Genomic DNA, 57,671 nt, shown 5'->3' with positions numbered 1-57,671 from the left:
GTTCAGGCAACGTTACTAGCCATTTATTCGTCCTCCGAAACACAATCATACACGGATCGTTGGGGAAACCGGCACCATATTATTGAATATTTGTTCCGGGTCGATGAGTGGACAGGTACGCTGGAACAGGAGACGGAGGAAAGCATCGACGCGCAATTTTTCCCGCTGGACCGGCTGCCGGAAGCTTCCAGCGCGCTTTTCGCCAAACATCACCAGCGGGTTTTTCGAGATTATGAGCGGTTCGACAGCACCTTGATTCTGGAGTAGCCTCCAAGTCCGACGTCCTCCGCAGGCTGTATTTTAACGGATCGAAACGTTACAATACCTGTATCCGGCAAAGTGACAGCGATCATGGAGCCGGTGAGTAACCTGCGAGGTGGCCGCTCGGTATGGAGTATCATCATCTGCTATTGTTCATCAAGGAATTGGAACGACTCAAAAACAACACAAGAACCGCGTGGACCAGCACAGGCAGGCAAGAAAGCATTGCGGAGCATTCCTGGCGGCTGGCGATGTTCTGCATGGCGCTTGAACCGCATGTTCAGGATATCGATATGAGCCGGGTGCTACGCATGTCGCTGATCCATGATCTTGGCGAAGCTTATGAAGGGGACGTATCGGCTACGATCGCCGAAGATCCGGCGTTAAAGCTGCATAAGGAAGAGGACGCGCTGCGCAGGCTGATCGCCCCGCTGCCCGAAAGCTTGCAGCAGACCGTCATGGATTTGTGGCGGGAGTATACCGAAGGGAACACGAGAGAAGCGAAGCTGGTTAAAGCGCTCGATAAAATCGAAACGATCGTGCAGCACAATCAAGGCGACAATCCGCCTGATTTCGATTACTCGTTCAACCTCGGGTACGGAAAGCCGCTTGCTGCATTTGATCCCGTCCTTCAAGCGATCAGGGACATCGTTGACGGGGAAACGGTAGTTCATATGAATCGAAATCGAACGTAATACGGTTTCCCAGCGGACGATCGCGGAGAAGCCGGGTTATTCCACGCAAAGACCGCACTCAGGCTCGCGCCTGATTCGCGGTCTTTGTGTATGGTGACAGCTCTGCGGCGAAGCTGGCGACCGAAAGCGCTTTGTTTGTATTCAGCTATGAGTTCCTGATAGTTCTCTTTAGAAGGGCTTCAAAAAAACAGTTTATACAAGTACAACGATGCCGCCAGCGCCAAACCGAGCCATACCGCGATAATGATGGCCCCTGTTAGCCAATTTTTCGGCTTCCCCAATTTCCTTCGTTCCTCCGCCATGGCGCGGTACTCCTCCAGTACTTCCGTTGGAATCAAACGCAGTGTAATGTATACCCCCAGAGGGACAAGGATCAGATCGTCCAAGTACCCAAAGACCGGGATAAAATCGGGGATGAGATCGACCGGGCTGAACGCGTAGGCCACTACGCAAACGGCAAACAGTTTTGCAAACCAAGACACTCTCGGATCACGGTAAGCCAAATAAATCGTCATCAGACTTTGCTTTAGCTTTTTGGCGAGTGCTTTGAGTTTCTGTAGCAACGATTCCGGTTTCTTGCCTTCCGCCTTCACGTTTACGTTCATATATGATTTACCTTTCGATTCGGTAGTGGTATTTTTAAATTAGCATCTTTACATTGTGTATGCAACAGATGTTTCGTTTTTTTTCTTGCGGAAGGTCAGGAGGAGAACTCATTGCACGCAGACGTGAAATGGATCATTTTATCGTACAAAGTACCGGCGGAGCCTTCAACGCTTCGGGTGCGCATCTGGCGAACGCTCAAGGCGCTAGGCGTCGTCTATATTCAGCAATCGGTCTGCGTGGCGCCGCAAACGCAGGAGGTAGCGAAAAAAATCGAGGCGCTGCAAAAGATGATCACGGCCAATTCCGGTGAGGCGCTGCTGCTTGAGGTTGAACGCTTTGCGGATGGCACGGAGAAGGAGCTGAGGAAGCTATTCAACAAGCAGCGGGTAGCAGAGCTGGAAGAATTTTTAGGCGGCTGCCGGCTGTTTTTGCAAGAAATCGAATCGGAAACTTCGAAGGGAAATTTCAGTTATCATGAAGTGGAGGAGAACGAAGCAGATCTGGCCAAGTTAAAACGATGGCACAAAAAAATCGCAAAGCGGGATTTTTTCGGCTGCCCGCTCCTTGGCGAGTCCAAACGGCAGCTTGAGCAATGCGAATTGACGTTTGACGCGTTTATGCATCAAGTGTACGCCACGGAAGGCTCGGCCGAAGGCAAGATCCATTTGGACGGAATCATTGCATCGCGAAATGACGAATAGTGAATGGCGGTGTAGAGATGGTTATTTTGACACGATCTTCAAAGGTGGCACTTCGCCGCACGACGCCGGATGATTTGGAGTTCGTCCTGTGCCTCGAATCGAATGAAGAAAATAAGCCATATATTATCCCGTGGGAAAAAGAACGGCACGAGAACGCGATCAAGCATGAAGATATGGAGCATGTGTAAACCGCTTTGTCGGATCATTTGACGGAGGTGCTGTGTTGGAAAGAAATGTGGTGATTGTGCCGTATCGTTCGGATTGGTCAGCACAATATGAGAAGGCATCGGAAGAGGTAAAAGAAGTATTCGGGTCTGCGATTCTGGGCATGGAACATATCGGCAGTACATCCGTTAAAGGTTTGTCGGCGAAACCGATTATTGATTTTATGGTTGGTGTACATGATCTTAGTGTGGTCAACCCATTCATTGAACCGTTACGCGATATTCGGTTTGAGCATGTATTTCACCCGGAATTGCCGAATCGAAGATTTTTTAGAAGAGGGGAGCGGGGTGCCGGTACGCATCACTTGCACATCTATACATTCGGAAGCGACGAATGGAACCAGAACCTCTTGTTCAGAAATTATTTAAGAGCCAATTCCGATGCATTAAAGCGGTATGAGCAGTTGAAGAAGCAGCTTGCCGACCAATATCCTCAAGACCGGGCGGCGTATACGAAAGCAAAACATCCTTTTATTACCGAAATCATAGAAATGGCAAAAACGAGCATATCATTTTGATAAAGATGGAGCGATGACAATGAAAGCTGAAACGGCCCTGCTCGTTATTGACATGCAGAACGGGATGTTTATGGAAGCCGATCCGGTATACGATAGCCAAGGTTTGCTGGAACGCATCGGCGGGCTGATTGACAAAGCCCGGGCGTCCGGGACGCCTGTGATTTATGTGCAGCATAACGAAGGGGAAGGCGAGCCGCTGGAAACGAATAGCGAAGGCTGGGGCATCCACCCGATGGTTGCTCCTGCGGACGGAGACATCATCATTCAGAAGCACACCCCGGACTCTTTTCATGAAACAAATCTTCATGCGGAATTGGCGAAGCTCGGAATTGCAAGAGTGGTTGCGGTGGGCGTGCAGACCGATCTATGCATCAATGCGACGTGCAGCCGGGCAAGCAGGCTCGGCTACCAGGTGACGGTAGTCCAAGACGGTCATAGCACCTGGAGCCAAGGCAATCAAACCGCAGCCGACATCATCGCGAGCTATAACGATCGGTTTCGGTCTTTCGCGGATATGGCCGCGGCATCCAATATGACCTTTTCATAGTGCACGGATCAAGCTCTCCAGGCGGGGAGCTTTTTCTATTTCGATCACCCACTTGTGGGCATCCCATCATCCTTTTTATGGGAAGACTCTGTTAAAATGGAAGTTAATAGGACCCGATTCTGGGAACACTTAATAGTCGAGGAACCGTCTTATATAAGACGGTTCTCCAAGGATTCGATTGCTAGTTTAAGTGCAGTTAAGCGATGCTCATTTAATGTTTTTTGAGAACTACCTTCTTTTGCTTTTGCTATCTGTTTTTCGACAGATGGGACGACACCCTGTAGAACTTCTTTAGTAGTCAATATGATTTCTTCGTCATAGGAAAAATCTTCCCCATTCCAAGTACCCTTGAGGCTCTCTAAACCAATTTTTACAGCGTTTTGTCTCTTTTTAACGAGGGCTGTGTTTGAACCTTTTTCTGTCATGCTTTTATAAGCATTTGAAATTTTATTAAAAGTCGACTCCAAGGATTTAATGGACAAATCTTGGATTTCTTGACTAACAGTCTTCATTAATACGAACCTCACATTCTTTATTTAGTAATCCGACAGTTAAGAAATTTCTATTCGGCAATATAGTCCGTTTTGCTAGTTTACAAGGCCGGTATCGATGGTATAAAGTAACGATATGGATAATAATACCAATATTTTGCAAGACAGGTGAATCCAACAGGAGGTCATTAATTGGGGATTAAATCGGTTATTCATCATCAAGTGCCTGTATCGCATTTGGAAAAAGCCGCACACTGGTATGTAAACGTAACCCGATAAGTCATTCCGGTAACGGAGAACGTAAAGATTTCATTTCTTCTAATATCTCATCGGGAAACGGTTCATTCATCAGAATGTGGATCATGCTTTGATTGGCGACGGCTTTCTTGAGATACGAAAGCAGCAGCTCCGCTTTTTCTTTCCTGTTCATTAGCGCATATGCGGCATACCAGGCTTCTGGGCTGCCGACGTGAATGCCGTTCCACCGGGACACGGCAGCCGCCGGGATGCGGCAAAGGCCTTTGCTGCTATAGATGGAAAATCGACCCGTAATTTCCACTTGGGGATCCTTGTCATGAATGAGCAGCTTATACTCGGATGCAAACGGATAATCGCCGCTTATAATTTCTGTGACTTCGAAATGCTGCAAAGCTTCCAGAACGCGATGTTTAGGCGCATCGGTCATAAGGTCCCAATCGCGAACGACGTCGGTCAAACCGAGGCTATGAAGCAAGCCGCTTCCGCCCAATGCGTAATCAATGCGATTTTGTTCCAATTTTTCGACAACAACCGCCGCATGTTTAAGATCCGGCACCATGGTTAATACCCTCCCAAGCGTTGAAGAGATAGAAACGCCAGTTATCTGCTTCCGCAAAATAAATAAAAGTACCCGGTCTTCATGACCGAATACTTTGCCCAGGCGTACGGCTTATGATCCCATGTGCTTCCTCGTGGTACTCCACGTTTACGCCAGTCGCACACTTCAAATGGTTCTATTAATCTACCAGAAGTTTCGGAACATTTCAATTCTTATTTAGGAATGGATACGTACAAGTTGAGGGGGAAACGATATGAGCAGCTTGCGAGAAGGACGGATGGGCGAATCTTTGGTTAACGGCAATACAGTCAATACGGGAGGCAGCGGCGATCATGCCCGTGCAGCAGGTGCGGCTGGGAAAAAGATTTTGGAACGTCAGCGCTTCAATTGGAACGATTGCTACAATTCGTTTGCGCTCGCATTGTACGGCGCTATGAAATACGGGAACCCATCGATCACACTGCCGCAGGCATTGGTCTATACGGGACAGGCGTTCGTCATCAACACGGATACGAACGTGATGCCGATGGATGTATTCGGGGACGGCAGCCTGCTCCGCGCCGCGCTGCACAATCTCGGGTTCGACATGGAGATGTTTGCGGCGAACATGTACGGCCGCGACTGGAACGAAACCGCTGTCGAGCAGGCGCTGGACATGATCCGCAAAAGCATCGATCGCGGGATCGCCGTTGTCGGATTTAACCTCGACAATTATGAGCATGGGCTGATTTATGGATACGACGACGAGCGAAACATGTTGAACGTTCACGACATTAACGCGCGAAGCGGCGGGGAGCTCGCTTACGAAGCTTTTGGACGGCGTTCCCGAAACGGCACGCCGATCGATCCGGAGCTGTTTGTGCTTGTTTTGAAAGCGCGGGATGCGTTCCCGCAGCTGAACGTTTCACGCTACAACGACAAGGACGATACGAGTTATCGGAAAACGCTGCATACGGCGCTCTCCCTGGCCATTCGACATATAGAGGACGATGGTGAGAAACGTAACGGGCGCAGGAACGGGATCGCTGCCATCGACGCATGGATCCAGGCTTTTGAGGCGGGAACGGCGCACCGGTTTTTCACCAGCTACAATTTGTTATGGGTTACGTCATCGCGACAGCACCTGATTCCGTTCTTCACCCAATCGGCCATCACGCACTGCATGGCCATTCAAGACCGCGCGCTGCAGCAAATGATGCTGAAGGCGGCGGACGTTTATTTGTCCAGCTACGGGGCTTGGCTCGGATTGCGCGATTTGTTTCCGTTCCCGAAAGGCGCGGACACGACGGACCCGCATTTGAGGTCCGAAGCCGTCAGGCTGCTTCGGGAGGCGCGTGAGGCCGAAACGGCCGGTTTGGCTGTACTGCACGATATGGTTAGACACTTGTCCTAGTCGAGAAAACGTATGCTAAAAAGTTTCATTTGATTATTATGAAAATCATGCGATGAGGTGGAACCTATGACGGAGCAATTGAAAGAGAAGCTGGTCGAGCGGATTGACGCGGTATTTTTGCCGGTGCGCGAATTGGGGAAAGCGGTCGATTGGTATACGGATATTTTCGGGCTTGAGGTGTGCTGGCGGAACAACAGATTTGCCGGGCTGGCCGTAGGCAAAAATGTCGGTTTTCATCTTGTCGAGGTCAAGGATTACATCGCGAATCAAAACTACTGCCCTTTTAACTTCGCGGTGAAAGACCTGGACTCGGTACGGGCAAAGCTGAAAGAACGCGGGGTCAAGATGACCGGCTATCGCGAGGGCGACCCGCGGCGGTTTGATTTTTTTGACCTAGACGGCAATATATTGACGATCATCGAGATCGGGTAGGGCGGCGAAGAGGTACGAGATGGACTATATTCTCAAGGCGGATACTATCCAAGCGCTGTCCAACCTGCTCCTGGAACATTACGTTTTTCCCGAAACCGCTGAAAAAATGAGCGAGGAGATTATTCGCAGAATGAATGACTGCGAATACGAGGGCGTCGAAGACCTTTCCTCGTTCGCGAAACTCGTAACTTCGCAGCTGCAAGCCATATCGCAAGACCGGCATTTACAAATACGGCATCAAGAGCAAGAACGTCAAGCCGAAACAACCGAAAAGGAGCAAAAGGTGCAACAAGACTGTTACTTGGCCATGCTGAAGGCTGACAACTACGGATTCGCTAAAATCGAACGGTTGGCGGGAAATATCGGGCTGCTGGAGTTTCGAGTTTTTGCGCCGCCCGAACATGCCGGGGAAACGGCGTCCAGCGCGATGACGTTTTTGGCAAATACGAACGGCATGATCATTGATTTACGTCAAAATTTTGGAGGCTCTGCGCACATGGTCGCATTCCTTGCGAGCTATTTGCTGGAGCCGCCGCCGGTTCATCTGAACGATTTGTATTGGAGAAACAAGGATGAAATTCAGCAGTATTGGAGCTTGCCGTATGTTCCCGGGAGAAGATACGGCGGGAGCAAGCCGCTTTATATATTAACGAGCCGCAAAACCTTTTCCGCCGCGGAGGAGTTTGCTTATAATTTGCAAGCGATAGGCCGCGCCGTTATTGTCGGGGAACGGACCGGAGGCGGGGCCCATCCGGGGAAAACGTACCGAATCAATAGAGCGTTCGACGTATTCATCCCTAACGGCCGCGCCATAAATCCGGTAACAGGGGGCAATTGGGAGGGCGCTGGCGTTCGTCCCGATATTGAAGTTCCCCAAGAACGAGCGTTTCATACGGCGTACACCATGCTTCTTGAAAGCGAATGGAAACGACTTGCGGATCAACCGCCGGCAGCGTATAAAAGATTACTGGACGAGATCAAACAAGAGCTGAAGAAGAACGATATCTTCGCTTGAAGTCTTTCCTAGTGCAGAAGAATAGCCGTTCCCCGTTCAGGCGAGGACGGCTATTTTGTGTCGGTTGCGCGACTTCATTGTCGCCTTGTATTATTTAAGCTCCAGCACTCGGATTTGTTCCACATTCCCGCTATTGTCCACGCTCCTGTAGCTGATTTTTAACGGCAGTCTATCCTTTGTGACGTAGAACGGACCGTTATAAGCGGACCACGTGGATCCGTAATTATCGATTCTGGTTTCCGTATGCTTGACTCCGGAGAGATCGTCAGCTGCGTTGATCGTGATCAGGAAGGCTTCTGTTCCACCATTGATTGTAGCGGGAGTCGCGTGAATGGTCGATGTAGGGGCCAGCAGATCAGCCCAACCAGTAATGTATACGGTTGTTTTAATAATATACTTGTTATCTAAGCTAATCCTAACAAATTCGATTTGATTCGTATCCCGATAGCTGTCATGCAGCTGGCCATCGGGCGTAATAACGGCGGCGGAAGATTCGAGATCCCTCATCCACAGCCAGTTTAAGCCTGTCGTCATATATCCGAAAGTCGTCGTGTAGGTGGTAGGGGTTCCATCAAGGTTTCTGATCCGGAATTTGTTTCCTGTTACGCTGATCATGTCGGTATTATACGCAAATTCAATTCGATCCGTATAAACGACATTTTTATAAGCGAAGCCTCTGTCATCATATAGGTCATACCACCATTCATCCACGGTAAATTTCGCAAAAGCGGTTGGTGAGTACGGAACGGCGCTTGCCGGGACGGCGAACAATGACGATAAAACTCCAAAAACGACGACGAGCATCATCCATTTTCGTTTCAAAAATCATTCCTCCTTAGATATGATTGGAATTACTTACCAATCGTAATATGGCAGATGGGAGTGAATTAATAAGCGTCTGTCCTATTTTCAAAGATTATTATCTAGGGCGACATATCTAGTTCATGGTATGAGAAGTCAGGGCAACAGGCGGAGCAACGTTATAAGATGTTTTGAGCTGTTTGTGGAAAACAAATAGAATGCGGGCACAAGACAACGATAAAGTGCCGAAATCTCGTAATAATCGAAGGACTAAACATATAGCATAAAAAACGGGTTGGCAGGAATGTATCCTGCACAACCCGTTTTACATTTCGTTGGAGCCGCCTCGTGTGACCTGATTACCGCTCGTTCAATTGCACATAGAAGGTCGTCCGTTCGTTCTGCACGCTCTTCGCGTAAATTTTGCCGCGGTGCTGCTGAACGATCGACTTGGCGATGGCGAGTCCCAGACCGTAGCCGCCGCTTTGCCGGGAACGAGAGGCGTCGACGCGGTAAAAGCGGTCGAAAATTTTATCCAGATCGCCCTCCGGTATGCCCGGCCCTGTGTTGCTCACCGTCAGCTGCACATGATGTTGGTGCTTATGCAGCGTAAGTTGGATCGAACCTTTCGCGTTCGAGTATTTGATCGCATTGTCCAGCAAAATCATGGCGACCTGCTTCATCTGCTCGCTGCTGCCGGTCACGGTAAGATTGGGCTCGATGTCGTAATCGAATTCGAGATCTTTCTCGAAGATGACCGCTTCCATCGTAAGAATAACGTTCTCTACTGCTTCGCTCATATCGAACGGAACGTGGATCATCCGCGATCTGGCGTCCTCCATCTCGGTGAGGTACAGCAGGTCTTGCGTGAGCACCTTCATGCGCTCTGTCTCCGACTTGATGTGATGCAGCCACTTCGACTGTTCGTTGATCGTATCCGTACCGTTGGCCAGCAGAACGTCGGCGTTGGTGTTAATGACGGCCAGCGGCGTCTTCAGCTCATGCGAGGCGTCGGCAATAAACCGCTTCTGCTTGTCGAACGCCTCCTTGACCGGCGCGATGGAACGATCGGCGAAGTAGCGGCTGGTCAAGTAAATGATGCCCAGCATGACAAGCGCAACGGCGGAGAACGTATAGATCAGGTTCGTTAATATTCGCTCCTGAGGGGTAACGTCCATGTAGACGATCGCATAGCCTTCTGGAATCGGCATTGCGCTGTACACCCAGCGCGTCCCGTCGAGCGTGAACTGGTTGAACGGTCCGGGATTGGAAGTTGCTTTTTGGGCGACGGCCGCGTAGAAGTCGTTCGTCATTTCAAAACGGGAGTTTTTCTCGAGAATGGTTCCCTTCGCGTCGGTAAGCAGCGAGAAGGAGACGGAGCGCGGGCGGGTCGGGGCCATCATGTCGCCGCCTATTTTACCCGGCATCCCGTCCTTTTTCCCGCCGGGGCCGCCCGGCTTGCCCATCGCGCCGCCGGGCCTGGCGAAGAAATCCGTTTCATGCTGCAGATCGATCATGATGTCCTTGCGCACATTCTGGTACGTGATCGTATAGATGACGGCGAAGGCGCCCAGCATGATGACCGAAATGATGACCATGTTCATCAGGAGAAGCCGATTGCGCAGTTTATGGAACATTACGAAGTCGCCTCCAATACATAGCCGACGCCGCGGATCGTATTGATGCGGACCGAGGATTGCAGGAAGGCGAGTTTTTTCCTCAGAAACGAAATATATACTTCCACATTATTATGCTCCGCATCGGAGTCGAACCCCCACAGCTTCTCGATCATTTGCTCCTTCGAGGTCACCGCTTGCTTCCTCGTCATCAACAGCTCCAGCAGCTCGCATTCTTTCAATATCAATTTCAGTTCCTTGCCCTTGCACGTAAGCTTGAGCGTGGATGTGTTCAGCTCGAGATCCTCGAACTGCAGTCCGTCCTCGGGCACGACCTCGCCCTTGCGCCGCAGCGCCGCGCGGATGCGCGCCAGCAGCTCTTCGGTCGAGAACGGCTTGGCGACATAGTCGTCCGCTCCGTAATCGAGCCCGGCAATTTTGTCGGGAATATCGCCTTTGGCCGTCAGCATAATGACAGGTGTATGGATGCCCTGCGAACGAATCGTTTTTACAATAGAAAGTCCGTCCATGCCAGGGAGCATAATATCGAGCAGTAACAGATCATAGATGCCGCTCAGCGCGTTGTCCAGACCGGCCTGCCCGTCATGAACGGCGTCTACGGAGTAATGCTGCTTCTTCAATATTTGCGACAGCGCCTCCGCCAAGTTCACCTCGTCCTCTACGATCAGAATTCTCATCTTGTACAGCCCCTTTATATCGAATGTCTTTATTATGGCGCGTGAACCTTTAATCAACCTTAAGGCCGCAAGCCGATCCGCTTCTATCATAGCATCCCGTCCATGCCGGCAAAAAATTTTTGCGCCATTTTTTTATTTAAGATTCGTTAAAGGTTCGCTCCCTAAGATACGAGATATGAAAGGCAATGACGAAAGGGGCGCTGACAGATGGCGATCGAAGTGTTCAACCGGTATGAAAACAAATACTTAATGAATGCCGAAGCATTTTACCGCATGTATAACTGCCTGACGGAATATATGGAGCTCGACGCGTTCAACAAGGACGACAAATTTTATTCCATCAGCAATTTGTATTACGATACCGCGCAGCATACGCTGGTGCGGAACAGCCTGGCGAAGCCGAAGTACAGGGAGAAGCTGCGAATCCGGGCTTACGGCGTACCGGCTGCGGATGCCAAAGTGTATCTGGAGCTGAAAAAGAAGGTGTTCGGGCTGGTCAACAAGCGGCGGACGGCGCTGAAGCTTCATGAAGCGTACGCGTTCGTTCGCACCGGCCAAGCGCCGGAGTACCGGAGCGGGATGAACCGGCAGGTGATTCAGGAGATCGAGTATTTCATGTCCCGGTACGAGCTGCGGCCGATGGTGTATCTGGCGTATGACCGGTTTGCGATGTTTTGCAAAGGCAATCGCGACTTGCGGATTACGTTCGATACGAATATCCGGTCGCGGCGGTACGATCTCAAGCTGGAGTCCGGCGATTACGGCGAACCGCTTCTGGAGCACGGCCAATGGCTGATGGAGGTCAAGGCGGAGAAGACGATCCCGGTATGGCTGGCCAAGCTGCTGGCGGAGCATCGGATGTATCGGACCAGTTTCTCGAAGTACGGCAATGAATATAAAAAATCGATTCGCTGCGCGAATCAGGAACGGGAGCGTGTCTTGCTATGATCGAATCTATTTTTACATCCAATACTGCCGTCGCCGAACTAAGCTTTGCCCAGGCGCTATTGACCTTTGCGGTCGCCATCGTCCTCGGAGGCGTCATTTGCTGGACGTATATGAAGACGCAGCCGGCGCATTCCCCGAGCTTTACGCTGACGATGATGATCTTGCCGACGATCGTGGCCATCATCATTCTGCTGATCGGCAGCAATATCGCCCGCGCTTTCAGTCTTGCCGGTGCGTTCTCGATTATCCGGTTCCGAAGCGCCCCCGGCGATGCCAAGGATATATCATACGTCCTGTTCTCGATGGCGGCCGGACTTGCGTGCGGCGTCGGCGCTTACGGCTACGCGGTGCTGTTCACGGTGCTGCTGTGCGTATTGATGCTGGTGCTCAAAGCTTTCCAATTCGGAACGAGCAAAGAAACGGCAAGAATGCTGAAGGTGACGATCCCGGAAAACCTCGGTTATGAAGAGGCGTTCGACGAAATTTTCAAAAGGTTCAACATCGATTATGAGCTGAAAAAAGTGCGCACAACCGAGCTCGGCAGCTTGTACGAACTCGTATACGCCATTAAGCTGGGCCCGAATACGAACCAGAAAGAGCTGCTTGACGCCGTCCGTACGCGAAACGGCAATCTCGATATTACATTGACGATGAATCCGGCCGCGCTGGAAAACTGATGAAAAGAGGGATACACGATGAGAAGTCGATCGAATAACACCAAATGGATGACGGTTGTCTTAATGAGCGCTTTACTGGCTGCGGGCTGCAGCGCCAAATCGGCGGAGACGGCACTGGCGGGAGCGGATGCTTCCGCCGCCGCGACCGCGGCAGCGACTGGAGGCGCAGGTTCAGGCTCTGCTGCGGAGGTGCAACTGGCCGGTCTGAGCGCGGCCGAGAAGGCTGGGTTCAAGGAGAAGGACGCGCTGACGGCTTGGAGCAAGGATAGCTCCACCATGATCGCCCTAAGCGGCTCCGGCGCTAGCGTCGAAGGCGCGGGAGCCCAGGCGGACGGCGGCGTCGTGACGATTACGGCGGCAGGCACCTACGTCGCCGCCGGCACGCTGACCGGCGGGCAGATCGTCGTCGATGCGCCGAAGGACGCCGACGTGCATCTTGTGCTGAACGGGGCGGAGATCACGAACCCGGGCGGCCCGGCCATCTACGTGAAGCAGGCAGACAAGACGATCGTCACGCTGCAGGACGGCACAGACAACGCCGTATCCGACGGGACGGCTTATAAGGACACGTCCGAAGACGCTGCGGTTGCGGCGATGTTCAGCAAGGGCGATTTGACGATCAACGGCTCCGGCAAGCTGACTGTTCAGGGACAAACGAACGACGGCATCGTCAGCAAGGACGATCTGAAAATTATGGGCGGCACGATCGCCGTGCAGGCTGCCGACGACGGCATGATCGGACGCGACCTGTTCGCCGTGAAGGACGGCTCCATCACGATTCAGGCAGGCGGTGACGGCGTCAAGACGACGAACGATACCGACGCGGAGAAAGGGTATGTCGCCATACAGGGAGGGACGTTCGACATTACGTCCGCTAGCGACGGCGTGCAATCGGCTTCCACCATTCTGATCGGCGGCGGCACGTTCCATATCGTATCTGGCGGCGGCAGCGCGGCATCCACCAAGACGCATCAAGAGCAGGATCCGCGCGGCTTCGGCGGCCAGCCGCAGGCGCAGCAGGCGACGGAAACGGAGGAGTCGGCCAGCGGCAAAGCGTTGAAAGCGGCGGCGGGCATTGCGATTGCCGACGGCACGTTCCGGATCGACGCGGCGGATGACGCGGTGCACAGCAACGCGCAAATCTCCATTGCAGGCGGAGAGTACGTCTTGGCGTCCGGCGATGATGCGATTCACGCGGACAAGACGGTATCGATCTCGGGCGGAACCATCGATATTACGAAGAGCTACGAAGGCATCGAAGGGCTGGACATCGCGGTCTCGGGCGGTACGATTCGCCTCGTCGCCAAAGACGATGGCGTCAATGTCAGCAGCGAGAGCGGGAGCGCAAGCCCGGCCCCCGGCGGCAGGGGCGGCATGGCCAGCGCAGCAAACGGCAAGCTGACGATCAGCGGCGGGTATATGTATGTCGATGCCGAGGGCGACGGTCTCGACTCCAACGGCTCGATCGTTATGTCCGGCGGTACCGTCATCGTGAACGGCCCGACCAATAACGGCAACGGCGCGCTGGACTACGACGGCACCTTCGAGCAGTCCGGCGGTACGCTCATTGCAGCAGGCAGCTCGGGCATGGCTCAAGCGCCTTCGGATACCTCCTCGCAGCGTGCCGTCCACATGATGTTCCCGAGCGCGCTTCAGGCCGGAACGCTGGTGACGCTGACGGACAGTGCGGGCAAGACGATCGCGGCATTCGCGCCGGCCAAGTCGTTCAGCAGCATCGTAATCTCCTCGCCGGAGCTGAAAGCGGGCACGGAGTACGCCATCTTCACCGGCGGCAAGTCGGACGGCACCGCTACGGGCGGCCTGTACGAAGGCGGCGCGACCAGCGGCGGCACCAAAATCGTCGCCTTCACGCTCGGCGACAAGGTGACCTATGTGAACGAATCGGGCGTCACCACCGCCCGTTCGTTCGGCGGCCCGGGAGGTGGTCCCGGGGGCGGCGGCGGTCGCGGCCGCGGTTCGGAAGGCGGCCCCGGCGGGGGCCGGCCCGCCGGAATGAATTAATGCCCGGGAAGCCGATGCGTTCCTCGTATTCAAGCTCGGCAGCCCCATGTCCGCAGTAGGCGTAGGGGAAGCCCGTTGCTGCCAACCGCTTGTTCATGTTTGTGCACAGGGGCAAGCGAACGGATCGTTCAAACCTTCCTTCCATTAGGCTGAATGGACCAAAACCCTTGGGGTACACTCTCAGAGCAATTCGGAGCTGCATTGCTCAAATAGTTTTTTTATCGTCTTGATGGTGAATATGAATGAGTTCGGGCGCTGCATTCCTAAGAGTACCTTGTGCCGACCATTCGGCAATTACTAAATCCGAACCGAGGGGGGCGAAATTACATCTGACAGCATTGACCGAGATCTTTCCAGTCGGAAAGGTTTCGGCCTTTTTTTATTTTGCGCCGAAATATGCTAAAGTGAAATCATTCTAACGCATATGTGTAGTAAAAGAGGTGGCGGCAAGGATTGAAGGCATTTCAGCGAATATGGCAATCCTATTTCGGCTTTATTAGTTTACGAACCAAACTGATTACAGCGTTTATTCTATTTATTCTTGTGCCGATTACCGGTGTAGGCATCTACGTCTACCAGAGCTTTGAGCAGGAGATGACTTCACAAATCTCTAAAATGACGTCCGATCGGCTGCAGCAGGTCAACCGGAACATCGAACGCCGCTTGAATGAACTTTCCAACATCTCCCGATCGATTGTTCTGGATGAACGGCTGAGGGAAATACTCGCTTCGCCGCCAACAACGGACAAAGCAAAGCTGGGGTTTTCCCACTTTATAGATAAGAAATATACGGAGGTTACAACCTCGATCGCATCGGACTCCGTCTACTTAACCCTGATAGATAATACGGGTAGTTTATATACCAATTGGAGCAGCTTTGTCACGACGAAGGACGAGATTCGGAATGCGCCTTGGTATGCCAAAACAATCGATAAGAATGGCTTCATGGTCTGGACGCTGCAGCAGGATAACTTTGTCTCCCCGTCAAGCGCCAAGTTAATGACGTTATCCATGCTTGTCAAGGCTGATAATCTCGTTGACAATCTCGGTATTCTCGCGATCAGTGAGCCGGTTACTCCCTATTTGGACATAATGAATCCCGATGCGGCGTATTCGTCGAGTCTAGGGTTTATTGTCGATCGGGAGGGGGCCCTATTAAGCGATGACCCGGTCCAATCGGAGAACGTATATAAATCCATTCAGCCGCTTCTTGACAGCCGAGGAGATACGTTTCAGACACGTATTGGCGATACCGTGTATATCATAGGGAGTTACGTAGTTCCGGTTACGGGCTGGCGTGTCGTACAGGTTGTTCCTTACCGGGATATGTTAAAAACGGTTCTTCATAACCGGAATGTCGCGATTGTGATTCTCATTGTCTGCCTAACGCTATTCGCAGGCTTGATCATCGGCCTGACCTCCATGGTGATCAAACCGCTAAGCGAGCTTAGAAGGGTAATGAAGAAGGTTGAAGGCGGAGAACTCGACGTAGTCTATAAGGTTAAAACGCGTGATGAAATCGGATTTTTAGGACAAAGCTTCAACAGCATGCTGTCCGATTTACGAAGCAGGATTCAGAATGAAATTATTTTGGAGAAAAATAAGGAACAAGCGAAATTGGAGGCGCTGCAGGCGCAAATTACTCCGCATTTTCTATACAATACGATGAATACTATTAAATGGATGTCCGTCATGTCCGGGAACAAACAGATTACGGAGATGTTGATGGCGCTGGGTCACTTGCTGAATATGAGCATTCACCGGGGACAAGAGGTCATCCCGCTGCGCGATGAGATGGAAAATGTGCAGTATTTCCTTACGATTCAAAAATACAGATTCGGCGATACGATTCAAGTTCATTACGACATTGACGAAAGCTGCCTAGATGCACTCGTGCCCAAATTATCGCTGCAGCCGCTCGTGGAAAACGTGTATCAGCACGGGCTGTTTATGGAGAAGAGCGGAGAAATGTACATCCGTGCTTATCGGAAGGATGAACTGCTTCAACTGATCGTTGAGGATACCGGCAGCGGGCTGACCGATGAGCGGCTGGAGGAGCTGCAAGCGCAGTTAGCGCAAGAACAATTCGGTCCCAGCATTGGCCTTGCCAATGTGAATAAACGAATCAAGCTGATGTATGAGGGGCCGTATGGACTGCAGATCGAAAAGGACTCGAAAGCGCAGCTGACCCGTGTCACGATTACGCTGCCATATCGCGAAAGGGGAGGCCATGAAGGTGAAGATGGTCGTAATTGATGACGAAGTTTTTGTGCGCAAAGGCGTCATCTCCAGCGTGGATTGGGAAAGCCACGAGATTGAAATTGCCGGCGAAGCGGCGGATGGCCGAAGGGGCCTGGAGCTGATTCGTACCGTACAGCCGGAGCTGGTCTTGACAGATATTCGGATGCCTCATATGGACGGCTTGCAAATGATGAAAGAAGTGCGGGAACAATTTCCGCATATTCGGTTTGTCATCCTGAGCGTACTAGAGGATTTCCCGACCGTTCGCGAAGCGCTGAAGCTGGGTGCCGTAGACTATATGAACAAATTTCGCATGGATCCCGACGAGCTGCTCCAATCGGTGCTCAAAATCAAAGCGGCGCTTGAACCGAAAAATTCCGCCATGACGGCCGAAAAAGCCGATGTAGAATCGCCATGGAAGGTGATGCGGGAAGATTGGCTTGATTGGCTGCAGGGGACGCCGAATGAAGTGTATGATGGAGCCATAAAATCCGGGAGCAGGCATGTCGTCGCTGTGCTGGAAAGAAACCAAAGCCATGCGGGGACAAGCGTCAAGTTCAACGAGCTGCACGTGCAGCTGAAGACGTTCCTAGAACAGGACGAAGCTGTTGCTTGTATGTTTATATACGAAGGCTCCTCCGGATGGACGCTGTTATTCCGCATGCCGAATGATGCTACTCCCGATTCTGAAATTCGCTCCCGGATGACCGCCATACGGCATGCATGCGGCGACACCTTTAGCTGCGGCGTCAGCCGCACCTTTCATCGGGCGTCGGAACGGATGGTAGCGTACCGAGAGGCGCAAGCTGCCCTTCGACTCGTATTTTACCGGGGCTATGGCGTGTATGCATATGATTCGGATCCATCCGCATATTCCGACCGGCACTCGCAGTTTATGGAAATGGGAGATTTCAAAAAGTATTTGCTTCATTTGGAAGGGCATGACGACGAAGCGTCCGAGAAAGCGTTTCAGACGCTTTTTCCTGCAACCGTAGTGGAGGATGTAACTGTCACCGAAGTTGTTGATGCGGTTCATGCGTGGGTATCGTCAGTCATTCTACTCCTTAAGGATTGGGGAGGACAAGTTCCGGCCGGCATGCTGTCGGAATCCATGTTTGAGCAAGTCCACTCCCGCGGAACCTACCTTGAGCTTCGCGCATGGTGCTATCAACTGCATCAGCTCGCTAGGGAAATGTTGGTTGCGTTCAAAAAAAACGCTCATCACCGGCACGAAATACAGCGAGCCATCGATTATATCAAAATGCATTATGCCGAACAGATTCGGATTCAGGACGTAGCGCATGTTGTCAATCTGAGCGAGAACTATTTCAGCAATCTGTTTACAAAGGAAGTTGGCAAAACATTTTCCCAATATCTTCAGGAAATTCGCGTTGAGAAGGCAAAGGAGCTGCTCCGCGGCAGAAAAATGGATTGGTTTGAAGTAGGGGAACGTGTCGGTATTGACAATCCAAAGTACTTCTCAAAAATTTTTAAAAAGTACACTGGCTGCACACCTATTCAGTACACGGCCTCCGGCAAATAACTTCATCCATGGAACATATAAAAATCACTTGACCTGCTAAGAAGGGATCAATGTGATTTTTTGTTTTTCGTAGAATCGTGTCTTGTACTCAAAGATATGTATCCGATTTCAACTGAAATGAATTGAAAACGGTTTACTTTCATACTTTCGTATCCTTTTTTCAAATGATTGTTGGTTTAACCCGGAAGCCCCATGGTTTACGATAAGAGACGTCAAGACCACAGCACGAGTAAGCAGAAAGGGGGCAGTTTATGAACGCGTATAAAAAGGAAGCGTTTACAGGGTGGCTATTTATTATGCCGGCAATCATCGGATTCGGACTATTGACGGTGATTCCAATCCTATTTTCCTTAGTCATCTCCTTTACGGACTGGAACTTTATGGAGGGACTCAAAGGCATCCGGTTTACAGGCTTTCATAATTATACAGAGATGTGGTCTGATCCGTGGTTTACGGACAGTCTTAAGAACAATTTAATATTTGCCGTGACGACCGTTCCGTGTATCATGATATTTTCACTGCTGACCGCCGTAGGGCTAAATCATGGCGCATTCTTCAAAACGCCGCTGCGCATGATTATTTTCATGCCGTATGTCTCAAGCATCGTTGCTGTGTCGCTGGTATGGGCGCTCTTGTACTCTCCAAGTCAAGGTCCGATTAACCAAGCGCTCCGCGGATTTGGCATCGAAAACCCGCCTGGCTGGCTCTCCGATCCGAAATGGGCTTTGGCAGCCATTATCATTATGAGCGTATGGGCGGCAATCGGCTATAATATGGTCATTTATTTGGCCGGGCTGCAAAGCATACCGAAAGATTTGTATGAGGCGGCCAGCATCGACGGAGCCGGTAAAGTCAAACAGTTTTTCAGTGTGACGATCCCGCTTTTGTCGCCGACAACGTTTTTTGTCCTGATTACTTGCATCATTCATTCCTTCCAAGTATTTGCCGCCATCTTCATGATGACGCAGGGAGGGCCGGGTACTTCCACTTCGGTCGTAACTTTCTATATTTATCAGACCGGCTTTAGCTTTTACAAAATGGGTTATGCGTCAGCGATGGCTTGGATCTTGACGTTGATTATATTTATGATCACGATCATACAGTGGATTGGGCAAAAACGTTGGGTGAATTACTAGAAGGAGGAGACAAGCATGACGTGGCTCAAAAGCAATGGGCTGAAGCTGTTCACGACATTATTGCTGGTGGCTGTGGCGGCTACAATGCTGTTGCCGTTTCTCTGGATGCTGTCGACATCGTTGAAAAAGCAAATCGACGTATTTCATGATCCGATGATTTGGATACCCGCCAAGATTCAATGGAATAACTATAAAGATATATGGCTCGGGTCCCATCCATTCGGTCTCTACTATTTCAATTCCATTAAAGTAACGGTGCTTTCGGTGATCGGCGCCGTGCTGATCAGCTCTGCCACTGCTTACGGCTTTGCCCGCTTTGAATTCAAAGGCAAAAACTTTGTTTTTCTCATTTTCTTGGCAACGATGATGGTTCCTGATCAAGTAACGCTCATTCCGAGATTTATTTTATTCAATTATCTCGGTCTCTATAATTCGCACTGGGCATTGATATTGCCTGGAATCTTTACGGCGATCGGCATTTTCCTGCTTCGCCAAACTTATTTGACGATACCCGGCGATTTCTCCGAGGCGGCCAAAATGGAGGGCGCCAACCATTTTCAAATCTGGACGCGTATCTTTATCCCTTTGTCCAAGCCCGCGCTGGTTTCCTTGGTCATCCTTAGCTTCACATGGAACTGGAATGAATTCGTCAATCCGCTTGTTTTTATAACAAGTAAGAAATTGTTTACTGTTCCGCTTGGCCTAACTAATTTTGTCGATGATTCCGGCACAAACTATCCGCAAATGATGGCTGCGGCAGTCAGCTCTATTTTACCCGTCATCGCGGTATTTTTATTCGGTCAGCGCTGGTTTATTCAAGGTGTGGCATCCTCCGGGGTGAAAGGATAATTCTTTTTCCTTCTATACATTTAAATTACAAATACAAGAAGCGAGGTATGAGAAATGATGAATCATCAACGTAAGGTGGGTATTATTCTAACAGTAAGTCTCGCGGCAATGGGGCTAGTCGGTTGCGGCTCGGACCCAGCGGCAGACAAAGCCGGCAGTAACGGGGCTTCAGGCAAAGTCGTGAAGCTGAAATTTTGGGGGGCGGTTCCGGAAGAGAGCGGACCGAAACAGGCTGTTGAGAACTGGAATAAAGCTCATCCTGACATTCAAGTCGAATATGTTCGGTTTGTCAATGACGAATCCGGTAATACCAAACTCGAAACATCGCTAATCGCAGGCGGCGAAGTCGACGTGTTCGTAAACTACCGAATGGACAAGCTGGTAAAGCGGATCAACGCCAATTTGGTGGAGCCGCTGGATTCATATATTGCCCAAGCTCAGTTCGACATTAAGGATAACTTCGGTGATAAAGCGATTACAAAGTTTAATAACAAATCCTATTATATCCCGGCGATCATTTTGAACGATTTTGTTTCCATCAATAAATCTTACCTGGATGAAGCTAAGCTGCCGATTCCTACGGACTGGACCTGGGACCAATATAAAGATTATGCGGTGAAGCTGACGAAAGGCCAGGGCAACGATAAGCGATGGGGTTCCTTCGTGGGCAACTTGGAGCCGAAAATTTATGAGTGGATGGACAAAACGGTAAAAACCGAGCTTGGTCCGAACGCGTTTTACAAAGATGCCCAAACGAGTAATCTCGACAATCCGGTGTTCAAGTCGTACTTGGACACAATGGTCGATATGGAGCGCAACTTAAAAGTGCAGCCTCCTTACGCAGAAGCCAAAACGTCCAAGCTTCAGGGCACAAGCCTATTCCTATCCGGCAAAACCGCGATGGTTTGGAACGGCACAGCAGGCATCCGCAGCATCAAAAATACGAAGGACTTCCCGCATGATTTTGTCACTGCGTTTGCTCCTACGCCAAAAATGACGTCGAACAGCAAATTTATCGGCGGCGGCACAGGCTACCTGGACTTCGTTACGATCAACGCCAACTCCTCGAAGAAAGAGGCGGCTTGGGAATTCCTGAAATGGTACGTGACGGAAGGGAATGAACCGCTCATTTCCAGCGGGCGCGTTCCGGCATGGAAAAAAGTAGACAAAGAAAAAGTAGCCAAGCTTGTGCTCGGCGACAATCCCGAAAAACTGTTTGACGTTGAGTCGTTCAAACGGGTAGCATTCGCGGACGTAGAGTATGTCAATGATACGGAGTTCAAAAACCTTGCCGAAATTCAGAAAATTGTTGATGAGGAAGGCGAACGTGCGCTGATCGGTGATAAAAGCACCGCGGATGCGGTTGGAAATATGAAGAAGCGCGCCGATGATATTTTGGCTAAAAAATAATGGAGGTGTCATTCCGTATGAATACTTCAGTTTACGATTATGAAGTCGCCGTTATCGGCGGAGGTCCTGCGGGGATCGCTGCTGCAATTGCCTCGGCTCGCACCGGCGCCAGTACGGTTCTGATTGAGCCTAGCTCATTTCTAGGAGGAGCCGGGACCGGCAGTTTGGTTGGTCCATGGATGACGAATTATTTTCAAGACCGTCAAGTGATCCGCGGAATATTCCAGGATGTTGTGGATGAATTGGTTGCATATGAGGGCTCAACGGGTACGGTCAAGTGCCCATACGACAAGCCGGGTTCCACGCAGGGAACCGGCGGTTATATTACTCCGTTTGACGCTGAAATTTTGAAATTTGTTCTAAACAAGCTCGTCCTTGAGGCTGGAGTCAAGCTGCTGCTCAATACGTATGTGGATGAGGTTTACGCCAAGAACGGCAAGGTAGAAGGAATCGGCATTCGCAGCAAGTCATCCAGAGATATCATCCGTGCCAAGCAGTATATCGATGCAACCGGCGACGGGGATATCGCGGTATCGGCTGGGGCCAGCTATGAGTACGGGCGCAGACAAGACGGATTGGCACAGCCGGTGTCGTCGCTTTTCAAAATGAGCTATGTCGATCTGGACAAGTTCATCGACTACACACTGGAGCACCGCGATGAGCTGGTGTGGGTAACGTATCCCATACTCCCGTCGAACTTGCCGGCTCACTTTGCGAAGCGCATGGTAGCGCTTAGCGGCTTCAACCGGGCGGTTGCCGAAGCCAAGGAAAGAGGAGAGCTGAACGTTGGCCGCGAACGGCTGACCCTGTTCTCCGACTATCGGGACGGCGATGTGCTCTTTAACGCAACCCGCGTCAACCGCATCGATGGAACGAATAATCAGGAGCTGATTCGTGCGGAGATCGACCTGCGTCAGCAAGTTATGTCGGTGGTCGCGTTTGCCCGCAAATACTTGCCTGGATTCGATCGGGCTTCCTTATCAAGCGCCGCTTCCCGGGTAGGTGTACGCGAGACGCGACGGATCATCGGCGATTATGTTCTGACCCAGGAGGATGTACTCCACGGTGCCAAATTCGTTGACAGCATTGCCAAGGGCTGCTTCCCGGTCGACATTCATAGCCCGCACGACCATACGAATGTATGGACGGAACTCGACGATGCTTATGATATTCCGTATCGATGCTTGCTTCCGGTGGATGTGGATAACCTGCTCGTTGCCGGGCGCTGCATCTCGGCAACGCATGAAGCGCTCGCTTCCACGCGGGTACAATCCCACTGCATGGCAATCGGGCAAGCGGCAGGTGTCGCCGCTGCTATGGCAGCGGAACAAAATGTAGCGACGCGCGGCATTAATGTAGGGCAGTTGCAGGAAAGGCTGCTTGCTCAAAAAGCAATCATTTAAACCGTCGTAAAACGCCGGTCCATGACCCGGATGTAAGCGGAGTCCGTTAATTCTTCACTAACATTCAACGGTATTATCCTTTTGAGCCTATTCTGTCAGTTGTTTTAATGAAAAAAGCAGACCGCCGCGGCAGTCTGCTTTTTTCAACTATCGTTTCCCGTTCGAGCGGTTCACCTTGTACGGCGCGACTATTTCTCCAACTCATAGCGGGTCGCGATAATGCCCGACTTGAGCGCTCGGCTGGACAGCAGCTTGAGCCTGATTTTCTCGACGCTGCCGTCGAATACCGTTTTTCCGCTGCCCAGGACGACTGGACAGATCGTTAGCAGGAATTCGTCGATCAGGCCGAGCTCAAGCAGCGTCTTCGCAGCCCCCGGGCTGCCGAAGATAACGAGATTTTTGCCAGGCTGCTCCTTGAGCGCCTTGATTTCCTCTGCGATTTTGTCCTTAATCAGCAACGTATTGTTCCATTCCGTCTTGTCCATTGTGCCGGAAATGACGATCTTCTTAACATCCTGTATCCATTTAGCATGCTCCATATCGTGCCTCGACGCATTAGGATCATCCAGCATCGTGGGCCAGTAGCTCTCCATCATCTGATACGTCGTACGTCCGTAAACGGGAGAGCCGACTTCGGCTACGACCTCCTCGGCGTATTTCTCTAATTCCTCGTTGTACGGAATCCAATCCAGTCCTCCATTCGAATCTGACGCATACCCATCCAGCGACACATGCATGAATAATACGAGTTTTCTCATGTCCGGTTCTCCTCTGATTTCGAATTTATTTTGTTCGACTGGCCGTTGTCCTGTAGTTTGTCCTGCTGTTACGTTCACTTTAAATCATTACGTTGCGTAAGGTTCAAGGGGTAGAAATACATCGATTGCGCCACCGCCACAGATATACCAATCAAAACCATGGTTAGCTAAAAATGCACGAGCATGTGAAAGGGTTTCATGTCCTCCGTATTTTTTACAACAACATGCCCACATGCTGTATACTGATTTTGGAAAAGCAGATCATAGGTTTCGTTTCTGTTACGCAGGTTTTCATGGGTATCCAAAGCTACTATCGCACCTTCTTTTAATACCATGACCTTGTCGCAGTCCAAAATAGTAGATAAACGGTGAGCAATGGAAATCAGGGTCTTTCCCGATGAAAGGCTCTTGAGCTCTGCAATGATGTCATTCTCATTTTCGTTGTCAAGAGCGCTGGTGCTTTCATCAAAAATGATGATGTCCCTGTCCTGTAAAAACGCACGGGCAATACATAAGCGCTGTCTCTGGCCCCCTGAAAGTTTTACACCTTTTTCTCCAATGGTCGTATCCAATGTATTGGGCAAGGTTGCAATGAAGTCATAAATACTCGCTCTGCGGCAGCACGCTATCAATTCCGCATCGGTTGCGTCGGCCTTTGCCAGCAACAGGTTTTCTCTGATCGTCATATTGAATAGAACCGGCTCCTGCACAACGATACTCACTTTGTCTGACACACTCTCGCTGTTCACAGTGTGTAGATCAACGCTGCCAATGCGCACAGTACCCCCTTGCGGTTTAATTTTCCCTGTTAACAGTTTAGCGAGGGTAGACTTGCCGCTGCCGCTTTCTCCGACGATTGCCAGATGTTCGCCTTTACTCACGGAAAACGAAATCCCGTCAAGAGCAAATGAATCGTTTCCTTCATATTTAAATTTCAGGTTTTCAACATTAATATCTGTTTCGTTAATTTTCTGATAAGGTTTATTACCTGCTTCTAAATTCAGTATCTCGATAACCTTTTCGATATTCACCGAATCATTCTTGAAGTTTATGATGGAATTACTAATGTTTTCTATATTCCCAAAAAACTGCCCGTAAAAGCTGATAAACACGAGCAGCACACCGACTTGCGAATAACCATTAATGACGAATAATCCACCGATAAAATAAATAAACAACTGGGTAATGAAGTTTTTCGTGAACCATGAATAGGTAACTCCCAGATGCGAATAGAGCTGGGTTAGAAACCAAATCGGCCTTATCTTTTTATAATGTCCGTTTAATTCATCAAGTTGCGCGTCCTCAAGGTTGTTGATCTTGACATCCTTCCAGTTTTGAAAATTCGAGTGTAAAAAGGTTTCATATTTTGTTTGCAATTTCCATAGTTCCTCTTTGGCTTTCTTCGATTTTCCTCCCAAAAAATGAACCGTTACAAAAGATATCGGTACAAAAATAAAGCTGAGCAGCGCAATCCGCCAGTCGAAACTTAGCAAAATAACCGCCAGCGTAACCGCGTAAACGACGCCGTAAATAAAATCCAATATATGGGTTGTGAAAAAATTCCCGGCAACAATAGAATCGTTTTCGATCCGACTCTTAACGTCGCCAGTGCTGTATTTGCTATACACATCATGATCTAGGCTGGTATACTTTTTCAGCAATTTATGCTTTATTCTTAGGTCATATTTCAGTAGTAACCGGTTTGAAAACCGCTTACTGACTCCGATCCCGATTGTCGCAAACAGGAAAACAGCCAAATATCCGATAATGACAGGCGGAAGCTCGTTCATATGTTTATCCACTAAAACGCGATTCACCAAAAACGAATACAAGAACAAAGGGATAAGCCCGAATAATAAGTTCCATACCTTGAAAAAACCAAGCGCAATCAACGGCTTGTGAATACCATCTATATCCCGAGTCAATGCCTTAAAGGTATCCCACCGGTTCATACGCTTCATCTCCTATATGCTGTTCGCGGAATAAGTGTATATACGTTTCATTGCTTCTAATCAGTACGTCGTGAGTATCAAAGCCTGCGACAACACCGTCCGCTAAAACCGCGATTTTATCACAGCATCGGATGGTGGAAAAACGGTGGGCGATGATAATAACCGTCCGATCTTTCGACATATCCCTCAACATGTTCCGAATAAGCGCTTCATTCTGGCTGTCAAGGAACGAAGTGGCTTCGTCGAAGATCAAAATCTTGGGATTCTTGACTAATATCCTGGCGATAGCTAGTCGCTGCTTCTGTCCGCCGGATAATTCTTGCCCGTCCGTTCCAAGCAGCGTGTCCAGTCCGTTTGGAAGTGTCAAGTAAACATCATAAAGGGCGGCTTTCTTAAGCGCTTCCAGCAATGCGTCATCATGATCGTTGTTATTCGTAAATGAAAGATTGTAGCGCAGCGTATGATCATAAAGGATGGTCTCCTGATGAACCATACCGACCTGGCTTCGCAAGCTATGCAGGTTATATGCATTGACATTCGTTCCATCGATCAGAAGCTCGCCGCCGTCCACGTTATATAAATTGTAGAGCAGGTTCGCCATCGATGTTTTACCTGCGCCGCTCTTTCCGACAATGCCAATGGTGCTTCCTGCATCAATACGGAGAGTGAATCCGTTCAGAACAGGCTTATCTTCGGTGTACCCAAATGTGACATTGGTAAATTCAATCATGCCCTCCTTAATTTGTTTCGGAGGATGGTTATCTTTGTAATCTTCTTCATCCTCATTCAGAATATCCACCACGCGTTGTACGGATACAAGCTGCTTCCCGGCATCCATCATTTTGCCGTTTATGGAGCTGAAGTAGTTTACTGCCATATTAAAATAGCTTACGGCGGCCACAAAGACGCCGAGCTGCATTTGGCCATTAACAATGAAATAGGCACAGGTCGCGAATATGACCAGTTGTGCGATAAGCATGAGGAAAGAATTAACCCTTTCCGCCGTCACGTCGATTTTTCCGCTCATCACATTCATTTTATGGATGGCTGTCGTTTTTCTTAAATAAAACTTCGTTACTTGTTTACGTGCGTTAAGGATTTTTATCTCCTGCCAATTTTTCACGATTTCAAACAAGTAAGAGGATCGCTTGCCTTGTTCCTTTGAAATCTCCTTCCTGATATTTTGCGATTTTTTCTTGAAATGTTTCGAGGTAAAGAACATGATGGGAACCAGAACGACTGTAAGAACTCCCAAAAGTAGATTGTAGTAAAACATGAAGCAGACAGCGAATAGTATATGTAAAAAGTTGGAATATGCCCAAAGACCGTTCTGGAAGACGAGATTTCCAATATCCGTGGTGTCATTGTTCATTCGGCTGATCATGTCTCCGCTGTACATCCCGGAGAGGTCTTTCCCTTTTTTATGTAATATCTTTTTGAACAGAGCCCGCCGTATATCAAAGACAAAACCCGTCATCAATTGTGACTGAATGAGATTGTTTAGCGTCGTAACAACAAACTGATGGACAAAGAGGATGCCGGCATAAATAAGGCTCACATTCAAAAAGGCGGTCATGTCTTTATCATAAAAAGCGATATTAACAATTTTCCCGTTGAGGAACGGAAAAATCAAATTAGTCAACGTCGCTAATGTAGTGATGATGAACCCGCATATAAATACCCATTTGTTCATCAACATAAATTTTGCGACCCATTGCCTTGTCGTCATAAAACACCTCTCTTTCTCTATAGCGATATGAATAACGCTCACGCCTCTTTATTCATTCTCGGTTTCGAATGTTACCTATCGTAAAATATAATATGTTAATTTACAAACTTCAAAAACGCATGTTCGCTTTTTTGCATAGATTTACATATTCACATTACAATGCCTAAATTCAGGTTTTTCAGAAAATGATAACTCTGTTTATCTCTAAAAATCTCGGATTTCCTCATTATTTTTCAGTCGCAAATATTCCTTGTACCCTTCCGGGCAGTTTGCGTTAGTATATAACTTAAAGTGCAACGCAGTAAGCTTCGGATAGATGCGAGCGGAACGGGAGAGGGAGAAGGAAATGATGCAACACGGATACATTGTAGTCGCTAGCGTGTCGATTATTCAGTACGGCAAGATGCTGATTATTAAAGAAACCAAGGCGCCCGTCGCAAATCAATGGAATTTTCCCGGCGGAAGAGTGGAACGGGGTGAAGATATTACGGATGCTGCATGCAGAGAAGTTAGGGAGGAAACCGGATACGAAATCAATCTTACGGGCACAACCGGCGTCTATCCGTTCGCTGCTACGGGTAACGCGCAGGTGCTTTTATTTCATTTTACCGCAGAAATTGCGCCAGAATCCCGGCGGCTCCATGACTATGAGATGAGCGAATACAAGTGGGTCCCGGCTTCCGAGCTGCTGCTCCTGAACAAGTATAATCTTCGCGGGGAAGCCGTGATCCGGCGAATAACGGAAAACCTTATCGGCGGGAGGATATACCCGCTTGCTTTTTTCAATCGGCCATCTGTGACGTAAAACCTTTGCGCAGCATTCCGGTAGCCGGCCTCATGTTATTTCTTTTGCTGGTCCAGCATTTGGTTGATTGCGATGGCCACAACAAAATCTGAAGCTCGTCATTGGCCATGCTTCACGAAGTAGAGAGGTCCTAGAGTCCCTTTTTAACGGGTAACATAAATCTAATTAATTCTTTATCAACGAAATAAGGTTTTTAATGTTATAATGTCACAGGTATTTTATTTGTATATAGGGGGAAATGATGTTGATACCTGGTAAGCTACGCTGGATTTCATTAATAGCTTCTTTAAGTATTTTTATCTTATTAACTGGATGCGTAAAAGGGGATTTCCATGTAACGGTTAATAAAGACGGCTCAGCGGATCTGGATTACAAACTTGGCATGCAAGCTCAACTGATAGGTCTCATGTCTGGTAACGGTCAGAACGACCCTATTTCAGAATTAAAAACAAATTTTGAAAAACAAGGATTTTCTGTTTCGCAATACCGGGATGGCGATTATATAGGAGTAGCGGCCAAGAAACATTTGAATAATTCAGAAGAAATAGGTAACGCTCTGCCCAGTCAAAACATTCTTAACCAAAATCAAAAAAGCAATTCTTCGGAAATGATGAACTTCAGCCAAGATAAGGGTTTCTTTTTCACTACATACCGTTATAATGGTTCGGTCGATCTGACAGATATGAAGCCGGATGACAAAGATACAATGGGCATACAACAAATGATGCTGAAGCAGATTGATTTAAAGCTAACCCTATCACTGCCTGTTAAAGCCGATATGCAGAATGCCTCTCGGGTCCTTCCGGATCAACAGACTTATCAATGGGACCTCATTCCCGGAACTAAGGGCGAAGTTATCCTCCAGGCGAAAGTGCCAAACATCACGAATATAATGATATGTTCCATTGCACTGCTTCTTATCATAGGTGTCATCGTCGTTACCTTTATCAAAAATAGACAACGGAAAGCAGCAGCCAGCTTGTCTTCGCATGAGCCGCCATTATCGTTAGAATAACCCCATGCTTAGTGAATTCTAACCCCGTCGCAACATGACGGGGTTATTTAAGGTCTATCCGGTGGCCGACCTCATGTTATTTCTTTTGCTGGTCCAGCATTTGGTTGATTTGCTCCTCCGCGTCACGCAGCAGCGTATTCGAGTCGATCGCGCCGCTTACGACCTTGGGGAAATTGTTCTCGAGGAAAGGCCGGGCGCTCGCTTCGTACATCGAGAATTTCGGAGCCGGCGCAGGCTTGCTCTTGAAGATGCTGGCGATTCGCTTCTGCTTCAACACAGGATCGTCCGCACCTAGCTGCTGATTGAACGATGAGTTTGCCAGCGTTGACATTTTGGCGAGCTGGCGGGCTGCCAGAAGTTGAACTTCATCCGAGGTCAGCACGTTCATGACCTGCATCGCCTGCAGCTTATGCTTGCTCGGCTTTGTCATCACTATGACCCAGGCATCGACCATGCCGTATACGTTCGGTTGATTTGAATAGCTTGGATATTGCGCGACATCCCACTGCTCGAAGCCGCCCTGCGCGCCGGCCTGAAGCAGGTTGGACAATATATTGACGGACCCGAGCATCGCGACATTTTGCTTCGTCCAGAAATCGTTGCGGCTGCTCTTGCCGTCCCAATTGCCGGGAATGGAGACGATTTGCTGCTGCAGCTGAATGACGCGCCGCCACTCACTGCTGTCGACCTGAGAGCGGTTCGTCCGCGGGTTGACGAGCGTCAGCGATAACGGATAGGCGGGACGAATCAACCGTTCCGGATGAAGTCCCATGTAGCTGACTCCGTCCACGGTGCGGGCCAGCGAGCGCGACAGCGCGACCGTCTCCTCCCATGTCATGCCGTCCTTCGGGTATGCGATGCCGAAGCGGTCGAATATATTTTTATTGTAATACAAGGCGCTGAACTGCTGGGTAAACGGCAATCCGACCAGCGCGCCGTCGTCGGAGGCGATCTTCACCGCGTCGAGCACGACCGGATCGAACCGGCTCAGATCGGTTCCCGTTTGCTTGACCAGCGGCGTAATATCCGTCATCAAATCATAGGCGAACAGCTCGCCCATCGAGCCGTTGGAGTGCACGATCAGGTCCGGAATGCTGCCGGAGGCGATCCAGTCGGCTGGACTTTTGATCGCTTCCTTGCTGCCGTATTTGACGAGCTCCAGCGTAATATGCGGATATTTGCGCCGGACCGGCTCGACGAACAGCTTGTTGAATTCCTCATCGCTGTGACTGGCGCTTCCGGAGTTGGCAATCCGGATCGTGACCGGCTCGGTTGACGGTTCCTGCGGCTTATTCTCTGGAAGCTGATTCCCCGTACTGCTGCAGCCTGACAGCATACCGGCGATAGACAGTACGCACACTGTTTTCTTCATGCGCTTGTTTTCCATGTGTATTCCCCCTTGGCTATAATTTGGGATGGAGCGAAACGGCAGGCAGCGGCTGATCCATGGGACGAACCTTCGGTCGTAAAGCGGCTCAAGGAGCAGGTGCTCAACATCGCATTAAGAAAGCGGTTTCATAACGCTTTGTCAAAGCGCGGTGAAGGCGGCGGTCTGGCCCGGTCGCTTCGCTTTGTCCGTTACGTAGTCGTCCCTTCTAAGCGATCGTTGCCGCTTCCTAACGATGGCTGCCGCCTCGGACCTTCTCGCCCATTCCGCTCCCGCCTCATCGGCTTCGCTCTCAAGGCATTGTTATGTTCTTATTCGCTTACAGTATACTTTGCGAAATCGCGGGAGTACATTTACATTCTGCTTCAAGATTTGTACACTCTTCTCATAACGAAACGGCGGAAGGGAGGAGCGGGTATGCCCAACGATATTGGACAGCTGGTTATCGGGTTGCCGGCGCCGTACAGGGAAATCAACTTTTTTTACAGAACGAAAGGGTGGACCATGGGGCTGCACGATCATCCGTGGTACCAGATGATTCTGGTCACCGACGGCGTTCTTTCTCTGGAAAGCGGCGATCACTCGTACACGCTTCGGCCTGGGCATTTTTGCTTGATCCCTCCCTTTCACGCGCATGCGCTGGCGACCAAGGACGGGTACCATCAGTTCGGCATTAACTTTCAGCACAAGGCAGACGAGAGGGGCATTACTTCGTTTCTGGATACGCATTTGAAAGAGATCGTGGTCATGAACAAATTCGATATTCTCGACATGCTGCCGGCCATTCAGCAAACGTGCAGCGAGATGACCGCAATTTCCAAGCTGCGGGTCGGCAGCTACCTGGACTCGATCCTGTTGAACTGTATGGAGAGCGCTTTCTCGCGCAAGGAGATTCACTTTAGAAACAAGCTGCTCGACTACTTGCGCCGAAATTTACGCGAGAAGACGATGCTGAAAGACTTATGCCAGCATATGAACATGAGCCAGTCGCATCTGGAGCGGCTGACGTATCAGGAGTTCGGCTGCGGCGTGATCGAATTGTACAATCGCATCCGTATTCATCATGCCTGCAATCTGCTGTCCGATTCCTCGCTGTCGCTATCGGAAATATCCGAGCAGCTAGGGTTTTATGACTTATCGCATTTCTCCCATTTCTTCAAACGCAAGATGCGCATGAGCCCGACGGCGTTCAAGAAGCAAATGCTGGAGTAGCGGCATTACCGGACATTGACAGAGAATGGTTCGATTATACAAATGGATGGGCCGATTATGCATGGCTGCCCGGTGGATCCCCGGCTATAATAAGCGAAGCTGCGGATAGAACGCGGCGCTGCCATTTACTTGTGAAGGAGGTAATCCGGGAATGAACGCTGCCATTCATGGGCTCACGACGCTGGAACGTGTGACGCCCGACGATGCCCATTATTTCTTCGGCTATTACGACACGCCGGGCTGGAGTCAAAGCGGCCGGTTTCATTTATGCCATAAGGTCGATTTTGTAGATCGTTTGCCCCGTGCGGGCGATACCGCGGTGCTTGGTTTGATCGACGTCGCCGACCGGACGTTTCATCCTATCGCCGAGACGACGGCATGGAATTTCCAGCAGGGCAGCATGCTGCAGTGGCATCCGAAGCTGGCGGAGGATGTCGTGATCTATAATGTCCGCGACGGCGAAGATTACAGAGCTTGCGTGCACCAGATCCGGACAGGAGCGGTCCGGCAGCTGGAGCGGCCGGTTGCGAATGTGGACCCTGCGGGCCTGTACGCTGTCAGCGTGAATTTCGACCGCTTGTTTGATTTTCGCCCTGGCTACGGATATGCCGGAACAAAAGACCGTTTTTTCAAAGACCCCCATTCGGAGGAAGACGGCATCTTTCTCGTCGATTTACAGACGGGATTGAGCCGCCTGGTGCTGTCGATGCAGCGTATCTGGGAAGCGACCCAAGCTTTTTTTCACGGGGAGGATCAGAAGCTGCTGATCAATCACATCACGTTCAATACGGACGGCTCCCGGCTCGTTTTCCTCGTGCGCAATTTCACGGAGGAGGGGCGCGGGTGGAAGACGGCGGTCATGACCGTGAACCCGGACGGCTCGGACTTGTTTCTGCTGTCCGATTATTCGTACGCCTCGCATTATTGCTGGCGGGATGCGCGGCATATCGCGTTTCATTCGAGAGGGGCCGAAGTCGGCGATGCGGGGGACCAGCTGTACTTATTCAAGGACAAAACATACGAAGGCGAAGCGATTGACCCGGGGTTCTTCTTGCGCGACGGGCATTGCAGCTATTCTCCGGACCGGAAGATGATGCTGTATGACAGTTATCCGGACAAGAGGCACATGCGTCATCTGTATGTATACGATCTGGAGAAAAGAAAGGGCGTCACGCTCGGTTCGTTCCATTCGCCCCCCGGCATCGACGGCGATATCCGCTGCGATCTGCATCCGCGCTGGGACCGGAACGGTACCCGCATCTCGTTCGACTCGGTTCATGAGGGACGGCGGGGGCTGTATGTGATGGACCTGCGAAACGTTCTGCGGCACGGCATATGATACGTCATCATCCAAGGAGGACAGCTCATGATACGCGCTTTTGACGAGCATCGGATCCGATCCGTTCGCTGGCTTGACGGACAATGGGCATTTGCGGCGGACCCGGACGATCAAGGAATCCGGCAGGAATGGTATAAGCGGTTTCCGGCCACGGAGGACAAGATATATGTTCCCGGATGCTGGAACAACGATATCGGACGCTACGATTACGAAGGTCCGGCCTGGTACAGAACGACGTTTTATTTGAATGAACAGCAGCATATTCGTCTCATCTTCCATGCGGTGCTCGGTTATGCGGAGGTGTATTTGGACGGAGAGCGGCTCGGAGACCATTACGGCGGTTTTACGCCGTTCGAATACGTACTTGCCGACCGGGAAGCCGGGCTGCATGAGCTGATCGTTCGCTGCGATAATACGCATACGCGCCAGACGATCCCGCTGGATCGGGTCGACTGGTTTCATTACGGCGGCATCATTCGGCCGGTGGAGCTGCAGACGCTGCCGGATGTTTATATAGAGCGGCTGACCGTGACGTACCGGCTGCAAGGAAGGCAGGCGGAAGTGCAGTGCTCGGTAAGGCTGAGCAGCTTGGCGAAGGAGCCCCGCGAAGTGCCGCTCTGCCTGATGGCCGACGATCGGCCGTTTCATAACGAAACCGTGGCGCTGCCCGGCGGGAGCGTCGCTGAGATCAACATCAACCAGCTCTGGGACGGGGTGCGGTTATGGCAAGTCGGGCAAGCCGAGCTTTATACGATTACCGCTTCTACGGGGGAGGACGACCGTTCCGACCGCATTGGATTCCGGTCGATCGGAACCGAAGGCGGGAGAATCTGCATTAACGGGCAGCCGGTATATTTGCAGGGCGTGAACCGGCATGAGGAGCATCCCGAATGGGGCTTCGCGTTCCCTCCGAAGCTGATGAAGAAGGACATCGACATCATCGAGCATCTGGGCTGCAACACGATCCGCGGCTCTCATTATCCGATGAGTCCCTACTGGCTCGACCTGCTCGACGAACGGGGGATCGTATATTGGAGCGAGATCCCGATGTGGGGCTTTCCGAAGGACGTATTGGCCGATCCCGTCGTGATCGGGCGGGGCTACCGGATGATCGAGGAGCTGATCGATCGCGACCTGCATCATCCGTGCGTCGTGTTCTGGTCCGTTCATAACGAGATCGATACGAACACCCGGGAAGGCTACGAGATTACGAAAACGTATGTCGATCTGGTGCGGAGCAAAGACACTTCTCGTCTGGTCACCTGCGCAACGCACCGCCCGCTGACCGATCTGACCCTCGGGCTGCTGGATGTCATCGGACTGAATGTGTATTACGGCTGGTATAACGGCAAGGTCGAGGAATTCGATGCGTTTCTGCCCAAATTCCATGCCTATGCGGCATCGGTGGGCGCAGGGGACAAGCCGGTGCTGATGACGGAGTTCGGCGGCGCAGGTATATTCGGTGATGTCGGCTGGGAAGAGGACCGGATGTTCAGCGAGGATTATCAGGCGAAAATTCACGCCAAAGCTTTGGCCTCCTTCCGCGCCGATCCGAAGATCGCGGGCACGTACATCTGGCAGTTCGCCGATATTCGCAGCGATACGCCCCGATTCCGGGACCGGGCAAGGGGCTTTAACAACAAGGGGATTGTGAACGAATACCGGAAGCCCAAGCAAGCGTACCGGGTCATCCGCGATATGTATCGCTCGGCGATCGCCCGGGAAGGCGAGGACGGCGCGCAGCAGGAGTAACCGGCGAAGATGGCAGCAGCAGAGCTGACTTCCATTGTCGTGAGAAAATAACTGGAAATGAAATATGGCGAGGAGGACGCAACCCAAGCGAGAGCGAGGGGGCGTCCTTTTTCTTGGGCGGAAACGATTGACCGTTCAGGCAATCGATGGATTGGTGATGTGAACTCGAGCAGCCGTAATAAATCAATCTTCCTGATTTGACCACGGCCTATGGTATAATAAAACACGACAATACATAGCGTTCAACGGATCGTTCAACCATAGGAATTTATAGGCTGGAGGTGTTCTTCATGCATCGCGTTAACTTGGATCCCAACGCCTTCAACGCGCAGGTTTTTGAATACGCCTGCTTTGGCATTGCTCTCATCGCTCCGGACGGTTTAATTCTAACCGTTAACCCTGCAATAGAGCGGATCTTCGGTTATACCAAGGAAGAGTTTGACGGCAGACGATTCGGCTTTTTTTCACATCCGGAAGATAAAGTCAAAACGATCAATGACCTGAAGCAGATGATGGAAAACAATACAAGCGAAGTGCAGTTAGAGAAGCGGTATATCAGAAAGAACGGCGAGACGATGTGGGCGTTTGTTTCCGTCCGGTTGTTCCGCAATGATGAGGGGCAGCCGCTGTATTACATCGCACAGATCAACGATATTTCGGCTCAGAAGGAATCGGAGCAGCGGCTGCAAGAAACGGTTGAACGGTACACGTCGCTCAAAAAATATAATCATGACGCCGTTGTTTCTTTCGATTTGCAAGGAAAAATCATCCACGCCAATACGATGGCGGAGCAGCTGACCGGCTACCGCATTGAGGAAGAACTTAAAGGCATGGAGCTTGCCAACCTGATCGGGAAGCCCAATGTGGAGCGGATTTTGAAAGACGCGCTTCACGATAGCGCGATAGAAGAGGGAATCGACACGGTTGTCACCAAAGACGGCGATATCATCGAAGTGCTCACCAGTATTGCGCCGATCTTTGTAAACGAAAAAAATATCGGTTTTTATCTGATTTGCAAGGACATCTCCGAGCAGAAAAGACTGGTGCTGGCCAAGGAAATGGCCGAAGCTACGAATAAAGCCAAGAGCGAATTCCTTGCCATGATGAGTCATGAAATTCGAACGCCCATGAACGGTGTCATCGGCATGACCGACCTTCTTCTGGAGGCCGATCTTGAAGAGGAGCACAAAGAATATGTAGAGATCATTCGTAAAAGTGGAGAAACCTTGCTTGGTATTATCAATGACATCCTCGATCTTTCAAAAATTGAGGCGGGAAGAACGGAGCTGCAAGAAGAAACGTTCGATTTGCGTTTGTGCATCAAGGACAGCCTGTCTGTCGTTTCCGCCAAGGCCGATGAAAAAGGGCTGGAATTATCGTATGCCATCAGTCACAACGTGCCCGATTACATTTATGGGGATGGGGATCGGCTCAAGCAGGTGCTCTTAAATCTGCTGAGCAATGCGGTCAAGTTTACATCTCGCGGGAATGTATCGGTGGCAGTCAAGAAAGTCGAGGGGGACCGGGCGCGATTGGCCTTCGCGGTTACGGATACGGGCATTGGAATCCCTACGGAGCGGCTCGAAGAAATCTTTGAACCGTTCGCTCAGATCGACAGCTTTATGACGCGTAAACATGAAGGGACCGGTCTGGGGCTTTCGATATGCAGAAAGCTCTTGGAATTGATGGGCGGGGAAATCCATGCCGAAAGCGATGGCATGAACGGCTCGACCTTTTGCTTCACCATTCCGCTAAATGAAAAGACGGCCGCCGACTTCGACCATCCCCAGCATTCGATTTCCAATGGAGTCGATCGACTGAACATATTAATTGCTGAGGACAATGCGATCAACACGCTGGTGTTGAAGAAACTGCTTGAAACGATGGGTCACAACATTTCCGTAGCTGCAAACGGCCAAGAAGTGATTGAAGCTGCACTTAAAGAAACATACGATGTCATCTTTATGGATATCAACATGCCTATCGTGAATGGCGTGGATGCAGCGCGAACGATTAAAGAGAAGCTGACGACCGGGAAGTGCCCCCGTATTGTGGCTGTTACCGCGAACGCGTTAAAGGGCGATCGGGAGAAATACTTGGCGGCGGGAATGGACGATTATGTCAGCAAGCCTGTGAAGATCGACGCCATTAGAAAAATATTGCTTGCGTATGTGCATATCCGGGGAAGCAAAGAACAAAAGCAATTTTATCCTTAGGATGAGTTACGGCTTCCTTTAGCATGAATGATCACCTGGGCCTCCCGCGAATGAAAACAACCTAAAACCCGTACATAGGGTCTTAGGTTGTTTCGCGTTGGTTCCTTCTACACCGTAATCGTTACCCGTATGTCCTGCGGATAGTTGCCGAAGTTTTTGCCGAAGAGGCTGACACCACCGCAATTCGCAGCGGATTCGGGAGACGAGATCCGAAAGAGCAGCTCCTGCCCTGCTTGAACGTTCAGTTGATGAATGCGAATGTCGGAAAATCTGACTCCATCGATAAACGTACCTTCATCGGTAATGGAGAGGACCTTAAGAAGTCCGTACTGTGTATCCACCCACCACTCGGGCGTGTATTTTCCGCGCTTGCTGCCAAAATCCCCCGGGCAGGTCCAAGTAGCAACATCGATGTGATTGATGGAAAAGGTTATATCCGACGGCCAATTGTCGTTATAAAAAGGCGCCTCCGAACAAATCTCCAAAGAAACGCTTAAGCTGGACGCGGCTTCTTTCCCCACCAAATAATTCGGAATCCGATATTCGACAAAACCGCTTGCAAACCAGAGGTGCTCTGCCGTCATACGCTCGGGATCGTCGAAATAACGCGGATCGTCCATCATGCCGATGCGCTTGTAGGAGGACGCCAAGCCGCAAGTGGGGTGAACCTCATGCCGGATGTACTGTCCAACCGGAAGGTCGACCGCGAATCCGCTTTGGCTCCCCGGCTTTTCTTCTTCGGCTGTTCGGAGTACTAACGTCAGCTTATCCACATTCAAGGAGCACCGCTTCTGCGTGCCTCGTTTTCCTACCGTATTCTCCGTGGATACAATCCCGGCTTCCTCCAGCTTCTGGATATGCTTCGTAATGATCGCTGAGGACAAGCCTAATGCCTCAGCGAGCTCGCCAATGTTATAAGGCTTCTCATTTAATAATTCAATGATCCGAACGCGCGTTTCGGAAGAGAAGCATTCCAGCACGTTCATATTTCTCGTGGTCACGTCTATGTTCATACAGCACGCTCCTAATCCATCCCATTATATAACCTAAATGTTAACTAATCAACTTTTCGTTGACAAAAAGGAATGAGGGTTCTATTATATTAACCATCATAGAATAAAGATAATTTTTTTATTAAACATAAGAAAAGGAGTGCGGATATGGCTCAAGCATCGATGAGGCAGGAGTATCCTCACACGCAGCTTATGAGGGGCTAATTTCAACCGAGAACCCGGCAGAAGATGAAGAACAGCGGGGGGCAGGTGATCCGACTGGCATTTATGCAAACGTTTTCCGTATTTGAAACCGCTTCATAATTTACCAACTGAAGTTCAAGCCTGAAGTAGGTAAGAATGACATTCGTTTTCGAACATAATGGATGCCCGCAATCGATACTCGGCTTAACGCCGCGTATTTTACCAGCACTGTGTCATGTAGCGTTGATACCGAATCGATACAATGAACATGGAGGGATCTCATTGAAAAGGAAGTTAGCACTTACGGCCGCAGTCTTAGCGCTGCTCCTCAATATCGGCTGTCAAAATCAAAGTAATCCAAGTCAGTCCGGCGGAAAAAGCACGGAACTATCCCAGGTCAGTACGGAACCCGTTACTTTAAAGTTATATGTTGCCCAAGGCTTTTTCGCGCAAGAAGATTTTGAGGCTAATTTTGTTGAGCCGATGAAAAAGAAATATCCGCATATTACATTGGAAATGGTTAGCGGCAAATTACAGGATATGATCACCTCGGGGGATGTGCCCGATATTTTAATCGCCGGATTGCCTGGGGTTCCTGCACTGCAGGATTTGCAAATCATCGAGGATCTCAATCCGTATATCAAAAAATTCGCACTGGACTTGTCCAAATATGAGCCGGTCACGATTGAATCCATCAAGAAGTTTGGAGAAAAAGGAGAAATGGTGGCGCTGCCATTTCGAATGAACATCCCTGCTCTCTTCTATAACAAAGACATATTTGAACGATTCGGTGTTGCTTATCCGAAGGAAGGCATGACATGGGAAGAGACGATCGATTTGGCGCGCAAGCTGACACGCAATGACGGAGGCGTTCAGTATTTGGGTCTTTACGCAGGCGGGGCGGACCGCTTTGCCATGGGGCTAACCTTGCCTTACGTGAAGAAACAGACCAACGAAGCCGTGCTTACAACGGATAGCTGGGCCAAGGTGCTGAATCTGCATAAAATGATGTATGACATTCCGGGGTATGTGGTGGATGGCAAGCTTTCAAGCAACTCGCACACCGTGTTTGTGAAAGACCAAAAGGTTGCTATGGCTGGTTATTGGGGTACAGATGTCATCGGTGAAATCGATAAACTGGTAAAGAGCGGTCAGGATCTTCATTGGGACATGGTGACGCTCCCCACATTTGAGAAGGGCAAGGGCTATGCGTGGCAGGCCGAAACGCATAATATGTTTGTCACCGCGACCAGCAAGCATAAAGACCAAGCTTTCCAAGTGATCTCTCATGTCGCCGGTGAAGAGGTGCAGAAGATCATCAATAAGAGCGGAAGAATACCGGTTCTGAAGAAAACCGAAGAAATGAAGAAAGAGTTCGGCGCGGACCTGGAGTTTCTGAAGGGGAAAAATACGAATGCGTTCTTCACGCTTCAGCCGGGAATACATGAACATACGAAATATGATCTAAAAGGCAGAAGCTTAATTGTAGAAGCGGGCAACGACATGATCTTGAAAGGCATCGATGTCAATACGGCCTTGCGGAACGCGCAGGAGAAACTGAACCAATATATCAAGGAGCAAGCTGCCGCCCAGTAATCGCTCTATACCATCCGCTCGCCGAGTGCTGCATTCGGGCGGGCTTTTTTTATTCGCAGCCACGGTTAATAGGAGCAGGCGCCGCGGCGACCTGCTCCTGTCTCTGTAAACGGCACCTTCACCATAGTGGCGACCATGGTCTAAGCAAACCGAACCGCAAAATCGATAAGCGTCAAAATCACCTCCACGACAATCAGAATCACGATAACCCACTCCACGAACAATCCGCGGATGGAGTGGCTTATATTGCTGAAGCCATCCATGATGTGATACAGGATGTCCGTCTTGCTCTTCAATACTTTGTATCGATCGTTTAATTCGAAGAACTCCATCATTTTGTCGTAAAATTCGCTTGCCGCGCTATGCGTCCACGTAATATCCGGTTTGTCCAGAATCATGATGTACGCTAGCGTATTGTACTCATGGCGTACGATTTTGGCGGTCGTCTTCGCCAGTTCCTTGTTGCCGACCCGAAGCTTTCCTTTCTCTAATCGGTCGATCATCGTTTCGAGGCTGTCCTGAATTTTCCCAAGCTGCTCCTCAATCTTCTCAAGCGCTACCGATTTGGCGAGCACCGTCGATATGAGATCTGGATAGTAATCTTCATAGGTCGGGACCACTACATATTCGTCCGTCAATTCGAACGTATCGGTGTCGCCGATCTGGAGGCGGTAGTCATCCGTGTAGCTTTCGATTTGCTGAAGGTCGATCTCCGGCTCGAACGTTTGCAAATATTTTAGAAAGCCGGTAATTTCATGAAAGTTGGAATGATTGATGAATACAAGGCTGCCAAAGGAAAAAACAAGCACCTGCTGCGCCTCGTTCACATCCTTATGGAGAATCGACCGAAGAATATCCCCTCTCAGGATGAGCGGCTGCTCCCATGTGTATTTTTTGGGAATGCCACAATTGATAGCGATTTTGTTCAGATCGATTTCATTCGTAATCGCAATGGCTTTAAAGGTAATTTCCCTCATGTGCATCCTCTTCTCCGCGGATTGGCTTCCTCTTATACATATTCTTACCAAAACAGGTTTAAACCGTGCTTTTGTCCGAATAAATTAATGGCAGCTTTCGAAGCGGCTTGAGACGCGGCGGCCTGCTCCTGTAAAATAAACTGTAAAGTTTTATTTCAGCAACGTTCATTACAAGCTTTACGTTCTTCACCCCGTTTATCACACTTGTTTTTATCGTTATATTGCTAGGTGAAAAACTAACCGTTACGGACGTTCTCGCGGCAATACTGATCATTTGCAGTGTTCCGATTCAGAAGATTGGGACAAACCTCTTCCATAAAAACTAAGGAGGGCATCATGGCAATCTATTTGATAAGGCATGGCACGGACGAGGAAGGATTTCGCGGCGGCTGGAGTCAACGAGGACTCGTCGTTGAAGGCTACCGGCAATCTGAAAAGCTGGGTGCTTACCTCAAGGAAAATCAAAGCGGTTTTCCAATCCATCGTATCGTAAGCAGCGACTTGCAACGGGCATTGGATACAGCCAATGAGATTGCTGGATTTCTGAAGCTCCCGGTTGAAAGCAGCGGCCATTGGAGAGAAATGAATAATGGAGTTATCGCCGGCATGCCCAATGAGATCGTCAACGAGCGATTCCCGGGGCTATACTTTTCGAGTTTACGGATGGACGAGAGGTATCCAGGCGGTGAGAGTCCACTGGAGTTCTACTCGCGAATTCAAGAAACGCTCAAGCGGTTATCCGAGGAGCAAATAAGCAAGAATCATCTTGAAAATGTGATGATTGTTACTCATGGCGGGGTCATCAACATCGTGTATCATCTATTAAAGGGGCTGGAGTGGACCAATAAAAACAAAGCGTTCCCAGCTTCGAACACCGGCATGCATAAAGTTGAATACGCTAACGGTCAATGGGAATTAACACTAGAAAACGGGTTAGCACACTTATAACTTCACTTGCTTGCTAATAAGCAAGCATACACGAAAGGAGACGCCTGAATGAAAGTGATCGATTTGTCGATGCCGATTGCGGATGGCATGCCCGTCTATCCAGGCGATCCGGAGGTAAAAGTCAAGGTAGCGCATACATACGAGAGTCACTCTTGGGAACTGCGGCAGCTCTCGATGGGTAGCCATACCGGAACGCACGTGGATGCGCCCTCACATATGCACCCCGGCGCCGCGACATTGGATGAGCTGCCGTTGGAGCGATTTTTCGGAGCATCGCGCGTAGTGCGGATCAAGGACTCGGCTTGGCCGGAAGGCCGGGGGTTGTTTTTCTTCGAATCCGCCGGGCTGGAATGCTTCGACCGATTCGCTGCGCTGCGGCCACCGTTCGTCGGCGGTGAACTATCCGAAGAACTGGAGCGGGCGTTGTTGGGGATCGGGATTGTGACCTATACGGGGTTGCAAGGTTTGGAACGTCTTCCCGTCGGTGCCGACTTTATGTTTTACGGATTTCCTCTGCGCATCGTCAGTGGCGACGGGTCCCCGGTTCGGGCCGTTGCGGTGGTGGAGACTGAACCACACAGAAGCAGCGGATCCAGTGTATGAATGAGAATCAAGATTCCCCTGAGCGGTTTGGAATAAAAGATGGCTCTTATGTACAGTGTTAGGTCTTGGATCCACGATGGCTTTGGAATCGACGAGAGATCCAGAGTGTTTAGATGGAAAACAGCGTCAGCCATGGACGAGAATTAAAAGTCCTAGCCGGCGCTGTATTTTTGATGCTGAGCTTCGATTACTGAGGGGTTTTACGTAAAATGTCCTTCTATTCCCTAAATCTATCAGCCAACGATTCTTTCCATTTGTGACAAAAGTCAGATGCTGTGCAACCAAAGATGTTCTCAAAGTCAGATGGACTTCTAATTAGTTTATTTAAGAAGGTTGATCCATACTGCTTTAATACAAATTCAACGAGCGTATAGGAGAATTGAAACCCCTTCTTTGTTTCGAATTCCCAGCTATTATCACTTAAATCCTCTAAGCTAGGGATCAGGCCTTGCTTCACTAGCTGAACGATAGACTTATTAATGTATCGCTCAGTCATTAATTGTGCTTGATAACCACCTAGTCCTTGATATATCCATTTAGGAGTAGCAGGGTTTATCTCTTTGACTAAGCATATAGTGAACAGATGAACAACTGATTTTAGAATCGATTCATACGTGTGTTCTGGACCAGGTTGGAGAGGGGATGTGATTTTAATCGTGTTTCCCTCGACAACGCCCATGAACCAATTCGGAGCATTTGGTTCATTAACAGCCAGGTGAAAGGCTTGGAGGTTTTCATAAATTTCGATGGTAATCTTTTTTGAAGGCTTAAACTTCACTAAGTTAAATATTTGCCCAACTTTGAGGCTCATATGGTCGATAATGTTTTGATACACTTGTTTATGTGCAGAATCGCTGCCGGCAGAATGTTCGGCGCTTATTAGATGAATGAAAGCAGCAGCGGACGGTGCGGTATTAACTTCGACATCATAATGGAATTGTTGGTTTAATTTCTTTAAAGCACGATATAAGCGATTTTTAACAGCGCTTAAACTCAAACCAACCATTTCAGATATTTCGAATAGCTTAAAGCCACCGTCATAGTGTAAAGATATAATTTCACGATCTAACTCATTTAAGCTTGCTAATGCCATTGAAATATCGATTCGCAGTTCAACATTTTCTGTAAATTCAAAACTAACAAAGGTATGATGCTGTTCGATCTCAACAATAGATTTATGATTTCGATGCTTTCTCCGATATTCATTTTTTAGATTATTATTTGCTATTTTGAATAACCAAGTAAATAATGTCGATTCGCTATTAAAAGCGTGATAGTTTTCATATGCTTTTATAAATGTTAATTGGGTTAAATCTTCAGCGCTTTGAGCATCTATCTTAAGTGAAAGATATCTCTTGATTCTGTCATAATATAGTGCAATAACATCTTCAAAACGTTCTCGAGGGTCCATTTATTACCTCCTTCCATATATTAGACACCTGGCGAGAGGAAAAAGCCACAATTCATTTTTTTTTTTTTTTCTGATAAGTGGCTTTCTGTGGCTTTCGCGTGTCTAATGTGGTGAAGTCGAAAAATTATGGAGGTTGATGAAAAGTATGGATATTCAAATCGTTAATTTGGCAGATCGGATGGAGTATGTAGATGAAGTAAGTGAATGGTTTTGGCACAAATGGGGAAAATACCAATCGAAAGAAAATATGAAGTACACCACTATTCATACTGCTCAACACGATCGAGTTCCTTTGACGTATATCGCGCTTTCTGGTGACAGATTGGTCGGTACGATAGCAATCTGGACAAATGATTTGCGTTGCAGACAAGATTTGTTCCCGTGGATGACGAATTTATTTGTTAAAAAAGATATGCAGGATCAAGGAATAGATATTTTATTACAAAATCACATCATCAAAGTGGTTCAAAAGTTAGGTTTTACTAAATTATATCTTATCTCTACAAATGATAACGAATACTATGAAAATACAGGATGGACATTCATGGAAACAGCACCCATGGTGATGGGGGATATGACCAAAATCTATTACAAGGATTTATAGTTTAAATCGGGATATCCTTCATTACATTTAGTACGCCAATTGGTAAGAAAGAAAATCAAGGTTTAAAGGAAATTATCCAACGGGGAATTATAGCGTAATGAGGCCGCCATGGAATTAATTCAGCGGCCTCATTAAATTTTAAAAAGGAAGCTACAGATTGGGTAAATGAATTATAATCAATAGGGAACGTCGGTTTGAACCTTCACCGGTTCAGTGCCTCTACGGGCAAGGCAGGGTTGGCCTCTCTTACCAAGGGCTTTAACCTTGTGCTTGATTTTATTAAGCACAAGGTTATAATTATGTTTAAATGATTAAACCAATGAACAGAAAGAGTGAATCATATGAGCGAGCGAACCGAGCATATTTTGCAACAATTCAAAGATTGCATTCCTCTATTGGAAGTGCTAACCGACGAAAACCGTCAGGCGATTATTATGCTGCTGGCTCAGAATAAATCGGGACTTCATGTGAACGCTATATCAGGCCATATCAATTTGTCTAGACCGGCTGTCTCTCATCATTTGAAGGTGTTGAAACAATCAGGCTTTATTCAATCCGAAAAAAAAGGCGTAGAAAATTATTATGTACTGACTGTCCGTAAACCGATTGAACAGCTCAAATTATTAATTACTGCCGTTGAAGCCGAGTGCAATGGGCCCCAGTGACTACCCAAAGGCTTAAAGGGAATACGGAAGGAAAACTCACTTTGCCTAATTGGTCCATTTGTTTAAACGAATAATCATAAATGGAGTGATTTTAAATGAAAGCCATCATTATTGAGAAATACGGGAAAAATGTCCCGTTCGTTATGACAGAACAACCACTGCCTTCTATCGGTGAACATGATGTGCTAGTGGAAATTCACGCGACCAGCTTAAATCCTATTGATTTCAAAATTAAGGAAGGGAAAATGAAGTTCCTGCTGAATTACAAGTTTCCTTTAATCTTAGGAAATGATTTTTCGGGGGTTGTAGTCAAAGTTGGCAAACGGGTAAATACATTTAAGCCTGGAGATGAAGTTTACGGGAGACCCCGCAAAAACCGAATAGGCACCTTAGCCGAATTTATTGCTGTTCATGAGGAAGATATTTCGTTGAAACCGCAAAATCTAAGCTTTGAAGAGGCGGCATCTATTCCGCTCGTTGGACTCACGACTTATCAGGCTTTTCGTGATATTTTAGATCTTCAAAAAGGCCAAAAAATCTTGATTCATGCAGGTTCGGGAGGCGTGGGCACCTTCGCGATCCAGTTGGCCAAACGGATGGGAGCTTTTGTTGCCACAACAGCAAGCGATAAAGGTTATGAATTGGTCAAATCGTTGGGGGCTGATCTGATCATTAATTATAAAAAAGAGAATTTCGAAGATGTGCTTACCGGCTACGACGCTGTTTTTGATACTTTAGGAGGAGCAGTCTTGGAAAAATCTTTCCGCATACTGAAGCCAGGTGGGCAAATCGTATCGATCTCCGGCATGCCAAACACAAGATTTGGAAAAGAGGCAAAACTGGGTTGGATGAAAACGGCGATTTTATCCATTGCTAGCCGTAAGATTACAGCTCTTGAGAAGAAGAGCCATACGAGGTATCACTTCCTTTTTATGAAATCGAGCGGAGCACAATTAAAGGTTATCAAGGAATGGATTGAAAGAGGCGATATTAAGCCTGTTATGGATCGGGTGTATCATTTGAAAGATACCGGGCAAGCATTTCACCACCTTGAAAGCGGAAGCGCCAAAGGAAAAATAGTCATACGAATAAAGTAACGCAAGGGAAAATCTAACCGATCCGCATTAAAATAAAACTGTGTTAAAAGAATCAGTTCCAATTTGTGGTATATTTTATGTAATGACATTTTTAAAGCGGAGGTGCTTATGAATCCTGCTTTTAATACCTATACCCAATCGCTGGCCGGTCGGGATGTGACCGTCATCGGCGCCGGAGTCAGCAATTCACCGCTGATTCGTATGCTGTGCTCCGCCGGGGCGAGAGTCACCGTATGCGACCGCAATCCAGCCTTGCCGAGGGAGGAGTGGGACGATCTAGGCGTCGAGTTGCACCTAGGGGACCATTATTTGGATCGCGTTGGGGGCGACGTGGTGTTCCGCACTCCGGGTATGCGCCCAGACCATCCGGTGCTGGACTCGGCCCGTGCTGGCGGCAGCCGTGTAACCAGTGAGATGGAGGAGTTCTTTGCACTGTGCCCTTGTCCCATTTTTGGCGTGACCGGTTCGGACGGTAAAACCACGACCACGTCGCTGATCGCAGACATGCTGGCTGACGGGGGGCGTACGGTACATGTGGGCGGCAACATTGGCACGCCGCTGCTGACGCGCGCGGGCGAGATGTCGCCGCTGGATGCGTGCGTGGTCGAGCTGTCCAGCTTCCAGTTGATGGACATGACGCGCTCTCCCCATGTGGCAGTGATGACCAACCTCTCGCCCAATCACCTCGACTGGCACCGCGACATGGATGAATATATTGCCGCCAAGCGCCGCCTGCTGGATTTCCAAACAGTTGACGACGTTGCCGTCTTAAACGCCGATAATCCGGTAACCGCCGCACTGCGCGGGCGGGGGCGAACCAAATATTTCGGCGGGCACACGGTCCACGATGGGGTGATCGACGGTCTGCTGCCGATCAGCGACATTCGTTTGCCGGGGTGGTACAACGTGGAAAACGTGATGGCTGCCATGAGCGCTGTGCGGGGGACCGTGCCGGATGAGGCCATCCTGGAGGCCGTGCGCAACTTCGTCGGTGTGGAGCACCGGAATCAGTGGGTGGCCACTGTGGGGGACGTGCACTATTACAACAATTCAATCGGCTCCAGCCCCGCCCGTACTGTCGCTGCGCTGAGCGCGCATGTGGGCCGGGTGCTGCTAATCGCCGGCGGACGGGATAAGAAAGTCCCGTTCGATGAGCTGGCTCGGCTGCTGCCGGATCATGTCAAGGTGCTGCTGTTGATCGGTGAAGCAGCCGATCAAATCGAAGCCGCGGCGCGCAGAGTGCCGGGCTGCCCGCCTATTGTCCGCTGCGAAGGTCTAGCTGAGGCAGTGGCGCAGGCACACAAGCTGGCCGCACCCGGCGACACTGTGCTGCTGAGTCCTGCATGCACTGCCTTTGATCAATACCGTAACTTCGAAGAGCGCGGGCGTCACTTTGTAGAGCTGGTTGGGGCGCTGCATCGGTCGGAGGGAAAGAGTTAAAATGATTACCATTGGAGCAGGCGCCGCGGCGACCTGCTTCTCCGTCAGCTAGAGCAATCGCTGTCATTACAAGCAAGCAATCTGCTATTTCAATTTTAACCCGTCCCTATAAGGTCCTTAACGGCTATGTTAAATCTTTTAACCAGGCAGCAAGCGCCTCGCCAATTTCATGAGGCGAATCTTCCTGGGGATAATGTAGTCCACGTACGGTGATCTCCGTTTGCATTGGCCAGGTACGGCAGAACTCAACATGAGATATCGGCATAGTGCCCGGCTCACAGTTGATGAAGAGTTTCGGGACCGAGCTCTGTGCCAGCCACTCCCCGTATGTGGTAACGATGTCCGCCACATCAGCCGGGTCTCCATCAAATGGAAGTTGTCGCGGCCAGGTTAACGTGGGACGGCGTCCTTCGCCAGGCAGCGAAAATGGCCTACGATATTCAGTCATTTCTTCCTCCGTCAACTTACGCAGAATACCGATTGGAAGGTTAGTCTCGATGAAAGAGTTGTGTTCTAACACCATTTGTTCACCTTCCTCGGATCGTAATGCCTGAAAAATTTTCCGTCCCCGTTCCGGGATCTCGCTCCAACTACGAGGTTTTATGATTCCCTCCATGTAGGTGATTCCTTTAACGGCCCCCGGATGGCGGTACGCCCAATCAAATCCAAGGGCCGAGCCCCAATCGTGTACCACAAAAGTAACCCGCTTGCGAACACCAAGTTGATCCAAAAGGGCATCGAGATAGCGACGATTCTCTACAAAGGTGTATGTGTCGGAACCACTATGAGGAATTTTCTCGGAATCCCCCATGCCTATGAGGTCAGGAGCAATGCAACGACCGAAATCTTGAGCATAAGGAACAATTTTACGCCAGAGATAAGAGGATGTAGGGTTGCCGTGTAGGAAGACAATCGGATCGCCACTTCCTTCGTCTACGTAGGCCATCTCTAGACCAAGCACTCGTTTGCGCTTTTTTTCGTAGGGAAAAGACGGTGTAACCATTCGGAATCTCACCTTTCATTTGTTAGATTGTTATATGTAAATGCCTACATAAAATGAAAGTAAGCACATACTTTCATTTGTATTATAAGAAAAGCCCCTTTCGGAGCTGTTCTAGAAAAACCAATAACTAAGGGGCGAATGCGGCCACAAGCCGTTTTTCTTTCGTTCGAAAACGGCGAAATAAAGTGACTTTGTTCACACGGGCAGCTAACGCGATTTCTTTGGATTAGCAGTCATGAGTTTGCTCTTAATGTAAGTACTTGCTTTCATTTTACTATAGATTACGTGTAATTAAATGTCAATACACAGAAGTTTGACCGCTGTTGCCCTATTTGGATGGGACGGTCTTTATGAGATGCTTACAAGTGGGCAAATTTCTGATATTAAACATATTAACACAAAAGATTTATTGGCTTTTAAAGGGTCTTGATTAACTGACGGGAACGATAGCGTGGAGCTGCCAAAAGGACAACGCCTCTTTAATGCTCATTGAACAGTAATTTGTAATAAACTTGAAATCATCCTTTCACCTTGTATTAATAATTGTAGCCTATAATAAGAGTTGACCCCCTTTTTAAATATAAACCTTAGCCCTGTAGCCCGTAGCTATGGGGCATTTTTTCACTGAACTAAAGGGCAGCATTCTATAAAGACGATCAATCGTTTCCATGGAGTTCTGGTTGATTCGCTTCATGAATTTGCCTGCTTTCCACACGGAAACCAGTTGTACTGCAGCACTTGATAAGAACGAATCATGGATTCGTCTTCAAACAGTAGATGATCGATCGCTTCGGCTTCCGTCTGCTTCTTGAGCTATGCAAAGGTATACTTACGAAAGAACGCCTGCGCCTGCTCGTCGGCTTTGGCAAGCGTATAGGTCGCTTTGGTGAAGCTGATGTTCATTCGTTTGAGCATCGCGCTTATGCCGCGCACACTCATAGTGACGCCAAACTGCCGCTTGATCCACGCCGCCACTAGCGGCAGCGTCCAGGTATAGCGGGCTTCGAAGTCCACATCGCTGGCTGCTGTTGCTCTAGCATAGCGGCCAATTGATGGCGTTGATCTTCCTTGAGCTTTGGTGGTTGTCCAGGCGAGACCCCTCTTTCTAGACCGGCCAGGCCCTGTTCTTGACAACTCTGCCAATAGATACTGACGGTTTGACGAATCCGACCAAGCAAATCGCCGATTTCCGTAAATGAATGTCCTTCCAGACGTAGGCGGACGGCTAGAATCCTTTCATACAGACGTTTATCTGTTGTATCTTTCATCGCTGCATTCAATCGCTTGATTTCGTCGTTATTCATTTTTATCGCCACCTCGGCTTCGTTGTTACGTTTCATTACCCGATTTGGCGATTGTTCTAGCGTTGTTGGTTTATTAATTGCGTTCTATATACTCAGTCACAGATGAAATAATTAAAAGTTTGCCAGCCTTAAGCTTAGTAGGTAATTGCTACAATTCTTATTGGGTAGAACAGTTAATATTTCATCCAACTGGTGAAGTGGCTGCCTCGGTGGATTGGACTGATGGCGCAGGAACCGAGGGTTACATAGCATTAGATTTAAATGGCATTTTTACTTTTTGTAGAGACTATCATTCAATTAATCCTTTACCAGAAGAGGAATGGAAAGCAGTTGCAGCAGAACTATGTTATGGTTTTGTTTCAGACGAATGGAGCATTGGGAAAAAATCGCTACGGTATGGCATAAGAGGATTCCAGCCCGGTTCAAAAAGTGGAAAGAAATCGAGGAAGCTTTATTATCATTATAACTTGATGCAATGGAGAAAACGCTTTCTTCAAGCAAAACAGAACGAGAATGCCAAACGGGCTAATGGCCTTGTTACGGGAACAGTAGTGAAATGACTAGGAAGCAGACCGCCGCAGCAACTGCTTCCATTTCGTTAAATGGAGGGCACGGTGACGGCTGTGGGTAATAATAATCGGTATCGCCAATGCAATGTAAGCGGCTGGCGCGGCATCCAACTACCCGGCAATTAGTTTTCAATATTAATAATACATATAATAATGAAAGCCATGTGCCGATACGTCGGGGACACAGAACTAAAAAGATTATTTGAAAATTTATGATAGCATACCGTTTAAGCGGCACCGTTGGGAATAGCATCATTTTCCGTTCAGGGACGGGAACGATAGTTGAATCAAAACACGACGGCAGCCGGCCAACGATCGGTCGCCGTTTCCACGCTAACTGGCAGATTACGATGATAATAAATAAAACCGGCATAATTATGTGCCGATTCACCAATTACCATATGCCAAAAAGGATACACCTAAAAAAGTCACGGATACATAATAGTGTATAAAAAAAATGATTATAAGTCTACAACTTTTTTGGCGAAAACTGTATATTATTTATGCGACCGCGGCGCAAAACTATAATGGATAAAGGGAGAAGACCTGAATGATTACTCTCAGAAAGATCACACTAGAAAACCGGCGTTCCATGTTTAACCTGGAAGTATCAGAAGACCAACGGCACTTTGTTGCGTCCAATCTGTCAAGTGTGGCTTCGTGTTATGTTCTTGCAACCAATGGGGGGCATCCATTTCCATTTGTCATTTACGCTGATGAGCTGCCGGTCGGTTTTGTTATGTTGGCTTATGGAATCACTGGATATGAAGAACCATCTATCGCAGAAAACAACTATTGCATCATGCGATTAATGATTGACAAGCAATACCAGAACAGGGGTTATGGTCGTGAGGCTATGAAAAAGATTTTGGAATTTATCCGTACCTATCCAGCAGGGCCAGCTCATTACTGTTGGATTCCTTATAAACCTGAGAACATCGCTGCAAAAAAACTTTACGAAAGCTTCGGCTTCCGTGACAACGGAGAAATTTTCAATGACGAGTCAATAACTGTGTTGCAACTCTGATTTGCTACCACACCGTTGAAGAACGTAAGATCGAAGGAAGGGCCATCCCGTAAAAGGATGGCCCTAAAACTTGTCGTTACAGACAGCGTGGAGATCCATATCGTAGCATCTAAAATCACCGTCAGGCTGGCTGGCGGTGATTTTTTAATTACTGGATTAAAGGTTTTGACAAGAACATTATGACATTCCTGACGGATCGCGCTACTAGATATGAATGGCTATTGTAATCTTGGGCACGTCAGTTGCTGGTTGAGTTAACTGGCAGGGGAGCTAAATAACAACGCTGGCGTAGAACGGCAGCCGCGTTAACGGGAGGTTAATTTTAGTTGAAAATAAAGGAAAATAGATACGATATGAGAAATACTAAAAGGATATATTCTATATTTGCAGTATTTGGGGAGGGTTTTCGTTGAAATACTTTTATGGAATATTAGCGGTCTTGGGAGTTATGTTGCCGTATTCGCAATTTCTTCCATGGATCATTCAGAATGGCCTGGATATGTCTCAATTAGTAGAAGAAATAATCCAAACGCGCGTTGGATCATTTGCATGGATGGATGTTTTAGTATCAGCAATTGTACTTATTGGGTTCATTCTCTTCGAAGGCAAAAGAAATGGTATGAGGTCGTTATGGTTGCCGATTATAGGTACTCTTGTAGTAGGTGTTTCATTAGGCCTTCCTTTATTTTTATTACTTCGTGAAATACACATCGAGAAGAAATTACAAGGCTGAATTTCAGCACTTTTGACGGGGAACGATAGCGTAAAAAACGCATTAACGAGGCCGCCGCGGATCGGTCGGGGCCTCATTAATGTTGTAATCGCTTACTTGCACTGATTATGATGGAGTACCGAAAGAAGATGGAGACGAAGTACAAGAATTACGTTTTTTTAGCTAGTGCCCCATCAGATAACCTTGATCTTGTTTTGCTCACGTAAGATAGCTGCATGACGCTTGTTTTTATTTCGCCAGCGTAAATAGGCTTGAATGGATGAAGCCAAGTCTTTATGTGTACTGAAGTCACTACCTTCCAATACAAATTTCCGAAGTGGAGCGAAATGACATTCGATGCGATTCAGCCATGAGGCATACGTCGGTGTGAATATAAGCTCCACATTGTTTTCGGCTGACCAACTCTTGACTTTTTTATGATGGTGCGGCGAGAAATTATCAAGGATGATATAGAGCTTTTCTGAGCGGTGGAACCGACGGCGGAGCACATTGAAGAAACGAAGAATATCCGCATGTTTCTTCGTTTTAGAAGCATGGCCGTATAATTTGTTCGTTTTTAAATCGAGAGCAGCAAGTAAATGGCGGACTCCGTGAGGACGGGTATATGTGGCACGTAACCGATTCGGGCGGCGTTGTTGAAACCAGCCTTTCCCACGGTAGGGTTGCAGTGAAAGAGGTCCAAATTCGTCCACGCAAATTACACGCCCGTCTGTTGGAGACGCTTTGTAAAGCGATTCGATTCGTTTTTTTTAACTTCAAATTCAGGGTCCGTTGATTCCTTCCAGGTTTTTGTATGCTGGTACGTGATCTGCGCTTCATCAAGAATGCCCCGCACCGTTTCAATGGAGATCGACGGAACAAGGCCCCGTTCTTCGGCAGCTTCTTTCAACTTAGACAGCGACCAATTTGTAAAAGGATACCCAAATGGTATGGGGCGGAATTTGCGCTAGATCGATAATCGCTTCTCGCTGTTTGACAGTAAAAGTCGGGGGTCGGCCCCCGCCATAATTGGGTTTAAGAGAATCCATGCCCTCAGCATTAAAACGGTGAATGGTCTTACGAATATGTTCACCGGAGATGTGATAGAGACGGCTGATCTCTGGAATTTTCATTTTTTGAGCAGAGGCTAATATGAGCAAGGCTCGTCGAACCTCCACCGGTTCAGTGCCCCTACGGGCGAGATGAAGGAGTATATTTCCTTCTTCATTCGTTAACTCTCGAACAAACAAAGTCATAGGAATCCCTCCGAGTTGTAGTCGATAAGGTTATTTACCCATTTTTCCAACTACGATCTCGGATGGGGCACTAGATTTATTTAAAGGTACCGATTGGTATTACTCGCGATACAGACCACTCTATCCTTCACCACTAATTCGGTTTTTAGTTAACAAGTTTTCACTTAATGGCGAAGGTCGCTTGCTTGATTTGGGGTGTGGTACAGGTCAGTTAGCACTATGATTTAGTGATTGGTTTGAAGAAATATTAGGTGTAGACACAGAATCTGAGATGATAGATGAAGCAATTCGATTGTCCAACAATAACAGGTTAGATCACGCTAGATGGTTACAAGGCAAAGCTGAAGAGAATTCGAATGATTGGGGTTCCTTTCGGCTCATATTAATTGCAAAGGCGTTTCATTGGATGGATAGGGGAGTCAGTTCTTGAAATTCTATATAAAAGTTCTGACGATAATGGCGGTATCGCTATTATTGATAATTATAATGGGAAGCAAGAACCGTTACCTTGGCAACTCAAAGTAAATGAAATAATAAAACGTTGGCTAGGGAACGAAAGAAGAGCAGGTAACAGTACTTATACGCCTCCAAAGGAAAGGTTCGAGGACACCGTAGCGAAATCTAGTTTTATAAATGTGGAAAGACATGTTTTACCGAGTCATTCCTATATGTGGACAGTGGATTCTGTTATCGGAAATCTCTATTCCACATCACGTGCTTCAAAACATTTTTTTGGCGAAAACTTAGAGCGATTTAAAAATGAGCTAAAATCCGCTTTATTTGATATTAACCCTACTGGCGTGTTTACTGAAGAACTATCCGTATCTGTGATCACTGCCTTTAAATAAATGAAGCATTTTTAAGCTTCCTGCTTTCGGTCTTTTCTGCTTATTGAAGTAACGGGAAACGTTAGTTTGGAGCTGCCGACGCAAGCTCCTTTTCTTATGTTCATTGAAGTAACTGGCAGATTAACTCAAGGGTAGATGGGAATTTGTGGTATCATAAAAAGAGATATTTCGAGGGGGGAGCTTATGCATCCACGTACCAATGTCTTAGGTATTGTTACTCGAAACAAAGATATTCTTGTTGAAGAAAAGTTTGGAAAACACTCAAAAGGAACGGGGCCTTTTTACAGACCAATAGGTGGAACAATTGAACTGGGGGAGCATTCACGAGAGACACTGGTAAGGGAGTTTTATGAAGAATTAGGTGTTGAGATAACGATAAAAAGCCATATTACGTGCTTGGAAAACATTTTCAAGGTAGATGAGAATATTGGACATGAAATAACACAAATATATCTCGTTGAATTTATTGATTCAAATCTGTACGAATTAAGTCGGTTTAATGTAATAGAAGGAGAAGAAATTTCATTTGCAAAATGGGTACCGATTGCCGATTTTGAACTAGGGAAACGAATCCTTTATCCAGATGGCATAACAGATTTATTAAAAGACATTACATAAATTAAAACCGAAAAATCAGGAGGTAATGAGTATGCGAGCTGTGCTCGGGAAGTGGAATCAGGTGCTCAGCCAGGTGAAGGAGCAGTAAATAACGCTTTACGCCTGGCTGGTCGACGGGGAGCCTGTATCGGTAAGCGAAGGCAAAGTGCTGGTCGCTTTTAAGAGCGTCATGCATAGAGAGACTACGGAGAAGCCGACTAACAAGCAACTTGTGGAGCAGGTGATGAGCGAAGTGTTCGGTAAGCCCTACTTGCTCTCCACCGTTATGCTCAAGGATTGGAAGAAAGCATCCGAACAAATATGAACAAAGTTCCCTGGGAGTGCTCCGTCACTTTAATAAACAAGGACTTGATAAAAGCATTTAACCGAAATAAGCCTGCCATTTTCGGAGATGTCATCAGACGAAGAAAGACGAGAGGAATCTTATGATTTTGGGTGGAATTCTTTTTTTAATCTTCGGAATATGGAATACATTTTTCCCTCAGTTTACAAGGGGACAATTTAATCAAAAATTACAATTCACAAAAACTGGGCTATTATTCGCAAGAATTATTGGTGTGTTTTGTTTATTTTTAGGTTCAATTTGGATTATATTCGGGCTTTTCCCAGAGTTGGGAAAGTAGATTTATAGCTAACGGATAACGATAGTTCAAACACCAAAACGGCTGCCCCGCCGCAGCCGTCGTTGCGTTGGAAGGGCAGTTTACTACGGTTTGAAGGAAAGTTAGAAAACAATATAGAATTACCAATTACTATAAGATTCATGTCGGGTGACAAGAACATTGTCCCATTATAAGTCGCTTAAATTGCGGCATTTACTTTTTATGGGATAAAGTTCTTGTCAAATTCCCGTGACAAGAACTTTATCCCATTCCCGAAATTGACAAGAACATTATCCCATTCCCGACAATACAACGGGTCCAAGCGTTTTTTTGTTATTGTTCAACAGGCTTTGGAACGGCTAATGGAGGGACGGACCGCGATTGTGATCGCGCATCGTTTATCCACAGTACGCAACGCAGACCGTATTATCGTCATGGAGAATGGAGAAGCAGTGGAAGAAGGGAACCATGATCGTTTGTTAGAGCGTTCAGGGCGGTACGCCCAGCTCTACCGATTGCAATATGCATAAGACAAGCGAAGTCCGCGGAAACACGGAGGCCACTGAAAAAGTCATTTAACCAATGAAGGTACTGTTGCTCAAGATTGTTGAGGAAGCAGTACCTTTTATTCTGTATAATAAAAGCATTATGTCGAAAGGATGGAATTCCATGTTCCAACCTCAAATCTCGTTTGCGTTTAGCCCCTACACGGCTTTGTTCTTGTCATCCAACGACAGAGTCCGAAGGCGTCCGGCGACACAAACATGAGTGCTTTTAGATCCCCGTCATTCGGGGGTTTTTATTTCAAAGCACCTATGTTTGTGTCGCGAGGCCACGACACAAACATAGGTGCATAATCGTTTTGCGACACAAACATATGCGCATAATCGCGGTAATAGTAAAAGTTTAATTTGTAATGTATTGTTCAAATGGCCATTAAGCTAAAGGGCAGGATAGTTTAATTACTATGTCTGCTGGAACGATTCACAGAAAATCATAATAAGTCAAAGGATTTTCGTCTCGAAGGGAAGGGGTTTGTCTTCGATTGCTCCACAGAAGGAAAATTGGATGCCTGACACTTGTTAATCTGGTTTTATGTGATATGTAAAATTAGTAGTTAAATTGGCAGGAGAGTTCCAATTTTTGCTGAAATTAAGTTAGTTAGACATAGATATTTTAAGGAGACGATGCAATGAATTTATTCAATCGTGCACGACATAAAGAAATCGAGTATCATGAAAAGTTTTATGCAGAAACAAACCTTTTTCAACCTGGCAGTTGGCTTTCCCGCCCTGTGAAAGTTGTTCTCGATAATTTGATTCATATAGAAAAAGACGATATTCAAGTCTTAGACCTTGGTTGTGGAGTCGGAAGAAACAGTATACCAATTGCACAACGTATTCAGGCGTATAAAGGAAAGATACATTGTATTGATTTATTGCCTTCGGCTATTCAACTATTAAGCCAAAATGCGGAACATTATGGAGTTACAGATACAATCATTGCACAAGCGGCTGATGTGGAGAATTTTCTGATTAATAAAAATACATTCGACTATATTGTCGCTTGTTCTTGTTTAGAGCATGTTAGCTCAGAAGCGACTTTTCAAGCTAAACTTGAAGAAATGAAAGCAGGAACAACAGATGGCGGCATTAATTGCATATTGATGAGCACAGAAGTAAAAGAAATTGACGTACTTACTGGAGAGGAACAGGAAGGCTTGATTGAATTAAACCTTTCAACAGAAAAAGCATTTACCTACCTTAGGGAGATGTACACTGACTGGGACGTGTCAATAGAAAAAAGTGTTCAACAAGAAATTAAGGAAGAAAAGAATGGTAGAGCAATTATTTTTAGAAGCAATTGGGAGTGTAAATTATTTTGTGTAAATGGGTTTTTACCAAAGTTAACTCAGGAAGGCTTTACATGGAGGGGCGGGCATGATAGGCTTAATTGCCTTGGCGATACGAGTTTACGAGTTATCGC

The 57,671-nt window shown here is 48.3% G+C and carries 58 protein-coding genes, 1 pseudogene and 1 riboswitch (1 of these 60 running past the window's edge); of the genes and pseudogenes, 40 read left to right on the top strand and 19 right to left on the bottom strand.

Annotated features, from left to right (window positions below; genetic code table 11):
- Together KXG62_RS26625 and KXG62_RS26620 are read left to right on the top strand one after the other, a co-directional pair.
- Positions 1-267, top strand: partial view of an NUDIX domain-containing protein gene (locus KXG62_RS26625; protein WP_218095073.1) — the 3' portion only. 234 nt of this gene lie to the left of the window's left edge; only the last 267 of its 501 coding nucleotides appear in the window; its start codon lies off the left edge, out of view; it ends in the stop codon at positions 265-267.
- A gap of 122 nt (positions 268-389) precedes the next feature.
- A complete protein-coding gene (locus KXG62_RS26620) occupies positions 390-956 on the top strand; it encodes an HD domain-containing protein (protein WP_218095072.1) in 567 nt (188 codons plus the stop codon).
- 179 nt (positions 957-1,135) lie between these two features.
- Here KXG62_RS26620 and KXG62_RS26615 read toward each other — a convergent pair whose 3' ends face one another.
- Positions 1,136-1,561, bottom strand: coding sequence for a YkvA family protein (locus KXG62_RS26615; RefSeq protein ID WP_218095071.1), 426 nt, complete (start codon positions 1,559-1,561; stop codon positions 1,136-1,138).
- Between the two features lie 111 nt (positions 1,562-1,672).
- On the opposite strand from KXG62_RS26615, the gene KXG62_RS26610 reads away from it, so the two are divergent.
- Genes KXG62_RS26610 through KXG62_RS26595 form a run of 4 tightly spaced genes read left to right on the top strand, consistent with a single transcriptional unit; the run spans position 1,673 to position 3,552 of the window.
- A complete protein-coding gene (locus KXG62_RS26610) occupies positions 1,673-2,263 on the top strand; it encodes a Chromate resistance protein ChrB (protein ID WP_218095070.1) in 591 nt (196 codons plus the stop codon).
- 26 nt (positions 2,264-2,289) lie between these two features.
- Positions 2,290-2,451, top strand: coding sequence for a hypothetical protein (locus tag KXG62_RS26605; RefSeq protein WP_218095069.1), 162 nt, complete (start codon positions 2,290-2,292; stop codon positions 2,449-2,451).
- 32 nt (positions 2,452-2,483) lie between these two features.
- On the top strand, positions 2,484-3,005 hold the full coding sequence (locus KXG62_RS26600; RefSeq protein ID WP_343223523.1) for a GrpB family protein: 522 nt from the start codon (positions 2,484-2,486) through the stop codon (positions 3,003-3,005).
- Between the two features lie 19 nt (positions 3,006-3,024).
- Entirely contained in the window at positions 3,025-3,552 is a 528-nt protein-coding gene (locus KXG62_RS26595) for a cysteine hydrolase family protein (protein ID WP_218095067.1), read from the top strand.
- A gap of 149 nt (positions 3,553-3,701) precedes the next feature.
- On the opposite strand, the gene KXG62_RS26590 is transcribed toward KXG62_RS26595, so the two are convergent.
- Both KXG62_RS26590 and KXG62_RS26585 read right to left on the bottom strand, forming a co-directional pair.
- Positions 3,702-4,064 (bottom strand): hypothetical protein, encoded by a 363-nt coding sequence (locus KXG62_RS26590; protein WP_218095066.1) that lies wholly within the window; start codon positions 4,062-4,064, stop codon positions 3,702-3,704.
- Positions 4,065-4,323: 259 nt separating this feature from the next.
- Entirely contained in the window at positions 4,324-4,860 is a 537-nt protein-coding gene (locus tag KXG62_RS26585; RefSeq protein ID WP_218095065.1) for a hypothetical protein, read from the bottom strand.
- Between the two features lie 89 nt (positions 4,861-4,949).
- Positions 4,950-5,030, bottom strand: a riboswitch (ZMP/ZTP riboswitch).
- Positions 5,031-5,113: 83 nt separating this feature from the next.
- On the opposite strand from KXG62_RS26585, the gene KXG62_RS26580 reads away from it, so the two are divergent.
- The 3 genes from KXG62_RS26580 (at position 5,114) to KXG62_RS26570 (ending at position 7,700) form a co-directional block, all read left to right on the top strand.
- Positions 5,114-6,253, top strand: a complete 1,140-nt coding sequence (locus KXG62_RS26580) for a hypothetical protein (RefSeq protein WP_218095064.1) — start codon at positions 5,114-5,116, stop codon at positions 6,251-6,253.
- Positions 6,254-6,319: 66 nt separating this feature from the next.
- Positions 6,320-6,685: a VOC family protein gene (locus tag KXG62_RS26575; protein WP_218095063.1), complete on the top strand. Its 366-nt coding sequence runs from the start codon at positions 6,320-6,322 to the stop codon at positions 6,683-6,685.
- 19 nt (positions 6,686-6,704) lie between these two features.
- A complete protein-coding gene (locus tag KXG62_RS26570) occupies positions 6,705-7,700 on the top strand; it encodes a S41 family peptidase (RefSeq protein ID WP_218095062.1) in 996 nt (331 codons plus the stop codon).
- A gap of 90 nt (positions 7,701-7,790) precedes the next feature.
- Here the strand turns inward: KXG62_RS26570 and KXG62_RS26565 are convergent, their stop codons facing one another.
- From KXG62_RS26565 to KXG62_RS26555, 3 genes are all read right to left on the bottom strand, one after another.
- On the bottom strand, positions 7,791-8,522 hold the full coding sequence (locus tag KXG62_RS26565) for an OmpL47-type beta-barrel domain-containing protein (protein WP_218095061.1): 732 nt from the start codon (positions 8,520-8,522) through the stop codon (positions 7,791-7,793).
- A 338-nt stretch (positions 8,523-8,860) separates the two neighbouring features.
- Entirely contained in the window at positions 8,861-10,138 is a 1,278-nt protein-coding gene (locus KXG62_RS26560) for a sensor histidine kinase (protein WP_218095060.1), read from the bottom strand.
- Positions 10,138-10,815 (bottom strand): response regulator transcription factor, encoded by a 678-nt coding sequence (locus KXG62_RS26555; RefSeq protein WP_218095059.1) that lies wholly within the window; start codon positions 10,813-10,815, stop codon positions 10,138-10,140. The genes KXG62_RS26560 and KXG62_RS26555 overlap by 1 nt, the downstream gene beginning before the upstream one ends.
- 207 nt (positions 10,816-11,022) lie before the next feature.
- Between KXG62_RS26555 and KXG62_RS26550 the strand changes: the two genes are divergently transcribed.
- From KXG62_RS26550 to KXG62_RS26510, 9 genes are all read left to right on the top strand, one after another.
- Positions 11,023-11,763: a polyphosphate polymerase domain-containing protein gene (locus KXG62_RS26550; protein WP_218095058.1), complete on the top strand. Its 741-nt coding sequence runs from the start codon at positions 11,023-11,025 to the stop codon at positions 11,761-11,763.
- Positions 11,760-12,440 (top strand): DUF4956 domain-containing protein, encoded by a 681-nt coding sequence (locus KXG62_RS26545; RefSeq protein ID WP_218095057.1) that lies wholly within the window; start codon positions 11,760-11,762, stop codon positions 12,438-12,440. Before KXG62_RS26550 ends, KXG62_RS26545 begins: the two co-directional genes overlap by 4 nt.
- Positions 12,441-12,458: 18 nt before the next feature.
- Entirely contained in the window at positions 12,459-14,462 is a 2,004-nt protein-coding gene (locus tag KXG62_RS26540; protein WP_218095056.1) for a carbohydrate-binding domain-containing protein, read from the top strand.
- 453 nt (positions 14,463-14,915) lie between these two features.
- Positions 14,916-16,718 carry a histidine kinase gene (locus KXG62_RS26535; RefSeq protein ID WP_218095055.1) on the top strand — a complete coding sequence of 601 codons (1,803 nt, stop codon included), beginning with the start codon at positions 14,916-14,918 and terminating at the stop codon, positions 16,716-16,718.
- The gene (locus KXG62_RS26530; RefSeq protein ID WP_246627656.1) at positions 16,705-18,246 is read left to right on the top strand and encodes a response regulator; all 1,542 of its coding nucleotides are present in this window, start codon (positions 16,705-16,707) and stop codon (positions 18,244-18,246) included. The genes KXG62_RS26535 and KXG62_RS26530 overlap by 14 nt, the downstream gene beginning before the upstream one ends.
- A gap of 251 nt (positions 18,247-18,497) precedes the next feature.
- Positions 18,498-19,382 carry a carbohydrate ABC transporter permease gene (locus tag KXG62_RS26525; RefSeq protein WP_218095053.1) on the top strand — a complete coding sequence of 295 codons (885 nt, stop codon included), beginning with the start codon at positions 18,498-18,500 and terminating at the stop codon, positions 19,380-19,382.
- Between the two features lie 15 nt (positions 19,383-19,397).
- Positions 19,398-20,231: a carbohydrate ABC transporter permease gene (locus KXG62_RS26520; RefSeq protein ID WP_218095052.1), complete on the top strand. Its 834-nt coding sequence runs from the start codon at positions 19,398-19,400 to the stop codon at positions 20,229-20,231.
- A gap of 54 nt (positions 20,232-20,285) precedes the next feature.
- Positions 20,286-21,641 (top strand): extracellular solute-binding protein, encoded by a 1,356-nt coding sequence (locus KXG62_RS26515; RefSeq protein ID WP_218095051.1) that lies wholly within the window; start codon positions 20,286-20,288, stop codon positions 21,639-21,641.
- A 17-nt stretch (positions 21,642-21,658) separates the two neighbouring features.
- A complete protein-coding gene (locus KXG62_RS26510; protein ID WP_218095050.1) occupies positions 21,659-23,044 on the top strand; it encodes an FAD-dependent oxidoreductase in 1,386 nt (461 codons plus the stop codon).
- A gap of 188 nt (positions 23,045-23,232) precedes the next feature.
- On the opposite strand, the gene KXG62_RS26505 is transcribed toward KXG62_RS26510, so the two are convergent.
- The 3 genes from KXG62_RS26505 to KXG62_RS26495 all read right to left on the bottom strand — a co-directional run bounded on the left by KXG62_RS26505 (position 23,233) and on the right by KXG62_RS26495 (position 27,483).
- Positions 23,233-23,802 (bottom strand): dihydrofolate reductase family protein, encoded by a 570-nt coding sequence (locus tag KXG62_RS26505; protein WP_218095049.1) that lies wholly within the window; start codon positions 23,800-23,802, stop codon positions 23,233-23,235.
- Between the two features lie 167 nt (positions 23,803-23,969).
- Positions 23,970-25,754: an ABC transporter ATP-binding protein gene (locus tag KXG62_RS26500; protein WP_218095048.1), complete on the bottom strand. Its 1,785-nt coding sequence runs from the start codon at positions 25,752-25,754 to the stop codon at positions 23,970-23,972.
- On the bottom strand, positions 25,732-27,483 hold the full coding sequence (locus tag KXG62_RS26495) for an ABC transporter ATP-binding protein (protein ID WP_218095047.1): 1,752 nt from the start codon (positions 27,481-27,483) through the stop codon (positions 25,732-25,734). The genes KXG62_RS26500 and KXG62_RS26495 overlap by 23 nt, the downstream gene beginning before the upstream one ends.
- A 346-nt stretch (positions 27,484-27,829) precedes the next feature.
- Between KXG62_RS26495 and KXG62_RS26490 the strand changes: the two genes are divergently transcribed.
- Positions 27,830-28,288, top strand: a complete 459-nt coding sequence (locus KXG62_RS26490) for an NUDIX hydrolase (RefSeq protein WP_218095046.1) — start codon at positions 27,830-27,832, stop codon at positions 28,286-28,288.
- A gap of 238 nt (positions 28,289-28,526) precedes the next feature.
- A complete protein-coding gene (locus tag KXG62_RS26485; RefSeq protein WP_218095045.1) occupies positions 28,527-29,303 on the top strand; it encodes an LppM family (lipo)protein in 777 nt (258 codons plus the stop codon).
- A gap of 76 nt (positions 29,304-29,379) precedes the next feature.
- Here the strand turns inward: KXG62_RS26485 and KXG62_RS26480 are convergent, their stop codons facing one another.
- Positions 29,380-30,690, bottom strand: a complete 1,311-nt coding sequence (locus tag KXG62_RS26480; protein WP_218095044.1) for an ABC transporter substrate-binding protein — start codon at positions 30,688-30,690, stop codon at positions 29,380-29,382.
- Between the two features lie 417 nt (positions 30,691-31,107).
- On the opposite strand from KXG62_RS26480, the gene KXG62_RS26475 reads away from it, so the two are divergent.
- The 4 genes from KXG62_RS26475 (at position 31,108) to KXG62_RS26460 (ending at position 37,209) form a co-directional block, all read left to right on the top strand.
- Positions 31,108-31,902, top strand: coding sequence for a helix-turn-helix transcriptional regulator (locus KXG62_RS26475; RefSeq protein ID WP_218095043.1), 795 nt, complete (start codon positions 31,108-31,110; stop codon positions 31,900-31,902).
- A gap of 151 nt (positions 31,903-32,053) precedes the next feature.
- On the top strand, positions 32,054-33,241 hold the full coding sequence (locus KXG62_RS26470; protein WP_218095042.1) for a TolB family protein: 1,188 nt from the start codon (positions 32,054-32,056) through the stop codon (positions 33,239-33,241).
- Between the two features lie 27 nt (positions 33,242-33,268).
- Entirely contained in the window at positions 33,269-34,993 is a 1,725-nt protein-coding gene (locus KXG62_RS26465; RefSeq protein ID WP_218095041.1) for a glycoside hydrolase family 2 protein, read from the top strand.
- A gap of 290 nt (positions 34,994-35,283) precedes the next feature.
- The gene (locus tag KXG62_RS26460) at positions 35,284-37,209 is read left to right on the top strand and encodes a PAS domain S-box protein (RefSeq protein ID WP_218095040.1); all 1,926 of its coding nucleotides are present in this window, start codon (positions 35,284-35,286) and stop codon (positions 37,207-37,209) included.
- 107 nt (positions 37,210-37,316) lie between these two features.
- On the opposite strand, the gene KXG62_RS26455 is transcribed toward KXG62_RS26460, so the two are convergent.
- Positions 37,317-38,222, bottom strand: coding sequence for an ArsR/SmtB family transcription factor (locus tag KXG62_RS26455; RefSeq protein WP_218095039.1), 906 nt, complete (start codon positions 38,220-38,222; stop codon positions 37,317-37,319).
- Positions 38,223-38,561: 339 nt separating this feature from the next.
- Here KXG62_RS26455 and KXG62_RS26450 point away from each other — a divergent pair, with 339 nt between their 5' ends.
- The gene (locus KXG62_RS26450; RefSeq protein WP_218095038.1) at positions 38,562-40,001 is read left to right on the top strand and encodes an ABC transporter substrate-binding protein; all 1,440 of its coding nucleotides are present in this window, start codon (positions 38,562-38,564) and stop codon (positions 39,999-40,001) included.
- A gap of 140 nt (positions 40,002-40,141) precedes the next feature.
- Here KXG62_RS26450 and KXG62_RS26445 read toward each other — a convergent pair whose 3' ends face one another.
- Positions 40,142-40,978 (bottom strand): RMD1 family protein, encoded by an 837-nt coding sequence (locus KXG62_RS26445; protein ID WP_218095037.1) that lies wholly within the window; start codon positions 40,976-40,978, stop codon positions 40,142-40,144.
- 152 nt (positions 40,979-41,130) lie between these two features.
- Between KXG62_RS26445 and KXG62_RS26440 the strand changes: the two genes are divergently transcribed.
- The 3 genes from KXG62_RS26440 to KXG62_RS26430 are packed head-to-tail and all read left to right on the top strand — an operon-like array spanning position 41,131 to position 42,529.
- Positions 41,131-41,304: an EamA family transporter gene (locus KXG62_RS26440; protein ID WP_218095077.1), complete on the top strand. Its 174-nt coding sequence runs from the start codon at positions 41,131-41,133 to the stop codon at positions 41,302-41,304.
- A gap of 10 nt (positions 41,305-41,314) precedes the next feature.
- Positions 41,315-41,926 (top strand): histidine phosphatase family protein, encoded by a 612-nt coding sequence (locus KXG62_RS26435; RefSeq protein WP_218095036.1) that lies wholly within the window; start codon positions 41,315-41,317, stop codon positions 41,924-41,926.
- A gap of 48 nt (positions 41,927-41,974) precedes the next feature.
- Positions 41,975-42,529 (top strand): cyclase family protein, encoded by a 555-nt coding sequence (locus KXG62_RS26430; RefSeq protein WP_218095035.1) that lies wholly within the window; start codon positions 41,975-41,977, stop codon positions 42,527-42,529.
- Positions 42,530-42,746: 217 nt separating this feature from the next.
- Here the strand turns inward: KXG62_RS26430 and KXG62_RS26425 are convergent, their stop codons facing one another.
- A complete protein-coding gene (locus KXG62_RS26425) occupies positions 42,747-43,940 on the bottom strand; it encodes an RNA polymerase sigma factor (protein WP_218095034.1) in 1,194 nt (397 codons plus the stop codon).
- A 145-nt stretch (positions 43,941-44,085) separates the two neighbouring features.
- On the opposite strand from KXG62_RS26425, the gene KXG62_RS26420 reads away from it, so the two are divergent.
- The 4 genes from KXG62_RS26420 to murD all read left to right on the top strand — a co-directional run bounded on the left by KXG62_RS26420 (position 44,086) and on the right by murD (position 47,746).
- Positions 44,086-44,544 (top strand): GNAT family N-acetyltransferase, encoded by a 459-nt coding sequence (locus KXG62_RS26420; protein ID WP_218095033.1) that lies wholly within the window; start codon positions 44,086-44,088, stop codon positions 44,542-44,544.
- A 341-nt stretch (positions 44,545-44,885) separates the two neighbouring features.
- Positions 44,886-45,209 carry an ArsR/SmtB family transcription factor gene (locus tag KXG62_RS26415; RefSeq protein ID WP_218095032.1) on the top strand — a complete coding sequence of 108 codons (324 nt, stop codon included), beginning with the start codon at positions 44,886-44,888 and terminating at the stop codon, positions 45,207-45,209.
- Between the two features lie 95 nt (positions 45,210-45,304).
- On the top strand, positions 45,305-46,306 hold the full coding sequence (locus KXG62_RS26410; RefSeq protein WP_218095031.1) for an NADP-dependent oxidoreductase: 1,002 nt from the start codon (positions 45,305-45,307) through the stop codon (positions 46,304-46,306).
- A 108-nt stretch (positions 46,307-46,414) separates the two neighbouring features.
- On the top strand, positions 46,415-47,746 hold the full coding sequence (gene murD, locus KXG62_RS26405) for a UDP-N-acetylmuramoyl-L-alanine--D-glutamate ligase (RefSeq protein ID WP_218095030.1): 1,332 nt from the start codon (positions 46,415-46,417) through the stop codon (positions 47,744-47,746).
- 124 nt (positions 47,747-47,870) lie between these two features.
- Here murD and KXG62_RS26400 read toward each other — a convergent pair whose 3' ends face one another.
- The 3 genes from KXG62_RS26400 to KXG62_RS26385 all read right to left on the bottom strand — a co-directional run bounded on the left by KXG62_RS26400 (position 47,871) and on the right by KXG62_RS26385 (position 50,053).
- Positions 47,871-48,749 carry a haloalkane dehalogenase gene (locus KXG62_RS26400; protein ID WP_218095029.1) on the bottom strand — a complete coding sequence of 293 codons (879 nt, stop codon included), beginning with the start codon at positions 48,747-48,749 and terminating at the stop codon, positions 47,871-47,873.
- 813 nt (positions 48,750-49,562) lie between these two features.
- Entirely contained in the window at positions 49,563-49,724 is a 162-nt protein-coding gene (locus tag KXG62_RS26390; RefSeq protein WP_218095028.1) for a helix-turn-helix domain-containing protein, read from the bottom strand.
- Positions 49,724-50,053 (bottom strand): helix-turn-helix domain-containing protein, encoded by a 330-nt coding sequence (locus KXG62_RS26385; protein ID WP_218095027.1) that lies wholly within the window; start codon positions 50,051-50,053, stop codon positions 49,724-49,726. The genes KXG62_RS26390 and KXG62_RS26385 overlap by 1 nt, the downstream gene beginning before the upstream one ends.
- A 209-nt stretch (positions 50,054-50,262) precedes the next feature.
- On the opposite strand from KXG62_RS26385, the gene KXG62_RS26380 reads away from it, so the two are divergent.
- The 3 genes from KXG62_RS26380 (at position 50,263) to KXG62_RS26370 (ending at position 52,382) form a co-directional block, all read left to right on the top strand.
- Positions 50,263-50,613 carry a hypothetical protein gene (locus tag KXG62_RS26380; RefSeq protein WP_218095026.1) on the top strand — a complete coding sequence of 117 codons (351 nt, stop codon included), beginning with the start codon at positions 50,263-50,265 and terminating at the stop codon, positions 50,611-50,613.
- 559 nt (positions 50,614-51,172) lie between these two features.
- Positions 51,173-51,649 (top strand): GNAT family N-acetyltransferase, encoded by a 477-nt coding sequence (locus KXG62_RS26375; protein ID WP_218095025.1) that lies wholly within the window; start codon positions 51,173-51,175, stop codon positions 51,647-51,649.
- A 409-nt stretch (positions 51,650-52,058) separates the two neighbouring features.
- The gene (locus KXG62_RS26370) at positions 52,059-52,382 is read left to right on the top strand and encodes a DUF2834 domain-containing protein (RefSeq protein WP_218095024.1); all 324 of its coding nucleotides are present in this window, start codon (positions 52,059-52,061) and stop codon (positions 52,380-52,382) included.
- 173 nt (positions 52,383-52,555) lie between these two features.
- Here the strand turns inward: KXG62_RS26370 and KXG62_RS26365 are convergent, their stop codons facing one another.
- Genes KXG62_RS26365 through KXG62_RS26355 form a run of 3 tightly spaced genes read right to left on the bottom strand, consistent with a single transcriptional unit; the run spans position 52,556 to position 53,617 of the window.
- On the bottom strand, positions 52,556-53,074 hold the full coding sequence (locus KXG62_RS26365; protein ID WP_246627653.1) for a transposase: 519 nt from the start codon (positions 53,072-53,074) through the stop codon (positions 52,556-52,558).
- 5 nt (positions 53,075-53,079) lie between these two features.
- Complete coding sequence (locus tag KXG62_RS26360; protein ID WP_218095023.1) at positions 53,080-53,271, bottom strand: hypothetical protein; 192 nt, start codon at positions 53,269-53,271, stop codon at positions 53,080-53,082.
- A gap of 1 nt (position 53,272) precedes the next feature.
- Positions 53,273-53,617, bottom strand: a complete 345-nt coding sequence (locus tag KXG62_RS26355) for a helix-turn-helix domain-containing protein (protein ID WP_218095022.1) — start codon at positions 53,615-53,617, stop codon at positions 53,273-53,275.
- Between the two features lie 271 nt (positions 53,618-53,888).
- Between KXG62_RS26355 and KXG62_RS34555 the strand changes: the two genes are divergently transcribed.
- The 5 genes and pseudogenes from KXG62_RS34555 to KXG62_RS26340 all read left to right on the top strand — a co-directional run.
- On the top strand, positions 53,889-54,047 hold the full coding sequence (locus KXG62_RS34555; protein ID WP_343223521.1) for a hypothetical protein: 159 nt from the start codon (positions 53,889-53,891) through the stop codon (positions 54,045-54,047).
- Positions 54,004-54,465 carry a hypothetical protein gene (locus KXG62_RS34215; RefSeq protein WP_246627652.1) on the top strand — a complete coding sequence of 154 codons (462 nt, stop codon included), beginning with the start codon at positions 54,004-54,006 and terminating at the stop codon, positions 54,463-54,465. Before KXG62_RS34555 ends, KXG62_RS34215 begins: the two co-directional genes overlap by 44 nt.
- A 183-nt stretch (positions 54,466-54,648) precedes the next feature.
- Complete coding sequence (locus KXG62_RS26345; protein WP_218095021.1) at positions 54,649-55,083, top strand: NUDIX hydrolase; 435 nt, start codon at positions 54,649-54,651, stop codon at positions 55,081-55,083.
- A gap of 934 nt (positions 55,084-56,017) precedes the next feature.
- A pseudogene (locus KXG62_RS34550) lies at positions 56,018-56,215 on the top strand (ABC transporter ATP-binding protein); the annotation flags it as partial.
- Positions 56,216-56,877: 662 nt separating this feature from the next.
- Positions 56,878-57,671 (top strand): class I SAM-dependent methyltransferase (locus KXG62_RS26340; protein ID WP_218095020.1); only part of this gene is annotated, 794 nt, incomplete at its 3' end.

This window comes from Paenibacillus solanacearum, from assembly GCF_910593845.1.
Classification (GTDB): domain Bacteria; phylum Bacillota; class Bacilli; order Paenibacillales; family NBRC-103111; genus Paenibacillus_G; species Paenibacillus_G solanacearum.
This window is presented reverse-complemented; position numbering and strand designations above follow the sequence as displayed.

Coding starts and splice junctions, on each gene's coding strand:
- KXG62_RS26425 (WP_218095034.1), bottom strand. CDS start 43,940: ATGGACCCTCGAGAACGTTTTGAAGATGTTATTGCACTATATTATGAC.
- KXG62_RS26515 (WP_218095051.1), top strand. CDS start 20,286: ATGATGAATCATCAACGTAAGGTGGGTATTATTCTAACAGTAAGTCTC.
- KXG62_RS26580 (WP_218095064.1), top strand. CDS start 5,114: ATGAGCAGCTTGCGAGAAGGACGGATGGGCGAATCTTTGGTTAACGGC.
- KXG62_RS26445 (WP_218095037.1), bottom strand. CDS start 40,978: ATGAGGGAAATTACCTTTAAAGCCATTGCGATTACGAATGAAATCGAT.
- KXG62_RS26595 (WP_218095067.1), top strand. CDS start 3,025: ATGAAAGCTGAAACGGCCCTGCTCGTTATTGACATGCAGAACGGGATG.
- KXG62_RS26545 (WP_218095057.1), top strand. CDS start 11,760: ATGATCGAATCTATTTTTACATCCAATACTGCCGTCGCCGAACTAAGC.
- KXG62_RS26585 (WP_218095065.1), bottom strand. CDS start 4,860: ATGGTGCCGGATCTTAAACATGCGGCGGTTGTTGTCGAAAAATTGGAA.
- KXG62_RS26505 (WP_218095049.1), bottom strand. CDS start 23,802: ATGAGAAAACTCGTATTATTCATGCATGTGTCGCTGGATGGGTATGCG.
- KXG62_RS26495 (WP_218095047.1), bottom strand. CDS start 27,483: ATGACGACAAGGCAATGGGTCGCAAAATTTATGTTGATGAACAAATGG.
- KXG62_RS26475 (WP_218095043.1), top strand. CDS start 31,108: ATGCCCAACGATATTGGACAGCTGGTTATCGGGTTGCCGGCGCCGTAC.
- KXG62_RS26455 (WP_218095039.1), bottom strand. CDS start 38,222: ATGAACATAGACGTGACCACGAGAAATATGAACGTGCTGGAATGCTTC.
- KXG62_RS26490 (WP_218095046.1), top strand. CDS start 27,830: ATGATGCAACACGGATACATTGTAGTCGCTAGCGTGTCGATTATTCAG.
- KXG62_RS26480 (WP_218095044.1), bottom strand. CDS start 30,690: ATGGAAAACAAGCGCATGAAGAAAACAGTGTGCGTACTGTCTATCGCC.
- KXG62_RS26570 (WP_218095062.1), top strand. CDS start 6,705: ATGGACTATATTCTCAAGGCGGATACTATCCAAGCGCTGTCCAACCTG.
- KXG62_RS26375 (WP_218095025.1), top strand. CDS start 51,173: ATGATTACTCTCAGAAAGATCACACTAGAAAACCGGCGTTCCATGTTT.
- KXG62_RS26540 (WP_218095056.1), top strand. CDS start 12,459: ATGAGAAGTCGATCGAATAACACCAAATGGATGACGGTTGTCTTAATG.
- KXG62_RS26520 (WP_218095052.1), top strand. CDS start 19,398: ATGACGTGGCTCAAAAGCAATGGGCTGAAGCTGTTCACGACATTATTG.
- KXG62_RS26590 (WP_218095066.1), bottom strand. CDS start 4,064: ATGAAGACTGTTAGTCAAGAAATCCAAGATTTGTCCATTAAATCCTTG.
- KXG62_RS26465 (WP_218095041.1), top strand. CDS start 33,269: ATGATACGCGCTTTTGACGAGCATCGGATCCGATCCGTTCGCTGGCTT.
- KXG62_RS26410 (WP_218095031.1), top strand. CDS start 45,305: ATGAAAGCCATCATTATTGAGAAATACGGGAAAAATGTCCCGTTCGTT.
- KXG62_RS26420 (WP_218095033.1), top strand. CDS start 44,086: ATGGATATTCAAATCGTTAATTTGGCAGATCGGATGGAGTATGTAGAT.
- KXG62_RS26430 (WP_218095035.1), top strand. CDS start 41,975: ATGAAAGTGATCGATTTGTCGATGCCGATTGCGGATGGCATGCCCGTC.
- KXG62_RS26560 (WP_218095060.1), bottom strand. CDS start 10,138: ATGTTCCATAAACTGCGCAATCGGCTTCTCCTGATGAACATGGTCATC.
- KXG62_RS26525 (WP_218095053.1), top strand. CDS start 18,498: ATGAACGCGTATAAAAAGGAAGCGTTTACAGGGTGGCTATTTATTATG.
- KXG62_RS26615 (WP_218095071.1), bottom strand. CDS start 1,561: ATGAACGTAAACGTGAAGGCGGAAGGCAAGAAACCGGAATCGTTGCTA.
- KXG62_RS34555 (WP_343223521.1), top strand. CDS start 53,889: ATGATAGATGAAGCAATTCGATTGTCCAACAATAACAGGTTAGATCAC.
- KXG62_RS26555 (WP_218095059.1), bottom strand. CDS start 10,815: ATGAGAATTCTGATCGTAGAGGACGAGGTGAACTTGGCGGAGGCGCTG.
- KXG62_RS26460 (WP_218095040.1), top strand. CDS start 35,284: ATGCATCGCGTTAACTTGGATCCCAACGCCTTCAACGCGCAGGTTTTT.
- KXG62_RS26485 (WP_218095045.1), top strand. CDS start 28,527: ATGATGTTGATACCTGGTAAGCTACGCTGGATTTCATTAATAGCTTCT.
- KXG62_RS26550 (WP_218095058.1), top strand. CDS start 11,023: ATGGCGATCGAAGTGTTCAACCGGTATGAAAACAAATACTTAATGAAT.
- KXG62_RS26345 (WP_218095021.1), top strand. CDS start 54,649: ATGCATCCACGTACCAATGTCTTAGGTATTGTTACTCGAAACAAAGAT.
- KXG62_RS26575 (WP_218095063.1), top strand. CDS start 6,320: ATGACGGAGCAATTGAAAGAGAAGCTGGTCGAGCGGATTGACGCGGTA.
- KXG62_RS26500 (WP_218095048.1), bottom strand. CDS start 25,754: ATGAACCGGTGGGATACCTTTAAGGCATTGACTCGGGATATAGATGGT.
- KXG62_RS26510 (WP_218095050.1), top strand. CDS start 21,659: ATGAATACTTCAGTTTACGATTATGAAGTCGCCGTTATCGGCGGAGGT.
- KXG62_RS26450 (WP_218095038.1), top strand. CDS start 38,562: ATGACATTCGTTTTCGAACATAATGGATGCCCGCAATCGATACTCGGC.
- KXG62_RS26385 (WP_218095027.1), bottom strand. CDS start 50,053: ATGAATAACGACGAAATCAAGCGATTGAATGCAGCGATGAAAGATACA.
- KXG62_RS26355 (WP_218095022.1), bottom strand. CDS start 53,617: ATGACTTTGTTTGTTCGAGAGTTAACGAATGAAGAAGGAAATATACTC.
- murD (WP_218095030.1), top strand. CDS start 46,415: ATGAATCCTGCTTTTAATACCTATACCCAATCGCTGGCCGGTCGGGAT.
- KXG62_RS26530 (WP_246627656.1), top strand. CDS start 16,705: ATGGTCGTAATTGATGACGAAGTTTTTGTGCGCAAAGGCGTCATCTCC.
- KXG62_RS26415 (WP_218095032.1), top strand. CDS start 44,886: ATGAGCGAGCGAACCGAGCATATTTTGCAACAATTCAAAGATTGCATT.
- KXG62_RS26435 (WP_218095036.1), top strand. CDS start 41,315: ATGGCAATCTATTTGATAAGGCATGGCACGGACGAGGAAGGATTTCGC.
- KXG62_RS26620 (WP_218095072.1), top strand. CDS start 390: ATGGAGTATCATCATCTGCTATTGTTCATCAAGGAATTGGAACGACTC.
- KXG62_RS26470 (WP_218095042.1), top strand. CDS start 32,054: ATGAACGCTGCCATTCATGGGCTCACGACGCTGGAACGTGTGACGCCC.
- KXG62_RS26400 (WP_218095029.1), bottom strand. CDS start 48,749: ATGGTTACACCGTCTTTTCCCTACGAAAAAAAGCGCAAACGAGTGCTT.